The organism is Stenotrophomonas sp. I18B00994 (assembly GCF_014145825.1).
In the GTDB taxonomy this organism is placed as follows: Bacteria; Pseudomonadota; Gammaproteobacteria; order Xanthomonadales; family Xanthomonadaceae; genus Stenotrophomonas; species Stenotrophomonas maltophilia.
In genome coordinates, this window is the sequence record NZ_JACIUW010000002.1 from 1 (window position 1) to 52,826 (window position 52,826).

Consider the following 52,826-nt stretch of genomic DNA (forward strand, 5'->3'; position numbering starts at 1 on the left):
TCGGGCGGATCAAGGGAGATTCCGGCGTGGGCGCCAAGCTACATGGCGATCGTCGAGATCCAGGCTCGTACGGCGGCCCACGCCGGCTCTCGACACCTACGCTGACAGATTTTCATCAGATAAGGCTCGGTCGCCGCATCCATGCGGCTCACGCCCCCGCAACCGGACCCACCCCGCCTTCGACAGATCTCCGCGATCTGCAGTAGATCCACGCCATGCGTGGATGAATCTCCATCGGAATCGAATATTTCGAATTGGAATCGAAATGCATCCACGCATGGCGTGGATCTACCGTGTCGACCAAGGTCGACAGGCACCAACAGCTGCCGGAATCTGTCAGAGGTGGGGCGGTGTCGGAGGGCGGGGTGTCAGCCGCATGGATGCGGCTGCCAAGCTTACAGGGACGTACTTGCAGCGCCCCCGCACTCCGACACCGCCCCGCCATCCTACGGAAAGCCCGCTGTTGCTGTTGCTGTTGCTGTTGCTGTTGAGGTTGCCGGCCAGCGGCCGGCACTACCACGGGTGCAGGGCGAAGCCCTGCCGACACCCCCTCAACGGCGGCGGCGCTTGCGGTCCACGTACAGGGTCTTGGCGATGCTCAGCACGATGCCGACCCCGATACCCACCACGCAGCCCAGCAGCAGGTTGTCGGCCCCCAGGCCCACGCCCACGCCGACCACGGTGGCGATCACCATTTCGGCAGTGTGGGAAATCGGTTCGGGTTTCGGGGCGGACATGCGGGCTCCAGCGTCAGATCGGTTCTTCGGGATGGGCCAGTGGCCCGGAAACGACGAAGCCGGGTTGCCCCGGCCTCGTCTGGTGTCACCTGCAGCGGGCCGTCAGTGCGATTCGGCCGGGCCTGCGATCGGCGGCAGCGGACGGGCGTCGCCGCCCTTGTCGTTGCCGCCATCCTTGTTCGACTTGCTCCAGCCCGCCGGCGGCGGCGGATCGCGGCCTTCCATGATCGCGTCGATCTGCGGCGCGTCGATGGTCTCGTACTGCAGCAGCAGCTGCGACATCGCGTGCAGCTTGTCGATGTTCTCGGTCAGCAGCTGGGTCGTGCGGGCGTAGGCCTTGTCGAGGATGTTGCGCACTTCCTCGTCGATCCGGCGCGCCGTGTCGTTGGACACGCTCTTGTGCTGGGTGACCGAACGGCCCAGGAACACCTCGTCGTCCTCTTCGCCATAGGCGATCGGGCCGAGCTGCTCGGACAGGCCCCACTTGGTGACCATGTTGCGGGCCATCTTGGTGGCACGCTCGATGTCGTTGGAGGCGCCGGTGGTGACCTTGTCCTCGCCGAAGATCAGCTCTTCAGCGACGCGGCCGCCGTACAGCGAGCACAGCTGCGACTGGATCGCCACGCGGTTCATCGAGTACTTGTCGCCTTCCGGCAGGTACATGGTCACACCCAGCGCGCGGCCGCGCGGAATGATGGTGACCTTGTAGACCGGGTCGTGCTCGGGCACCAGGCGGCCGACGATGGCGTGGCCGGCCTCGTGGTACGCGGTCAGGGTCTTCTCGTCCTCGCTCATGGCCATCGAGCGGCGCTCGGCACCCATCAGGATCTTGTCGCGTGCACGGTCGAAGTGGTCCATGCGGACTTCCTTCTCGTTGCCGCGCGCGGCGAACAGGGCCGCCTCGTTGCAGAGGTTGGCCAGGTCCGCACCGGAGAAGCCCGGGGTACCACGCGCGATCACCATCGGCTCGACGTCGTCAGCCAGCGGCAGCTTGCGCATGTGGACCTTGAGGATGTGCTCGCGGCCCTTCACGTCCGGCAGGCCGACCACGACCTGGCGGTCGAAACGGCCCGGGCGCAGCAGCGCCGGGTCCAGCACGTCCGGACGGTTGGTCGCGGCGATCACGATCACGCCTTCGCCACCCTCGAAACCGTCCATCTCGACCAGCAGCTGGTTCAGGGTCTGCTCGCGCTCGTCGTGACCGCCGCCCAGGCCGGCGCCACGGTGGCGGCCGACGGCGTCGATTTCGTCGATGAAGATGATGCACGGCGCGTGCTTCTTGGCCTGCTCGAACATGTCACGCACGCGGCTGGCGCCGACGCCGACGAACATTTCCACGAAGTCCGAACCGGAGATCGAGAAGAACGGCACCTTGGCTTCGCCGGCGATGGCCTTGGCCAGAAGCGTCTTGCCGGTACCCGGCGGGCCCACCATCAGCACGCCGCGCGGAATCTTGCCGCCCAGCTTGGTGAACTTGGACGGGTCGCGCAGGAAGTCGACCAGTTCGCCCACTTCTTCCTTGGCCTCGTCGCAGCCGGCGACGTCGGCGAAGGTGACCTTGATCTGGTCTTCGCCCTGCAGCTTGGCGCGCGACTTGCCGAAGGACATCGCGCCCTTGGCACCGCCGCCACCGCCCTGCATCTGGCGCATGATGAACAACCAGAAGCCGATGATCAGGATGACCGGCAGGAAATTCATCAGGATCGCGCCGAGGGAAATGCCGCTGGACGGCTCCTCCTGCACGATCTCCACGTTCTTGGTACGCAGCACGTTGATCAGGTCACGATCGAACGGCGCGGTGATGGTGGACGACTGCCCACCGCGGGTGGTGTAGGTCAGCTGGCTGGTGCCGCCACGCATGTCGCCGCCAAAGGCGACCTTCTGCACGTTGCCGCTGTCCACCTGGTCCAGGAACTGCGAGTAGGACGCGCCCTGCGCGCCGGCCCCGGAGGACTTCGGCGAGAAGCTCTGGAAGACCACCATCAGCACGACGGCGACGACCACCCATAGCAGGAGGTTCTTGGTCAAGTCGTTCATCCTCATTGGCTCCGGTGTTCCTCTCAGTGCTGGCGTTGCGTTGGGGTCGAACTTGCGTACGTTGCGAGCTTACTTCATGTGGGCGCGTTTTCCCTGACCCAAGGCATACACCTCGGGAGAGCGCTTGCGCGACGCTTCCGGCTTGCGGATGGAGACCTTGTCGTACCGGCGGCGCATGTCGCGCACGTAGTCGTCAAAGCCCTCACCCTGGAACAGCTTGATCAGGAACGCCCCACCGGTCTTCAGGTGGTTGTCGGCAAAATCCAGGGCCAGCTCCGCCAGGTGCATCATCCGCGGCTGGTCGACCGCGCCTACACCACTCTTATTGGGGGCCATGTCCGACAGCACAAGGTCTACCGGCTGATCCCCGAGCATGGCTTCAAACTGCGATAGGACGGCTTCTTCCCTGAAGTCACCATGAAGGAACTCCACGCCGGCCAGCGGCGGCATGTCCAGGATGTCCAGCGCCAGCACGCGACCGGTGTCGCCGATCTGTCTCCGCACCTGCTGAGACCAGCCGCCCGGGGCGGCACCGAGGTCGACCACCACCATGTGCGGCTTCAGCAACCGGTCACGTTCCAGCAGCTCTTCGAGCTTGTAGGCGGCGCGCGAGCGCATGCCTTCGGCCTGGGCCTTCTTCACGAAGGGGTCGGAGAAGTGTTCCTTGAGCCAGCGCTGGCTGCTTTTGCTGCGGGTAGCCATTGAAAATAGGGGCTGATGGGGTCCTCATGATACCCTGATCGCCCCATTCAACCGTGTTTTCCTGCATGTCCATCGCCCTGACCGCCTCCCAGACCCGTTTCCTGCGCGGCCAAGCCCACGACCTGAAGGCCCTGCTGCAGACCGGCGGCAAGGGTGTGACCCCGGCCTTCATCGCTGAGCTGAACGAAGTGCTGGAGCGCCACGAGCTGGTCAAGGTGAAGGTCGCTGCTGAAGACCGCGACGCCCGTGACGTGATGATCGGCGAGATCGTCGAAGCCACCGAAAGCGCGCTGGTGCAGCGCATCGGCCACGTCGCCGTGCTGTACCGCCCGAGCAAGGAACAGCGCCAGATCGTGCTGCCGCGCGGCTGATCGCCCTACTGCCATGCAGCTGAACCACGAACCGCCGGATTACGCCTATAGCCTCCGTGCCGCCGATGGCCGCTCGGCCAAGGTGAATGACCAGGCACTGGGCAGCAGTTTCTTCCTGACCCCGGACCAGCTGGTCACGCAATGGCCGGTGGTGAGCGCCACTGCGCTGCAGCTGGCTGACCTGGAGCCGATCCTGGCGCTGAACCCTGCGCTGATCGTGCTCGGCACAGGTGACCGTCAGGTGTTCCCGCCGGCGGTGGTGATGGCCGCCTGCCTGTCACGCGGCATCGGCCTGGAAGTGATGAACAATCCAGCCGCCGCGCGCACCTTCAACATCCTGGCCGGCGAAGGCCGCAAGGTCGCCGCCGCCTTCATTCTGGAAGGCTGAGGTCGAATCGCCGGGTGGCTCCCGGCTAGCTGCCCGAAGGTGTGCAGCGGAATGCCGAGAACGCCTTGAGCCGGCCAATCAGGTTGCCGCCCTGCCCCCAGCGGATATCCATGACCTTCCAGTCCCGGTCCTGCCGCTGCAGCAGGACCCGGTCGGTCCAGCGATAGTCGCCCACGGCCATGTCGACATGGATCCAGGTGGCGTCACCGCTCGATCCGGGCATTCCCACGGATATCGTTTCCGGTCGATCCGGCGCCAGCAGATACGGGCTCTGGTCCAGCATGTGCGGCTTTTCATCAGGCGCCGCCAGTGCGGTGCAGGCCTGTTCATATGCACGCTGCCCAGCGATGGCTGAGCGGAGGGCCTCACCCAGCAGCGGGGAAATGGCCGTTTCGTTCGACGTCGGTGCCTGGATGGCGTCGTAGAGGCGGGTGACCACGTCACGTGGATCGCTGCTGGCGGCGGCCGCCAATGGCGCGACGATGAGCAGCACGAAAAGGGCTGTTGGGCGAGACATGCGGCACCGGATTGGGGGGCCGTTGAAGCATGCCGCTTCCCTGGCTCGCCGGGAAGCTTGAGATGCGCCACTCATGGTCGCAAATGGCCACCCACGGCGGCCAGCGTACAGCGAGTCGAGCATGGCTCGACGCTACAGGTCGGGAACGCCGAGCATTGCCCGGCGCCACCCGACCCCACGACCTCAACGCGCCGGCAGGTATTGCTGCGGGTCCACCGGCTTGCCGTTGTAGCGGGTGAGCTGACGGCGTTTGCGGCCCATGGGCCGCGCCGTTGGCGAACGCCCGGCGCGCTGCGCCGGGCCGGGGATCCGCCCAGATGGCGAATCGACGATCAGCGTGCCGGGAGGTACTGCTGCGGGTCCACCGGCTTACCGTTGTAACGGATCTCGAAGTGGACCATGTCGCGGTTCGCACCGGTGCGGCCCATCTCGGCGATCTGCTCACCGGCCTTCACGCTCTGCCCTTCATTCACCAGGCGCTTGCGGTTGTGGCCATAGGCCGACAGCCACTGGTCGCTGTGCTTGATGATGATCAGCTCGCCGTAGCCAACCAGGCCGGCGCCGGAGTACACCACCACACCGTTGGCGGTGGCCTTGACCGGCTGGCCGCTGGTACCGGCGATGTCCACGCCCTGCTTGGTCGCGTCACCGGCCACGTAGCGGCCGACGATCGCGCCATCGGCCGGCCAGCGCCAGGCGATGTTGCTCTTCACCGGACCCACCGGCGCCGGGGCCGGGGCCGATGTGGTGCTGCCGCCGCTGCTGCCACCCGAGCGCGGCGGGGTGACCACCGTGGTCGGCGCGCGGCCGCCGCTGGCACCGGCCGGATACAGTCGGATCACCTGCCCCGGATGGATGGTCGAGGGGTTGTCCAGGCTGTTCCAGGCAATCAGGTCGGCCGGGGTGATGTCATGGATGCGGGCCAGCGCATAGATGGTATCGCCCTTGCGCACCACCACGGTCTGCCCGGGCTTGGGCACCGAGGTCTTCGGCGTGGTCACACCGCCACCGGTGCTGCCACCACCAGGACGAACCACGGTTGCGGTGCCGCAGGCGGCCAGGGTGGAAACCAGCAACGCCAGCGCGCCGATGCGCACTCCCTTGCTCAGACGATCAGGATTCATGCGAACTTCGACCTCCATACAAGCCAGGCGATCAGCACCACCACCAACGCGGTGGCGATCCAGCCCAGCGGTTCAATCCAGCGACGCAGTGCCGCTTCAGCACGCGCACCACCGATACGGATGACCGCGGCCAGCACGAACACGCGCTTGCCGCGACCGATCAGCATGCTCAACAGGTACTGCGGCATCGGCACGCCGACGATACCCGATGCCCACGTGAAGACCTTCATCGGGATGGGCATGAAGCCGCCCAGCACCAGGAAGGTGAACACCGCCCACGGCGACTCGGCCATCTTGGCCTGCACGGTGGTGATGCCCTGCTCGATGGCCGGCAGCATGCCCAGTGATTCGAACAACGGCTTGATCGCTTCGAAGGCGTAATGACCCAATGCATAGCCAATCAGCGCGCCGACCATCGAGCCGGCCAGACTGAGGGTGGCGAACCACCAGCCGCGTTTCGGCTGGGCCACGCACATCGGCGCCAGCATCACTTCCGGCATCACCGGAAAGATGATCGCCTCGAAGAAGCTCAACACCGTCAGGTAGGTCGGCGCGCGTTCGTGCGCCGCCCACTTCATCGCCCGCTCGTACAGCGGCCCGAAAATCTTCATGCAACCCTGCTCCGTGGATTAGTCGAGCATGCCGGACAGCAGCGGCACGAAGGTGACCGGCGCAAGCACGCGTTGTTCGATGCTGCCGTCAGCCCTGCGGTCCAGCTGCACCAGCGACTGCCCACCCGGCCCGCCGACCGGCGCCACCAGGCGGCCGCCCTCGGCCAGCTGCCCGACCAGTTCATCGACCAGTGCAGGCGCCGCGGCGGTGACGACGATGGCATCGAACGGGCCGTGCTCGGCCCAGCCCGCGCGGCCATCATCATGCTTGGTGCGGATATTCATGCCCAGCGCACGGAAGCGCTTGCGCGCCTGTCGCAGCAGGTCGCCGATGCGTTCGACGGTGTAGATCTCCAGGCCCAGCGCGCCGAGCACGGCGGCCTGGTAGCCGGAGCCGGTACCGACTTCCAGCACTTTCTTCGGCGAGACCTGCAGCACGGCTTCGGTCATGCGCGCCACCACCCACGGCTGCGAGATGGTCTGGCCGTGGCCGATTGGCAGGGCGGTGTCTTCGTAGGCGCGTGACGCAAGCGCTTCGTCGATGAACAGATGACGTGGCACCACCCGGATCGCATTCAAGGTCGACTCGTCGACGATGCCAGCCTCGCGCAGGCGATCGACCAGGCGGTCGCGCACACGCTGCGAGGTCATGCCGATGCCGACGGCTTCCGGTTGCAGGCGCAGGCGTGGACTCATGCCGGCTGGTCCAGCGCGGCGCTGAGGCCGCCGACCCAGCTGGCCACTTTCTCCAGTGCCTGGTAGCGGGTCAGGTCGACCTGGATCGGGGTGATCGAGATATGCCCGGTGCGCACCGCGTGGAAGTCGGTGCCGGGGCCGGAGTCCTGCTCACGACCGGCCGGGCCGATCCAGTACACCTCGTTGCCGCGTGGGTCCTTCTGCGCGATGCAGCCTTCTGCACGATGGCGGTTGCCCAGGCGGGTGACCTCGAAGCCCTTGACCTCGTTCCACGGCAGGTCCGGCACGTTGACGTTGAGGATGGTGTCAGCCGGCAACGGATCGGCCTTGAGCCGGGCGACGATCTCCACCGCAGCGCGCGCGGCGGTCTCGAAGTGTTTCGGATCGTGGTTGCGGGTAACCAGCGAGACCGCCACCGCCGGCAGGCCGAGGAAGCGACCTTCCATCGCCGCCGAGACGGTGCCGGAATAGATCACGTCATCGCCGAGATTGGCGGCGTTGTTGATGCCGGACACGACAATGTCGGGTTCGAACTCGAGCAGCCCGGTCAGCGCCAGGTGCACGCAGTCGGTCGGGGTACCGGCCACCGAGACGGTGTAATGGTCGATGCGCTTGAGGCGGATCGGCAGGTCCAGGGTCAGCGAATTGCTGGCGCCGGAGCGATCGCGGTCGGGCGCGACCACCGTGACTTCGTGACCGGCCTCACGCAGCACCGAAGCAAGCATCCGGATGCCTGCGGCGTCGACGCCATCGTCGTTACTGACCAGGATTCGCATCTTCGATTTAACCGCTTGATTTTCCAAGAATTCGATTCCATCACCGTGCAGTGTGGGCGGGACCGTCGTACTCCCCTGCGGAAGCCGTCGACCCTGCAAGGGCATCGTCTATTGTGCCGCATGCGAGCCGCCGGTCCTACCCTGCCGGCGGTCACGGCCGACATCGAACCGTCATAGGCAGACCTGCGCCAGCGGTTTACCCTGTGCGCATGTCGCACCCTAAAGACGAAGATCCGGCCGCGTTGTTCCGCGCGGCCATCGGCGAAGTGACGCCGCTGCGCAAGGATGCCGAGCCGGCACCGGCTGCGCCCCGGCCGAAGCCGCGCGCGCGCATGGCCGAACGTGACGAGGCCGAAGCCGCCGGCGAGTTCGCCCGGCTGCTGCGCGACAGCACGCCACTGGAAGCCGGCGACGTGGCCAGCTATCGCCGCGACAACCTGCCACCTCGCCTGTTCCAGCGCCTCAAGCGTGGCCAGTATTCGGTGCAGGACGAACTGGACCTGCATGGCGCCACCGCCGCGCAGGCCGAGACGCTGCTGCGCCAGTTCCTGCTGGAAGCGCATGCACACGAGTATGGCTGCGTGCGCATCATCCACGGCAAGGGATTGCAGTCCGACGGCGGTGCACCGGTACTGAAGAACCTGGTCGACCGCCTGCTGCGGCTGCGCAACGACGTACTGGCATTCCATTCGGCGCCGACCGGGCAAGGCGGCACCGGCGCGGTGCTGGTGCTGCTGGCGCGGCGCTGAAAAAAGGGGACGCCATGAGTCCAGGTAGAGTCGACTGTCAGTCGACTGCTCTTCCAGCGGCAAGCGAATACCCCGCGCTGCGCGCGCAAGTCGACTGACAGTCGACTCTACCGCGCGCCCTGCTCAGGCCTGCGAGGCGTCTTCGACCGGGCCGAGCTCGTGCAGCACGGCGGTGGCGTAGCAGCCCGGCGGCAGCGCGAACGATAGCTCCAGCACGTCATCGCCCAGCCACTGGTGCTGCAACAACGCGGGGCGCAGGCGCAGCGCGCGGCGCTCCTGCTTCAGGCGCGCGTCTTCCAGGCCGGCCCGCAGTGCCTTCGATTCCTCGTCGTCGAGCGCGGCCAGCTCCAGCTCGCGTGCCGCTTCGGTGCTGCGCAGCTCGCCTTCGCCCCACAGCGGTGCGCTGGGATGGATGTCGAACCGCGCGAGGCGCTCGGCCAGCACGTCGGTGTACGGCTCCGGGCCGAACACGCTGCGGCTGCCGTCCAGCATCCACACCTCGCCGTCCAGTGGCTGATCCCAGTTGCCCTGCTCCACGCGCGCAGCCAGCACGCGGTTGAACAGCGCCGATCGGGCGGCAGACAGCAGCAGTGAACGCTGGTCCTTGCGCATGCGGCGGCCACCGAACATCGCCAGTGCCGCCGGCACGTTGCCGCCGTCGCGGCCAAAGCGCTGCTCGCCAAACCAGTTCGGCAGGCCGCGCCCGGCAATCTGCTGCAGGCGTTCGCTGATCGCTGCGGCATCGCCCTGCACCTCGCGCAGGACCAGCTTGAAGCGGTTGCCGGCCAGTGCGCCACGCTGCAGCTTGCGGTTGTGCCAGGTCGCTTCGAGCACTTCGATCTCGTCACTGGCCAGCTCGGCCAAGTCCGGCGCAATGCGCTTGGGCAGGTGCACGCTGAAACGCTGGGTGGTGACCGCGTGGCGGTCTTTCATGCCGGCGTAACTCACCGCCATTTCCGGCAGGCCCGCCCACTTGGCCAGCACCTTGGCCACATGCACGGTGTTGGCACCGCGCTTTCGGATGTGCAGCAACAGGTGCTCGCCTTCGCCGGTGGCCTCGAAGGCCGGCAGCTCGTCAACCTGGAAATCGTCTGGCGTGGTGCGGATGCGCGCCGTCAACAACGGCGCACCAAATGCCAACGGCAGCGGAATCATGCCGCCACCAGCAACACGACCGCCTGTGCGGCAATGCCTTCACCACGGCCGGTGAAGCCCAGCTTTTCCGAGGTGGTGGCCTTGACGCTGACCGCATCCAGCGGCAACTGCAGCAGGCCGCCGATGCGCTCACGCATCGCCAGCGCATGCGGGCCAACCTTCGGCCGCTCGCAGATCACGGTGATGTCGGTGTTGCCGACGCGCCAGCCGCGCTCGCGCAGCAGGCTGTCGCAATGACGCACGAAGTCGCTGCTGTCGGCGCCCTTCCAGCGGTCGTCACTGGGTGGGAAATGCTGGCCGATGTCGCCCAGCGCAAGCGCACCGAGCATCGCATCGCACAAGGCGTGCAGGATCACGTCGCCATCGCTGTGCGCAAGCACGCCACAGCTGTGTGGAACGTTCACGCCGCCAAGCATGATGTGATCGCCTTCGCCGAAGGCATGGACGTCGTAGCCCTGGCCGATGCGGACGGGCGGGAACGGTGCGGTGCTCATGGATGCAACCCTTGCAGCAGGGCCACGCGGGCGGTCAGCCGGCGCGGCGGGAAAGTACGAATTCGAACCGGTCCAGATCGGCCGGGGTGGTGACCTTGAAGTTGTCCTCGCTGCCTTCCACCAGCAGCGGGCGCTGGCCCTGGCGCTCCATGGCCATCGCCTCGTCGGTGACTTCAACACCGGCGGCAGCGGCGTCGGACAGCGCGCGGCTGAGCTGATGGCGGCGGAACAGCTGCGGGGTCAGTGCACGCCAGAGGCGCTCACGCGGCTCGGTGCCATCGATGCCACCGTCGTCGCCTGCACGCTTGAGCGTGTCACGTACCGGTGCGGCCAGGATCGCCCCCACCGGGTCGGTACGACCGACTTCAAGCAGGCGGCCGAGATCGGCCGGCGACAGGTTCGGCCGCGCGGCATCGTGGACCAGTACGAACTCATCAGCGCGCACCGTCTCCGGCAGCGCCTGCAGGCCAGCCAGCACCGAAGCGGCACGGGTCGCGCCACCGATGCAGGTCAGCACCGGCTTGCCCGCCCACTCGTTCCAGCCGGGCCAGTCGGCGTCGTCCTGGCCGATCACCACCATCGCCCCGGCCACGGCCGGGTGCGCCAGCAGGGCGTCCAGGGTATGGGCAAGCAGGATCTGTCCCCCTGCCTGCAGGTATTGCTTGGGCAACGGCGCGCCGAAGCGGGTGCCACGGCCCGCAGCCGGAACCACGACCCAGATGGCCGCACTCATGGCACGTCCGCCGGGTGGTCGCCAACCTGCGCACTGACACCTGCCGCAGGCTGCGCCGGGTGGACCGGCGCATCCTCGACCACACGATAGAACTTCTCGCCGGGCTTGATCATGCCCAGCTCGCTGCGTGCGCGCTCCTCGATGGCGGACTGGCCTTCCTTGAGGTCCTTCACTTCGGCAGCAAGCGCGTCGTTGCGCTGCTGCAGACCCTCATTGTCCCGCTCCTGGTTGGCGACCTGGGCTTCGAGCATCATCACTTCGCCCGAATTGCCCGGACCGAACCAGAAGCGGTACTGCAGCCAGCCCAGCAGCAGGGCCAGCACCAGCAGCATCCAGCGCCAGTCGCGCATCGGCTCAGCGCTTCAGCGAAACGAACGCGTCACGACCGGCGTAACGCGCGCCGGCGCCGAGGGCTTCCTCGATGCGCAGCAGCTGGTTGTACTTGGCCACGCGATCGCTGCGGCACAGCGAACCGGTCTTGATCTGGGTGGCGGTGGTGGCCACTGCGATGTCGGCGATGGTGGTGTCTTCGGTTTCGCCCGAACGGTGCGAGACCACCGCGGCATAACCGGCGCGGTCGGCCATGGCGATCGCTTCCAGGGTTTCGCTCAGGGTGCCGATCTGGTTGACCTTGATCAGGATCGCGTTGGCGGTGCCCGAGTCGATGCCTTCCTGGAAGATCTTCGGGTTGGTCACGAACAGGTCGTCACCGACCAGCTGCACCTTCTTGCCGATGCGGTCGGTCAGCAGCTTCCAGCCGGCCCAGTCGTTCTCGGCCAGGCCGTCTTCGATCGTGATGATCGGGTACTGCGCGGCCCAGTCGGCGAGGAAGTCGACGAACTGCTCGGAGGTCAGGCGCTTGTTCTCGCCCACCAGGTTGTACTTGCCGTTCTCGAAGAACTCGCTGGAGGCGACGTCCAGGCCCAGCAGCACGTCTTCACCGGCGGTGTAGCCGGCCTTGCCGATCGCTTCAAGGATGGTGTCCAGCGCTTCGACGTTGCTGCGGAAGTCCGGCGCGAAGCCGCCTTCGTCGCCGACCGCCGTGCTCAGGCCGTGGCCCTTCAGCACCGACTTCAGCGAATGGAAGATTTCGGTACCGGCACGCAGCGCTTCGGAGAACGAGGTGAAGCCGACCGGCAGCACCATGAATTCCTGGAAGTCGACGTTGTTGTCGGCGTGCGCGCCGCCGTTGATGATGTTCATCATCGGCACCGGCAGCGACGGGGTCACGCCGGTCCTGGCGGCCAGGTACTGCCACAGCGCCTGCTTGTTCGATGCGGCGGCGGCGTGCGCAGCGGCCATCGAAACACCCAGCAGCGCGTTGGCACCCAGGCGGCCCTTGTTCTCGGTGCCGTCAAGGTCGATCAGGCGACGGTCGAGGCCGGCCTGGTCGGTGGCCTCAAAGCCCTTCAGCGCGGCGGCAATCGTGGTGTTGACGTTGTCGACGGCCTTGCGCACGCCCTTGCCCAGGTAACGGGTCTTGTCGCCGTCACGCAGCTCGACCGCTTCCTTGGTGCCGGTCGAGGCGCCGGAGGGAACCGCGGCACGACCGAACGAACCGTCCTCCAGGATGACTTCGGCTTCCAGCGTGGGGTTGCCACGACTGTCGAGGATTTCACGGGCGTGGATGCTGCGGATCGTGCTCATGGTCGGACCGGTTACCTGTCTGGAGAGGGGGCGACAAAACGAATGCCGCGTGATTATCCCCGGCTGCCCGCCACTTGCCAAATGGCGTGGGCGGCTTCAGCCCCAGCTGGACCCGATCACGATCAGGACCATCGACACCAGCATCACCAGCAATGCACCAGCAAGCGCCGCCAGGATGGGGCCACGCCGCCGTCGCCAGGCCAGCACCATCGCCACCGGGCTGCCCAGGAAGGACAGCACCATCGTGACCAGTGCGCCCAGCAACCACCACTGCGTGGCCTGCACGCCGTTGTTCCCGTCCCCCGGCGGCCGGAAACCGGCGGTGAAGGCCAGTACGCCCACCACCAGGGCGATCCAGGTCAACACGGACAGCCCCAGGGCGATCAGGCCCCAGGGCCAGCCTCGCGCCGATGTGGTCGTATTCATCAAAGTGCTCCGTAGAACAGGGCGCCGAGCCACAGCGAGAGCAGGATGATCGCCAGGCCGGCGGCCACCTTGCCGCGATTCAGCCTCCAGGCCTGCACAGCAGCAGCGACGCATGCCACTGCACCGAGCAGCTCTGCCACCAGCAGCGCAATGAAGTACGCCCGCAGATCGAGTGCGCTGCTGCCATCACCCGGCGGCCGCACGGACGCGGCACCGATCAGCACCAGCCCGAACATGCCTACAGTGAACAGCACGGCCAGGCCCAGTGCAATCAGGCCCCATGGCCACTGTTTCCAGTGCCGGCGGCGGCGCTGGGTTTCCAGCGCCAGCCACGGGTCACGACTCACGCGAAGCGCGAGAAGCCGTGCTTCTTGGTCACTGCGTCGAGTTCCATCAAGGTCTCAAGCAGTGCTTCCATCTGGTCCAGCGGCCACGCATTGGGGCCATCGGACAGCGCCTTGGACGGATCCGGATGGGTCTCGGCGAACAGGCCGGAGATGCCCACCGCCACGGCGGCACGCGCCAGCACCGGCACGTGCTCGCGCTGGCCACCGGAACTGGTGCCCTGCCCGCCCGGCAGCTGCACCGAATGGGTGGCGTCGAACACCACCGGGCAACCGGTGTCGCGCATCACCGCCAGCGAGCGCATGTCGCTGACCAGGTTGTTGTAGCCGAAGCTGGCACCACGTTCGCAGACCATGATCTGCTCGTTGCCGGTGGCCTTGGCCTTCTCCACGACCGGCTTCATGTCCCACGGCGCCAGGAACTGGCCCTTCTTGATGTTGACCGGCTTGCCGGCCGAGCACACCTTGCGGATGAAGTCGGTCTGGCGGACCAGGAACGCCGGGGTCTGCAGCACGTCCACCACCGAGGCCACTTCGTCCATCGGGGTGTATTCGTGGACGTCGGTAAGCACCGGCACGCCGATCTGCTTCCTGACCTCGGCCAGGACCTTCAGGCCCTCTTCCATGCCCGGGCCACGGAACGCGGTGCCCGAAGTACGGTTGGCCTTGTCGAAGCTGGACTTGAAGATGAAGTTGACGCCGAGCTTGTCGGTGACTTCCTTCAACTTGCCGGCGGTATCGAGCTGCAGCTGCATCGACTCGATCACGCAGGGGCCGGCGATCAGGAACAGGGGCTGGTCCAGCCCGACCTCGAATCCACACAGTTTCATGGCGTTTCCTTGTTGTCCGCAGCACCGGCCGGGCCGGTGCGCTGGGGGTTGAAGCATGCAGGATGGGGGCCGAAGCCCCCATTCACAAGTCAGGCGCGCGCTTCGGAAAGCAGCTTGCCGCCGGCCTTGCGCTCGCGTGCGGCGCGGATGAAACCGATGAACAGCGGATGGCCGTCACGCGGCGTGGACAGGAATTCCGGGTGCGCCTGGCAGGCCAGGAACCACGGGTGCGCGTCGCGCGGCAGTTCGACCACTTCCACCAGGGTGTCGTCCATCGACTTGCCGGCGATCACCAGGCCGGCATCTTCCAGCTGGGTGCGGTAACGGTTGTTGAACTCGTAACGGTGGCGGTGACGCTCGGCGACGACGTCCTTGCCATACAGCTCGCGGGCCAGCGTGCCCGGCTTCAGGCGCTGTTCCTGCAGGCCCAGGCGCATGGTGCCGCCGAGGTCGCTCTTGTCGTCGCGCTTTTCCACGTCACCGGTCGCGGTGCGCCATTCGGTGATCAGGCCGATCACCGGGTTCGGCGACTGGCGGTCGTTCTCGGTGCTGTTGGCACCTTCCAGGCCGACCACGTTGCGCGCGTAGTCGACCACGGCCGCCTGCATGCCGTAGCAGATGCCGAAGTACGGCACCTGCTGCTCGCGGGCGAACTTCGAGGTCAGCACCTTGCCTTCGAAACCACGGTCACCGAAACCACCCGGCACCAGGATGCCGTCGACATCGGCCAGTGCGGCCATGTCGGTGCCTTCCAGGTCCTGTGCTTCCAGCCACTTCAGGTTGACCTTGGTGCGCTGGCGCAGGCCACCGTGCTTGAGGGCTTCGCCGACCGACTTGTAGGCATCCTGGTGATCGACGTACTTGCCAACCACGGCGATGGTCACTTCGTCCAGCGGATGCAGGGTCGCGTCGACCGCGTCTTCCCACATCGACAGGTCGACCGGGCCGGCCTTGTCGGCCAGCTTCAGCTGGTTGACCACGATCTCGTCCAGGCCCTGCGCGTGCAGGCCCGACGGAATGCGGTACAGCACGTCCACGTCCGGCACGCTGATCACCGCGCGCTCGGAGACGTTGGTGAACTGGGCGATCTTGCGGCGCTCCGAATCCGGCACCGCCTGCTCGGAGCGGCACAGCAGCACGTCCGGCTGGATGCCGATCGAGCGCAGCTCCTTCACCGAATGCTGGGTCGGCTTGGTCTTCAGCTCGCCGGCGGCGCCGATGTACGGCACCAGGGTAAGGTGCATGAACAGTGCCTTCTCCGGGCCACGCTCGGTGCGCACCTGGCGGATCGCTTCCAGGAACGGCAGCGACTCGATGTCGCCGACAGTACCGCCGATCTCGACCAGCGCCACGTCGTAGCCTTCGGTGGCTTCATCGATGCAGCGGCGGATCTCGTCGGTGATGTGCGGGATGACCTGCACGGTCGCGCCCAGATAGTCGCCACGGCGCTCCTTGCGGATCACGTTCTCGTAGATGCGGCCGGTGGTGACCGAGTTCTTGCGGCTCAGGCGGGTGCGCACGAAGCGCTCGTAGTGGCCCAGGTCGAGGTCGGTCTCGGCGCCGTCGTCGGTGACGTAGACCTCACCGTGCTGGAACGGGCTCATGGTGCCCGGGTCGACGTTGATGTACGGGTCGAGCTTCATCATCGTGACCTTCAGGCCACGGGCTTCGAGAATGGCGGCCAGTGACGCAGCGGCAATGCCTTTGCCGAGCGAGGACACCACGCCGCCGGTTACGAAAATCAAGGGAGTCATGGCTGCAAGCATCCTGTCTGGAAATGGAAAACGGCAGCACCACGCGCACCCGGAGGGCAGGCATGGAGCTTGAAGGGGGTTTTCCGGTTCGCTGGGGCAGCGAGGGAGGTGCTGGGCCGTGCGGCGGCAGGCGCCGGACGGGGACCACCCTGCGAGGTCGGGGCGGCCGTGCCGGTCAAATCGACCGTCACCTGCGACCCGCATTGCTGGCGACCACGCATGGCCGTGCCAGCCCATTCGCAAAGGGTGGACACGCACTTACTCCCGGAAAGCCATAGTTTACAGATTGATGGCCGCCAACCCAAGGGGCAGTTGCGGCCATCACCCAAAAGAAACGCCCCGCTGGGCGGGGCGTCGGGGGGCGAATCCCTTGCGGCAAGGGCTTCGGAGGGCGGAAGAATTACTTCTTCTTCCGCGCCTCTTCTTCCTCTTCCTGCTGCGGGGCCGGCTGGCCCTGCGCCTTCATTTCGGCATTGGCCTGGGCGCGGCGCTTGGCCTTGGCATCGGCTTCGGCCTGCGCCTTGTCGGCCTGGCCACCCTGCTGCGGGGCCGGCTGGCCGGCGTTCTGCGCCACCACCAGCGGCACTGCAACGGCGGCAGCGGCCAGGATCGCAATGGTCAGCAACTTCTTCATGAGGTCCTCCTCGCGGTATGGCTTGGATGTTTCGACCCAACGGGGGTCGCCGGCATTCAGATTCCAGCGGCTGCCATTTTACCCCCTCTGCGTCGCCGAGACTGAACCGCAGGCGTGCAAAATCCCGTGCCAGACCCCACACTTGCCCGTCGCTCCAAGCTTTCGAAGACAGATGAACGCCCGCTATAACGCCGCCGATATTGAAGTCCTGTCCGGCCTTGACCCGGTCAAGCGCCGTCCCGGCATGTATACCGACACCGCGCGCCCGAACCACCTGGCGCAGGAAGTGATCGACAACTCGGTGGACGAGGCCCTCGCCGGCCACGCCCGCTCGATCGAGATCACCCTGTACAAGGACGGCAGCGTGGAGGTCAGCGATGACGGCCGCGGCATGCCGGTGGACATCCACCCGGAAGAGAAGATCCCGGGTGTCGAGCTGATCCTCACCCGCCTGCATGCGGGCGGCAAGTTCAGCAACAACAACTACACCTTCTCCGGCGGTCTGCATGGCGTCGGCGTCAGCGTGGTCAATGCGCTGTCGACCCTGGTGGAAGTGCACATCAAGCGCGAAGGTGCCGAGCACCGCATCACCTTCCGCAACGGCGACCGCGCCACGCCGCTGGAAGTGGTCGGCAGCGTCGGCAAGAAGAACACCGGCACCCGTGTGCGCTTCTGGCCTGACCCGAAGTACTTCGACACGCCCAAGTTCGCGGTGCGCGCGCTGAAGCACCTGCTGCGTGCCAAGGCCGTGCTGTGCCCGGGGCTGACGGTCAAGCTGACCGATGAGGCCACCGGTGAAGTCGACACCTGGTACTACGAGGACGGCCTGCGCGATTACCTGAAGCTGGAACTGGGCGAACGCGAATCGCTGCCGGCCGACCTGTTCGTCGGCAACCTGAAGAAGGACACCGAGGTGGTGGACTGGGCCGTGGCCTGGCTGCCGGAAGGCGAGCTGGTGCAGGAAAGCTACGTCAACCTGATTCCCACCGCCCAGCACGGCACCCACGTCAACGGCCTGCGTACCGGCCTGACCGAGGCGCTGCGCGAGTTCTGCGACTTCCGCAACCTGCTGCCGCGCGGCGTCAAGCTGGCCCCGGAAGACGTATGGGACCGCGTGTCGTTCGTGCTGTCGCTGAAGATGACCGACCCGCAGTTCAGCGGCCAGACCAAGGAACGCCTGTCCTCGCGCCAAGCCGCCGGCTTCGTTGAAGGCGCCGCCCACGATGCCTTCAGCCTGCTGTTGAACCAGAACGTCGAGCTGGGCGAGAAAATCGCGCAGATCGCCATCGAGCGCGCCAGCGCACGCCTGAAGACCGAGAAGCTGGTCGTCCGCAAGAAGGTCACCCAGGGCCCGGCCCTGCCCGGCAAGCTGGCCGACTGCATCAGCCAGGACCTGTCGCGTACCGAGCTGTTCCTGGTGGAAGGCGACTCGGCAGGGGGCAGCGCCAAGCAGGCCCGCGACAAGGACTTCCAGGCCATCATGCCGTTGCGCGGCAAGATCCTGAACACCTGGGAAGTCTCGTCCAACAGCGTGCTGGCCTCGGAGGAAGTACACAACCTGGCCATCGCCATCGGCTGCGACCCCGGCAAGGACGACATCAGCGGCCTGCGTTACGGCAAGGTCATCATCCTGGCCGACGCGGACTCCGACGGCCTGCACATCGCAACCCTGCTGACCGCACTGTTCCTGAAGCACTTCCCGGCGCTGGTCGATGCCGGCCACGTGTTCGTGGCGATGCCGCCGCTGTTCCGCATCGACGTGGGCAAGCAGGTGTTCTACGCCCTGGACGAGGAAGAAAAGCGCTCGATGCTGGACAAGATCGAACGCGAGAAGATCAAGGGCGCGATCAACGTCACCCGCTTCAAGGGCCTGGGCGAGATGAATCCGCCGCAGCTGCGCGAATCGACCATCCACCCGGATACGCGCCGCCTGGTGCAGCTGACCGTGGACGATCGCGAACAGACGAGCTCGCTGATGGACATGCTGCTGGCCAAGAAGCGCGCCTCCGACCGCAAGGGCTGGCTGGAGAGCAAGGGCGACCTGGCCTCGCTGGAAGTCTGATCCCGGCACGGGGTCGGATCCCTTTGTGGCAAAGGGCTCTGACCCGGTTGCCCGGTAGTGCCGGCCGCTGGCCGGCAACCTCGACTGCCGGCCAGCGGCCGCCATTACCGGCTCATGCGCCCTTGGCATTACGCCGCCATCGGCAAACCCGGCGGCGGCATAATGCGCGTCCACCCGTGTGGACCATCGTATTGGCCAGCCACTCGCTGCTGTTTCCCGCCCTGCCGCTGCACAGCGCGCGGTTGGTGCTGAGCCCGATCCGCCGTGACGACGCGGCCGCGCTGTTCGCGCTGCAATCCAATCCGGACGTGATGCGCTGGTGGAACCATCCGGCCTGGACACGACCGGCCGAAGCCCGCGAACAGATCGACGACGACCTTGCCGCGCACGCGATCGGCACCCAGTTGAAGCTGGCCTTGCGCGAATCACCCAACGGCCCACTGCTGGGCGTCTGCGTCGCATTCGCCATTGATCGTGAGGCCATGCGGGCCGAGATCGGCTATCTGCTGGCGCCCGACCGCCAGGGCCAGGGCTACATGCATGAGGCCCTGCAGCAGATGCTGGGCTATCTGTTCCACACCCTGCACCTGCACCGCATCGAAGCCGAGATCGATCCACGCAACGTACCCTCGGCACATGTGCTTGACCGCCTCGGCTTCCACCGCGAGGGGGTGCTGCGCCAGCGCTGGCGCATCCAGGGCGAGCTTTCGGACTCGGCCGTCTATGGCCTGCTGGCCAACGACGAAGCGGCAGCCACCCTGCCCGTTTGATCCAATCTGGCCGCAAGCCGCTGCAGAACGTGGCCATGCCTTTGGACACATACGGCATGGCACTCCACCGGCCTAGCATCGGACCCCCCTTCCGCTGCCGATCCGGTGCCATGAAGTCCCTGCTGCACACTGCCGCGCTCTGCGTCGGCCTGCTCATCGCCCCCACCAGCGTGCTGGCCGCGCCCGCCGCTGACACCAAGCCCGATTCGAAAGACGACAGGACCGACGCGCCTGCGCTGCCTGCCGATGCGTCGGCGCGCCAGAGCATGCGCCTGGCCGGCCGCACCCTGGACTACACCGCCACCGTCGGCACCCTGCCGGTGCGCGATGAGAAGGGCAAGGTCATCGCCGATGTGGTGTTCACTGCGTACACGATGCCGGGCAAGGACCGGCCGGTGACGTTCGCGCTCAATGGCGGCCCCGGTGCCTCGTCGGTGTACCTCAACATGGGCGCGATCGGGCCCAAGGTGGTCACCTTCGGTTCGGAAGGCGACAGCGCCTCGGCGCCCGCGACCCTGCATGACAACCCGGGCACCTGGCTGGATTTCACCGACCTGGTATTCATCGATCCGGTCGGCACCGGTTTCAGCCGCGCGCGCATCGGCGATGACGAGGCGAAGAAGCAGCTGTACAACCCCGGCGCCGACATCGAGTACCTGTCGCGCTCGATCTACGACTGGCTGCTGCGCAACCAGCGCATGGCGTCACGCAAGTACCTGACCGGCGAAAGCTACGGCGGCTATCGCGGCCCGCGCATCACCCATTTCCTGCAGACCCGGCTGGGCGTGGCGATGAACGGCCTGGTACTGGTCTCGCCGTACCTGAGCCCGACGCTGGAAGACAACGCCGACGTCTCGCCGATGGCATGGATGCAGACGCTGCCGTCGATCGCCGCGGCGCACCTGGAGCGCCAGGGCAGGCTCACCGACGCGGCAATGCGCGAGGTGGTGGAGTACACCCGTGGCGATTACGCCACCGCGTTGATGAAGGGCCGCAGCGATCCGCAGGCGACCGAGGCGATGCTGCGCCGGGTGACCGAGCTGACCGGGCTTGACCCGCAGTTCGTGCGCCGTGCCGGTGGCCGTCTTGAAACCCAGGCCTACCTGCGCGAAGTATTCCGCGACAAGGGCACGCTGGGCAGCCGCTACGACTCCAATGTGACCGCGTTCGATCCATTCCCGAATGACCCGGAGCAGCGCGCCAATGATCCGCTGCTGGACAGCATCATTGCGCCGACCACCACGGCGATGGTCGACTTCGTGACGCGCGTGGTCGGCTGGAAGGTGGATGCGCGCTACCAGGCGCTGAACTACGACGTGAATCGTCTGTGGGACCGCAACGGCGAGCTGCGCCAGGGTGCGGTGACCCAGCTGCGCCAGGCGGTGGCGATCGATCCGCATCTGCAGGTGCTGATCGTGCATGGCTGGAACGACCTGTCGTGCCCGTTCATGGGCTCGATCCTGACGGTGGACCAGATGCCGGCGATGGGCAGCAACCCGGACCGGGTGCAGGTGCGGAGCTATCCGGGCGGGCACATGTTCTACAGCCGGGCGGACAGCCAGGCGGCGTTCCGGAAGGATGTGCAGGCGCTGTTCCAGCGCAATTGAGGGGTTCGGCCGGGCCTGCGGCCCGGCACCCGCCGGATCAACGGCAACGGCAACGGCAACGGCAAAAGCAGGGTTTCCGTGGGCTGGCGAGGTGGGGTGGGGTTGCTGGACACGCCGTAAACCCGTCCCTGGGGGCTCGATGGCGCCATCCATGGCGCCAACGGTCCTGCAACCCCACCCCACCCCGCCGCTGACAGGTTCCTGCTGCTGTTGGTGGGTGCCGACCGTTGGTCGGCACGGGATCGGATCCCTGTTTCTGCTCTGGTAGGTGTCGACCTTGGTCGACCCGATGTGTCCGGAAGAATTCTCTGCCCATGAAAAAAGCCCGCCGGATATCGGCGGGCTTTTTCGTTTGCAACCCTGGCGTGGCGATCAGGTCCAGCCGAACAGCTCGAACAGCTTCAGGATCAGGTACGCACAGCCGCCGGCTGCCGGGATGGTCAGGATCCAGGCCCAGACGATGCGTTCGATCACGCCGAACTTCAGCGAGCGCGGGTTCTTGGCGAAGCCGACGCCCATGATCGCGGTGGAGATGCTGTGCGTGGTCGAGACCGGCATGCCGAAGTGGGCGGCCAGGGTCAGGATGGTGGCCGAGCTGGTCTCCGCGGCGAAGCCGTGGATCGGGTGCAGCTTGACCATCTTGTGGCCCAGGGTCTTGATGATCTTCCAGCCGCCCGAAGCGGTACCGGCGGCCATCACAACCGCACAGGTCAGCACGATCCACATCGCGATGCCGTCACCGGCGTGGGCGTCCGGGTGCATGAAGGCCAGCCAGGACGGCAGGTCATCCAGTGCGCCGGTGGCCTCGGCACCGATCAGGGTCATGGCGATGATGCCCATGGTCTTCTGCGCATCGTTGTGGCCGTGGGCGAAGCCCATGTAGGCCGCCGAGGCGATCTGGGCCTTGCCGAAGAAGACATTGACGATGCGCGGGCGGGCCAGGCGACCGATGGCGCCACCGATCCTGGCCAGGCCGGCGATCAGGCCCCACAGCAGCACCATCACCACGATGCCGAGCAGGAAACCGGCGATCGGCGAGGTGATCATCGGCACGAACACCTTCCACAGCAGGCCCTTGTTCTGCGCCCAGCTGCCCAGGCGCTCGGACCAGATCAGGGCGTCCCAGTTGTTGTGGGCCGCCGCCAGGCCGGCGCCGCAGAGGCCACCGATCAGCGCATGCGAGGACGAGGACGGCAGGCCCTTCCACCAGGTGATCAGGTTCCAGATGATGCCGCCCAGCAGCGCGCACAGGATCACCTGCGGGGTGACCTCGACCACGTTGGTGTTGAGCAGGCCCGAAGCGATGGTCAGCGCCACCGCGGTGCCGGTCAGCGCACCGATGAGGTTCATGAAGGCGGCCAGCATCACCGCCCAGCCGGGCGAGAGCACCTTGGTCGCGACCACGGTGGCAATGGAATTGGCGGTGTCGTGGAAGCCGTTGATGAACTCGAAGACGAGTGCGGCCAGGATCACCACCAGGACAAGGGTCAACATGCGGCGGCGTCCGTCAGCTGTTCTTCAACACGATCTGGTACGCAACCACGCCGGCCTCGCGGCAACGGTCGATGGCCTTTTCCAGGATCTCGAAGAATTCCTTCAGCAGGAACATCTGCAGGTTGTCCAGGCGGCCGGAATAGATGTCGCGGTACAGCTCGAGCATCAGGCGGTCGGCCTCGTTTTCCAGCGAGCGCAGCTTCTCGTTCAGCGCGGTCATCCGGTCCAGGTTCATGTGGCGCAGGTCGGCCACCATCTCCACCACCACGCCGGCGGCCTGTTCCAGCATCGCCGCGCGCGGCGCGAAGTCGATGTGCTCCAGGTGGGTCGTGGCCAGCGAATAGCGATCGGCGAACTTCTCGATCTGCTTGGGAATCTTGTACAGGGCCGAGCCCAGCGCTTCGATGTCTTCGCGCTCGATCGGGGTCATGAAGCTGTCCACCAGCGCCTGGCTGATCTTGTCCGAGGCCGCGCGCTCGCGCAGGCGGGCCAGCTTGAAGGCGTCCAGCGCGGGCTGGCGGTCGGCCTCGCGCAGCATGGAATGCAGCGCCTTGGCGGCGTCGGAGGCCGCGACGGCGGCCTCATCGAGCAGGGTGTAGAACTGTTTGCCGGAACCGAAAATGGTCTGCAGAGAGAACATTGAGAAACCTGTCAGCCGTCGCGGGAAGGACGGCACCAGACGGAATTATGACGGCTAGATGACCATCACGGGTATCCCCGCCCCCTTTCCGGGGCTCGGAACCCTGAACCTGAACAGGCGGTTGCCACCCTGCCATGCCCCTTTGCTAAGATGCCAGCGCGCCTTCGGGCGCATCCTATGGACGACGACCCTTATCCCCCAGCGCCGCGCCGGACCCCGTTCCTGAGCGCCTGCCGCCATCGCAAGCACCCGCCCTCCCTGCCACCAACCGGGGACGACGCCCGTGTTTGAAATGATCCTGATTGTCTTTGCGCTTGTTCTGCTGAACGGCTTCTTCGCCATGTCCGAGATGTCGGTCATGACCTCGCGCAAGAGCCGCCTGAAGCAGATGGCCGCCACCTCCAAGCGCGCGGCCAAGGCGCTGGAGCTGTCCGAGAAGCCGGAGAGCTTCCTGTCCACCGTGCAGATCGGCATCACCGTGATCGGCGTGCTGACCGGCTACCTCGGCGGTGAAGCGCTGGGCGAAGCCTTCGCCGGCTGGATCCAGGGCCTGATGCCGGGCTTCGCCTATGCCGGCAACATCGGTACCGCGCTGGCGGTCAGCCTGATCACCTTCATCACGCTGATCTTCGGCGAACTGGTGCCCAAGCGCCTGGCGCTGACCCGTTCGGAGGCCATTGCCGGCCTGGTCGCGATGCCGATGAGCTGGCTGGCCAAGCTCGCCCTGCCCTTCGTCTGGCTGCTGTCCAAAACCACCCAGCTGGTGCTGCGCCTGTTCGGCCTGGGCAAGGATGAAGTCGCCTCGGTGACCGAAGAAGAGATCCGCATGCTGGTCGCCGAAAGCCACGAGGCCGGCGTGATCGATGCCCACGAGCGCGACATGATGAACCGCGTCATGCGCCTGGGCGACCGCACCGCCGACAGCCTGATGACCCCGCGCAACCGCATCGCGTGGCTGGATACCCAGGCCGGGCTGGAGCGCAACCTGGAAATCATGGCCGAACACGAGTTCTCCCGGTACCCGGTGTACCGCGACAACGACATGGACGTGGTCGGCGTGCTCGAACTGAAATCGCTGGCCACGCGCATGGCGCGCGGTGACAACGCGCTGTTCCAGACCCTGCGCGAACCCCTGTACGTCTCCGAATCGACCCACGCGATGAAGCTGCTGGAAATCTTCCGCGAGGAACAGCAGTCGATGGCACTGGTGGTGGACGAGTACGGCGAGATCCAGGGCCTGGTGACCATCAGCGACCTGATGGGCGCGGTGGTCGGCCGCCTGCAGGCGGTGGAGAACGCCGACGAGGACGCGCTGGTGGTGACCCGCGAAGACGGCTCGCTGCTGGTGGACGGCTCGCTGCCGATCGAAGACGTGCGCGAACTGATCGGCAGCAACGACCTGCCCGACGCCGAGGACGGCGACTACTACACGCTGGCCGGCATGTGCATCCATTACTTCGGCCGCATTCCGCACGCAGGCGAGTACTTCGACTGGGCGGGCTGGCGCTTCGAAGTGGTTGACCTGGATGGTGCGCGCGTGGACAAGCTGCTGCTGCGCACGTTGTCCGACGAGCAGGCCGATGAGCTCACCGCCTGAGGCCGGCAAGGGTCCGGGCGACGAGCGCCCGGCCTACCGCAACGAGGGCATCCGTACCCTGCTGGAGATGTTCGCCTCTGGCGATCCCGCCGAGCACATGCCGCTGGGCCAGATCCTCGGCAACCTGCAGCAGAGCGCGTTCGGCGTGTTCCTGTTCGTGGCGATCCTGCCGTCGTTCATCCCGATCCCGGGCATGGGCGGCGCGGTCAGCGGCCCACTGGTGGTCCTGATCGGCCTGCAGATGCTGTTCTGCCTGCGCCGGCCCTGGCTGCCCGGCTTCATTGCCCGCCGCGGGCCGAAGCGCGGCACCATGCATCGTTTCCTGGACCGCATCGACCGCCCGCTGCGGCGCCTGGACAAGATGCTGAAACCCCGCCTGCCGCAACTGCTGACACCGCTGATGGCGCACGCCTTCACCGGCCTGCTGCTGGTGCTGCTGGGCCTGCTGCTGTCGTTGCCGATTCCCTTCACCAATTTCCTGTTCGGCTTCCAGCTGCTGCTGTTCTCGCTGGCGCTGCTGGAACGCGATGGCGCGCTGATGCTGTTCAACTGGATCGCCGCCGTGGCAGCGATCGCGTTCTTCGGTTTCAGTTCGGGGCAGCTGGTGGGTTATACGGTGGAGCTGTTCCAGCGCTGGTTCTGATCCGGAATCCGGTAGAGCCGGCCGCTGGCCGGCTGCCATGTTTCCAGGGCTGTCGGCCGGCGGCCGGCACTACCAATACCGGACATCGCTCATCACCGAAGATCGATGAAACCGTTGTCGGCCAGCGCCGCCGGTTCGTCCTGCACCGCCGACAGCACGAACGTCAACGCCTTGCCCAGCAGCGTGCCCGGACCGTCCCAGTACTCGGCACTGTCGGCGCGCACATGGATCAGGCGAAGGTTGGGGTCATCCTTGCCACCGGGGAAGAACAGCTTCATCGCCGGTGACCACAGCTCCTCGATCTTCGCGCGATCGTCGACCACGCGTGCCCGCCCCGCCACCGACACATAGGTGTTCTTCGAGGGCGAGGCATACGCCACGTTGACCCGCGGGTCGAGCGCGATCTCGGCCACCTTGGGGCTGTCGCCGGTGATCACGAACCACAGGTCACCGTCGAAGGCGACCTGCTGGGTGGCCAACGGCCGGCTGTAGAGGCGGCCATCGACGCCGGTGGTGGTGAACATCGCCACCTCCACGTCCTTGATCAGTTCGGCCAGCTGGGCGATGTGTTCGGCACGGGTGTCGGCCATGTGGGGGCTCCTTCGATATGAGCCCCCATCAGACGCGGTTCGGCCGCAATGGGCCGTGACGCAATTGTTCAGCCCGCGTGGCGGGCGTGCCAGGCCTGCATGGTCAGTTCGAACGAGCGCAGGCGCGCGCGGTGGTCGTACAGGTTGGCGGTGAGCATCAGCTCGTCGGGCTTGTGCCGTTCGACGAACGCGGCGATGCCCTCCGCCACCTGCTGCGGATCGCCCAGCACGGTGCAGGCCAGCGCCCGCTCCACGCCCAGTTTTTCGTGCGGCTCCCAGAAGGACTCGATGTCGTCGATCGGTGCCGGAATCTTGCCCGGTCGGCCGCGACGCAGGTTCACGAAACTCTGCTGCTGGCTGGTGAACAGGCGCCGCGATTCGGTTTCGCTGTCGCTGGCAACGACGTTCAGGGCCAGCATCGCGTGCGGCTGCTTCAGCGTGGCCGAGGGGCGGAACTCGCGCCGGTATACAGCAACGGCTTCATCCATCGCGTCGGGTGCGAAGTGCGAGGCGAACGCATACGGCAGGCCCATCGAGGCGGCCATGCGCGCACCGAACAGGCTCGAACCGAGGATCCAGGTCGGCACCCGCAGGCCGCCACCCGGAACCGCCTGCACCGCCTGCCCGGGTTGTACCGGCTCGAAGTAATGCAGCAGCTCGCGCACGTCCTGCGGGAACTGGTCGGCGCTGTCGAAGTAGCGGCGCAGCGCGCGCGCGGTCGGCTGGTCGGTACCGGGTGCACGGCCCAGGCCGAGGTCGATGCGGTCCGGATACAGCGAAGCCAGCGTGCCGAACTGCTCGGCCACCTGCAGCGGGGCATGGTTGGGCAGCATGATGCCGCCGGCACCGACGCGGATGCGCTTTGTGCCACCCGCCACGTGGCCGATCAGCACGGCGGTGGCCGCGCTGGCGATGCCCGGCATGTTGTGATGTTCGGCCAGCCAGTAGCGGCGGTAGCCCAGCGCATCGGCGTGCTGGGCCAGTTCCAGCATGTTGGCGAAAGCGGCGGTGGTGTCACTGCCCTCGCAGACCGGGGCCAGGTCAAGGATCGACAACGGGATCATCAGGCGTTTTTCCGTCACAGGATCCCCCATGCATGGGGTCGGCCAGGCGCCGCGGCCAGTGACGGTGGCGGGATGCTGATTCCCGTGTGGCGGGTTCAGGGCTGACCGGGCCGATCCGGGGTGCCCTGATCCGCGCCAAGCGCGATTGGTAGTGCCGGCCGCTGGCCGGCATACAGGTAGATGGCTTCGCAGCCGGCCAGCGGCCGGCTCTACCGCGGAAGCGTCAGAACGCGCTGGGGCGCGGCTCCGGCAGCGGCTGGTCGACCATCGGCTTCAGCTCGGCATCCAGCGCCACGCGCTCATCGAACACGAAGCAGCGGCCTTCGTAGCCTTCGCCACCCACCTCCTCGAAGTAGCCGAGGATGCCACCGTCCAGCTGCAGCACGTTGTCCATGCCGTCGTTGACCATCCACAGCGCCGCCTTCTCGCAGCGGATGCCGCCTGTGCAGAAACTGACCACGGTGCTGTCTTTCAGCGCCTCGCGGTGCGGCGTCAGCGCCTCGGGCAGGTCGGTGAACTTGTGAATCGGCAGCACCAGCGCATCCCTGAAGGTGCCGTACTCCACTTCCTGCAGGTTGCGGGTATCGAGCATCACCACCGGCTTGCCGGCGTCGTCATGCCCCTGCCGCAACCAGCGCTGCAGCGTGGCCGGATCGACCGCCGGCGCGCGCGGATAGTCCAGCGGCTGACCGTCGTCACGGCGGAAGCTGATGATCTCGTCCTTCACCTTGGCCTTCAGCCGCGCGAACGGCTGATGTTCACTGAAGCTGGTCTTGACCCGCATATCGGCAAACCGCGCGTCAGAACGCAGCGCCGCGTAGAAACCCTCGACCGCCTCCGGCGCACCCGCCAGGAACAGGTTCAGCCCCTCGCCCGCCACCAGGATCGTGCCCCGCAACTGCGCCGCCTCGGCACGCGCCAGCATCTGGTCGCACAGGGCCTGGGGAGCGTCGATGACGGCGAAATGGTAAGCGGCGGTATTGGCGATCATCCTGGCATTTTAGCGCCTCCCGCCCCTCCGGGCAGATTCAGGGGTCAGAGCCCTCTGCGCAGGAGGGGCCCGACCCCAAGCCCGGCAAACAACCGGAATCAGTCATGGGTGGGGCGGTGTGGGCAGGCGGGGGCGCAGAGCGCCATGGATGGCGCTCTACGAGGCACGCAGCAGCAGCTTTTGCCGTCCCCCGCCTGTCCACACCGCCCCGCCCTCCCACTGAAGCCCGGCTTTTGACGTTGCCGTTGCCGTTGTGTCTGCGGGTGCCGGGTGCAACCCGGCCAGAAGCCCCATTACCCCCGCAACAGCACGAACGGCAGCAGCACCAGCGCCGCCGCACCGGCCATCGCCAGCAGCACCAGCACCACGTAGACCGGCCGCCGCCGGAACAGGCTGCCGAAGGTCTCCGCCGTGCCATCACGCAATGCCTGCTCACGCTCGGCACGGATGCGCGGCCCGCGTTCGGCCTGGTATTCCGCCATCAGCGCCTTCGCACGTGGATGATCGGCGTCCTCGCGCAGCCACAGGCCACCATTGGAGATGCCCCAAGGGCTGGGTTCGGTGCGATACCAGGCGATGCCGTGCTGGTCGAGCAGCGTGCAGACATCGGCATATTCGTCGTCGCCGACATTGCGCAGATTGAGCAGGAGTTTTGCCATGCCCCCATGATACCCGGCGCCGATGCGCTACCCTTGCCGCCCTCGCCCTGCGCCCTTCCGGAGACGCCCGATGCGCCGCCTGCTGCTTCCCCTGCTGCTGTCCCTCGCCGCCGCTGGCTGCACAACCGAACCGTCCGGCCCACCGCCCGGCGGCACCCTGACCACCTTCGAGCGCATCGATACCGTGCCCGGCACCGGCACCGAAGCCGTTGCCGGCAGCAAGGTCACCGTGCACTACACCGGCTGGATCTACGACAACCGCACCGAAACCAAGCACGGCAAGACCTTCGACAGCTCCTTCAAGCACGGCGAACCGTTCACCTTCGCGCTCGGCGCCGGCCAGGTCATCCGCGGCTGGGATGAGGGCGTGGCCGGCATGAAGGTCGGTGGCAAGCGCACCCTGATGATCCCGCCGGATTACGGCTATGGCGACCGCCGGGTTGGCCCGATTCCGGCCGGTTCGTCGCTGGTGTTCGATGTCGAGCTGCTCGATGTCAAACCGTAATGCCGCACCGCTTCCGCGGGTCGCCGTCATCGGCGGCGGCCCGACCGGCCTGTTCGCCGCCGAGCGCCTGCGCGCCGCCGGTCTGGACGTGGACCTGTACGAGGCCAAGGGTTCGCCCGGCCGCAAGTTCCTGATCGCCGGCAAGGGCGGGCTCAACCTCACCCATTCCGATCCGCGTCCGCTGTTCGACAGCCGCTACCGCGAGCAGTCCACGACCGTGGGCCGCTGGCTGGATGGCTTCGATGCGCAGGCATTGCGCGACTGGGCCGGCGGCTTTGGCGTGGAGACCTATGTGGGCAGCTCCGGCCGCGTGTTCCCGGTCGACCGCAAGGCCGCGCCACTGCTGCGTGGCTGGGTGCGCCGGCTGAAGGAACAGGGCGTGCGCCTGCATGCCAACCACCGTTGGATCGGCTGGGGCAACGACGGCGCGCTGCGCTTCGCCACCGAAGCCGGCGAGATCGATGTCCACGCCGATGCCACCGTGTTGGCGATGGGCGGCGGCAGCTGGCCGCAGCTGGGCAGCGACGGCGCCTGGGTTGCACCACTGCAGGCCCGTGGCGTGGACATCGCGCCACTGCAGTCAGCCAACTGCGGCTTCGACGTGGACTGGACCCCGTTCTTCGCCCAGCGCAATGCCGGTGCACCGTTGAAGCCGGTGGTCGCGCACTGGATCGACCTGGCCGGACAGCCACAGTCGCTGCAGGGCGAATGCGTGGCCAGCGAGTACGGCATCGAAGGCAGCCTGATCTATGCGTTGGCGGCGGACCTCCGCGAGACCATCAACCGCGATGGCCACGCGATGCTGTGGCTGGATCTGGTGCCGGGCCGCGACGAAGCGCGCCTGCTGGCCGATCTGTCACGCCCGCGCAAGGGCCGCAGCTTCGGCGAGCACCTGCGTCGCCAGGCGGGCCTTGATGCGGTGAAGGCCGCACTGGTGTTCGAGATTCTGGGTAAGGAAGCCGGCAACGACCTGCCTGCCGTGGCGGCTACGCTCAAGCGCCTGCCGCTGCGCCTGCTGCGTCCCCGGCCGATGGCCGAGGTGATCAGCACCGCCGGTGGCGTGCGCCTGGATGCGCTGGATGATGGCCTGATGCTGCGGGCCGTGCCCGGCGTGTTCTGCGCCGGCGAGATGCTGGACTGGGAGGCGCCAACAGGTGGCTACCTGTTGACCGCGTGCTACGCCAGTGGCCTGCGCGCCGCCGAGGGCGTGATCAGGTGGCTGGCCGGGCGGTGACGCCTGCATTGTAGAGTCGAGCCATCCTCGACTGCCTTACAGTCCCCGGGCGCTCACCATGGCCTGCGCATGCTCACCGAAGCCAGCGCCACGCCGCTGGGATGCGGATAGACCTCTTCGCGCACGCTGATGAATCCCTGCCGTTGGTAGAACGGCACCGCGTTGAGCGAGGCCGACAGCACCACCTCACGCTCACGATCGGCCATTGCCAGCAGGCGCTGCATCAGCGCCTGGCCAATTCCCTGGCCGCCACGATCAGGATCAACGAACAACGCGTCGACTTCATTGGCATCGGCATCGAACACACCGAAGCCAAGAAGGCCGCCCTGCCCATCCTCGGCCACCACGCAGCCGCCCTGCCCCAGCAACCGCGCGTACTGCGACGGCGGCGGCGAGGCCGACCAGGGCGCAATCACTTCGGGCGGATAATGGCTGCTGCAGGTCTCGCGCACGCAACGCGTGCGCAACGCCCACAGCGTGGCGACATCATCCGTGGTGCCGGTCCGGAACCGCATGGCATCTCCTTGCAGCGTCGAGCCATGCTCGACTGTTCTTCGTTCCAACATCGCGATGAGAGAAGCAGCCGAGCATGGGCTCGGTTCTACAGCAACACGTTATCGCGACTTGCTGGCCCGCAGCGCCTGGATCTTCGGCGGCGGCTGGAAGGAATCGCTGCGCGCATCGGCCCAGAACGCATGGAACACGGCGTGGTCCGGCACCTTGTGCAGCAGCTCGCCCGGTTCAAGGTAGCGGTACAGCGAGGCCAGCGAACGGATCTCAACAGGCGAAACCCGACGCAGGATATGCTCCGGGCCCAGTTCCGCCGGGTCGTTCAGGCCCGCGGCACACAGCAGTTCCTTCAAGGCATGCAGCGTGTGCTCGTGGTAGCTGTACACACGGGTGGCCTTGTCCGGTGCATCCAGATGCTTCCAGCGCGCCGGGTCCTGGGTCGCGATGCCGGTCGGGCACTTGTCGGTATGGCAACTCAACGACTGGATGCAGCCCAGCGCGAACATGAAGCCGCGGCCGGCATTGCACCAGTCGGCACCCAGCGCGATGGTGCGCGCGATGTCGAACGCACTGGTGATCTTGCCGGCTGCACCGATGCGGATGCGCTCGCGCAGATCGAGGCCGACCAGGGTGTTGTGCACCAGCAGCAGCGCTTCGTGCATCGGCACGCCGACATGGTCGACGAACTCGGCCGGCGCCGCGCCGGTGCCCCCTTCGGCACCGTCCACCACGATGAAATCCGGCAGCAACCCGGTTTCCTGCATCGCCTTGGCAATGCCGAACCACTCCCACGGGTGACCGATCGCCAGCTTGAAACCGACCGGCTTGCCCCCGGACAGCTCGCGCAGGCGGGCGACGAACTGCAGCAGCTCGACCGGTGTCGAGAACGCCGAGTGACGCGACGGCGACACGCAGTCCACGCCCATCGGCACGCCACGGGTCACCGAGATCTCGGCAGTCACCTTCGGCGCTGGCAGCACGCCGCCATGACCCGGCTTGGCACCCTGCGACAGCTTGATCTCGATCATCCTGACCTGGTCATGGGTGGCATTGGCAACGAAGCGTTCCTCGCTGAAACCACCCTTCTCGTCGCGGCAACCGAAGTAGCCCGAGCCGATTTCCCAGACCAGATCGCCGCCCATCTCACGGTGATAGGGCGAGATCGAACCTTCGCCGGTGTCGTGGTAGAAACCACCACGCCGTGCGCCTTCGTTCAGTGCGCGGATGGCATTGGCCGACAGTGAACCGAAGCTCATCGCCGAGATGTTGAACACGCTGGCCGAATAGGGCTTGGCACAGTTCGGACCGATCAGCACGCGGAAGTCATGCTTGGCGATGGCAGTCGGCGCCAGTGAATGGTTGATCCATTCGTAGTCCACCGCATAGGTGCTGCGCAGGGTGCCGAACGGTACCGTGTCCATCTCGTTCTTGGCGCGCTGGTAGATCAGTGCACGTTGCTGGCGCGAGAACGGCACGTCCTCCAGGTCACTCTGCACGAAGTACTGGCGGATCTCCGGGCCGATCGATTCCAGCCCGTAGCGGAAGTGCGCCATCACCGGATAGTTGCGGCGCAGCGTGCTGCGCTTCTGCAGCAGGTCCCAGGTCCCCAATGCCACCATCGCGGCAGTCAGGCCGACGCCCCAGTACCAGGCCGGCCAGATCGTGGCCAGCCACAGGCATATCGGGAACATCAGGATGGCGAGCAGGTAGACGATGTACCGGTGCATGGCTTTCCTCGGTTGCAACTGTTCCCGAGTCTACCGCGCCGCTCGCTGCCAAGGCTTACAAACGATCGTCAACCACGTTGCGCGGCCAGGCCGATTTGACGTCGTAGACCAGGCCGCCTGGCGCCAGCAGCGCCCGGATTGCGTCTTCATCCATTGCCTTGAAACGGGCGTGGGCCACCGCCAGTACCACCGCGTCATAGCGCCCCGCCCCGGGTTCGGCCAGCCAATCCAGGCCCTCGCCGGTCAATGCCGCCGGGCCGACCCACGGGTCGCTCACCTCCACCTGCGCCCCCGCATCGCGCAGGCGCTGGGCCAGTTCCAGCGCGCGGCTGTTGCGCAGATCCGGGCAATCCTCCTTGAAGGTCACGCCCAGCACCAGGATGCGTGCCTCCGCCGGTGCACGGCCACGCTCGGCCAGCATCGCCAGCACGCGCGCCGCCACGTGCTCGCCGACGCGGTTGTTGACCTGCCGCGCGGTGTGGATCAGGTCCGGGTGGTAGCCCACGCTTTCGGACTTGTGCAGCAGATAGTACGGATCGACGCCGATGCAGTGACCGCCAACCAGGCCTGGTCGGAACGGCAGGAAATTCCACTTGCTGCCAGCGGCGTCCAGTACGTCCTGGGTATCAATGCCGAGCCGGTCGAAGATCAGCGCCAGCTCGTTGACCAGCGCGATGTTGACGTCGCGCTGGATGTTCTCGACCACCTTGGCTGCTTCGGCCACGCGCATCGACGGCGCCCGGAACGTACCGGCGTCGATGATGCGCTGGTAGAGACCATCGATCACCGCAGCGACTTCCGGGGTCGAACCAGACGTGATCTTGCGGATGTCGGCCAGGCGCCGCTGGCGGTCACCGGGACTGACCCGCTCCGGGCTGTAGCCGCAATAGAATTCTTCGTTGAAGCCCAGGCCCGAACCCTGTTCCAGCAGCGGCACGCACACTTCCTCGGTGGTGCCGGGGTACACCGTAGACTCGTAGATCACCAGATCGCCGGCGCGAAGATGACTGGCAATCAGCCGTGTCGCCGAACGCAGGGGCTCCAGGTCGGGCTGCTCGTATGCATCGATCGGGGTCGGCACGGTGACGATATAGACGTTGCAGGCATCGAGCAGCGAAGGATCGCTGCCGTACTGCAGATGCGTGGCTTCGGCCAGCTCGTCGGCCTCCATCTCCAGCGTGTGATCGCGGCCACCGCGCAGCTCCGCGATGCGGCCGGCATCGATGTCAAAGCCCAGTGTCGGCCAGTGCCGGCCAAACGCCACCGCCAATGGCAGGCCGACGTAACCCAGGCCGATCACGGCGAAACGCGGCGTCACCGCCGCCGCAACGGGCACGCTCATCGGCATGTCCCGTGCGCCGGGTGAAACCGGATGCGTGCCGCCATGGCTTGGGCCAACCCACTCATTCGCTGTACCACTCCGGGAAACCCGCACCAGAAAGGCTACAGCCTACCGGCCCCGATACCCCGCCGCCAAGGCGGGCTCAGGAACCCAGCGCGACCGCGGCGGGTTCCAGCTCGCCGTCGGCACCGGTCCAGGCCTGCAGCAGGCGCTCGAAACCACCGCTGCCAAGCAGGAAACCCGGCCACGCCGCGTCAACGATCTGGGTCAGCAGGTCCGCATCGATCCGCCGCGTACCCATCGACCAGCGCGGGAACGCACGCTGCACCACCGGCGCGCGGCACAACAGCCTCATCTGCGCGTGGCTGCGTGCATTGAAGATGCGCTGGAACACCGAATCGATGCCATCTTCGGGGCCTTCCAGATACTGCAGGAAGCGGCTGCCGTCGAACATCAGGACACCGGTGACACCGGCTACACGATTGAATGCCGTGGCGTCGGCCAGCAGGCGATCAAGATCGGTTGTCCGCAGATCGGCGCGGGCCTCACTGGCATAGGCAATCGCGTGCAGCGACATCGGGTGGCTCCCCCCCTGGGAACGGTGGCTGGGACTATGACATGAACAGGGATAACAGTTAAGCACGTCGCTCTCGCGCAATCCGGCTGCAGCGACACAGGTAGGCTACAATCGGCGCCGCGCTGCAGGCCCGGATGGCGAAACTGGTAGACGCATCGGACTTAAAATCCGCCGGGGGCAACCCCATGCCGGTTCGATTCCGGCTCCGGGCACCACACGCACGCAGCACATCCGGCTTTCAGATCGCCCGCGAGTAACGTGGCTGCTCATGTGCGGCACGCAGATACGGGTCGAAGCACATTGCCAGCAACCGCAGCAACGGTCGCCCGGGTTCGCTCGCACGCACCACGCCATCGCGGTATTCGGCCAGGCCATCTTCCTGCAGCCGCTGTACCGAACGCAGGTCCTCGGCGAAGTACTGCTGGAAATCCACGCCGTGGCGCTGCCCCAGCACCGCACCATCCACCTCGCCCTGGCACATCAGCTGCTGGATCAGCTCCGCGCGCAGCTGGTCGTCGGCACTCAGCGCGACACCGCGCCAGACCGGCAACTGCCCCTGGTCCACCGCGTCCTCCCAGGACGCCAGGTCACGTGGATTCTGGCTGTAGGTGGCGCCGATATGGCTGATCGCACTTACGCCCAGGCCGAGCAGATCGGTATCGGCGTGGGTGGTGTAACCCATGAAGTTGCGATGCAGCTGGCCGGCACGCTGCGCGCGTGACAGATCCTCTTCCGGCAATGCGAAATGATCCATGCCGATGTACTGGTAGCCAGCCGCGGAGAGCTTCTCCACCGCCAGGCCCAGCAGCGCCAGCTTGTCTTCCGGCGACGGCAACCGGCTTTCGTCGATCTGCTTCTGTGCCCGGAACAGATGCGGCAGGTGCGCGTAGCCATACACCGCCAGGCGGTCCGGGCGCAGCGCCAGCACCCGTTCGAGGGTGCGGCCGAATCCTTCCAGGCTCTGCCCGGGCAGGCCGTAGATCAGGTCGACGTTGACCGAACGCATGCCGCTGTCGCGGCAGGCGCGCAGGATGTCCAGTGTCTGCTGCACGCCCTGTATGCGGTTGATCGATTCCTGCACCTGCGGGTCGAAATCCTGCACGCCCAGGCTGGCCCGGTTGAAGCCCAGGCGCGCCAGCATGGCGACGTCACGGGTGTCGATGAAGCGTGGATCGAGTTCGATCGAGAAATCGCGCTGCGGTGAATCGCTGAAATCGAAGCGCCGGCGCAACCCTTCCACCAGTGTGGTCATCGCCTCGGCATCGAGGAAGTTCGGCGTACCACCGCCCAGATGCAGCTGGATGACCTCGCGACCGTCCTCGAACTGTGGTGCCAGCAGATCGGCCTCGGCCAGCACGCGCGACACATAGCTGTGGCCACGGCCGCGATCGCGGGTGATCACCCGGTTGCAGCCGCAGTAGAAGCACGGGCTGGAACAGAACGGCACATGCACGTACAGCGACAGCGCGCGGGCCAGCTGGTTGCTGTCGGCGATCGCCTGGCGCAGCGCCGGCGCGTCGAACCCATCATGGAAATGCGGCGCGGTCGGGTACGAGGTGTAGCGCGGGCCCGGCCGGTCGTGCCGGCGCAGAAGGTCGGGGTCGAAGGTCCAGGCCAGGCCACCAGCGGCGGGAGAGAACGTGTCCATGGCGCCAGCATCGCGCCGGGCGGCCTGCGCCGCCTTGACCCAGATCAATCCTTGGCGGGCATCCCCAGCACCGGCAGGCCGACCTGCGGCCATCGCAGCATCTGGTAGCGCTTCCAGAAGGTGTCACCGATGCGCGCGGCCACGTCGTTGGCCAGCTCCTGCATCGGCGGGTTGTCGCATTCGGCGGTGGTGATCCGGAACAGCACCAGCCAGCGGTCGAACAGATCCTTGTCCAGCTCGATGGCCATGTGCTTGGACATCGGCGAACCCTTGAAGCGCCGGGTGCCGCGCAGCATCGCCGACCAGAAGTCGACCAGCTGGGCCAGATGCTCCGGCCAGTCGTGGACGTGGGCCTCGAACACCGGCCCCAATCGCTCCTCCCCGCGCACGCGGGCGTAGAAGTCGTGGACCAGGCGGGTCACTTCCTGCTCGGTGCACAGCTCGGGCGAGGCGACAGGAAGGACAGGCGGCGTTGCGTTCATCGGGGTACCCAAAGCGTGCCGGCAGTGTGCCGCAGCCGGCCGGCACCACCGTTGATCCAGATCAATGTCGGCGCAGTCCGCTGCACCTAGGCTGGCACGCTTGCAGGAAGCATGCCCTGCGGATGCCGCGCCAACCCAGGCGAGTATACGCGCCGCCCACTTTTCGATCCGGGACAGCATGAACAGACCCTCTCCCAACCGTCGCCAGCAGTTGATCCAGCAATGGGGCGCGATCCTCTGGCCCAGCTTCATCGCTGCCGGCCTGGCCAGCGTGGTGTTCTTCGCCTTCGTCGACCCGCTGCGGTTGCAGGCCATCAGTTTCCCGGGCACGCAGATCAGCCGTGAAATGGGCTACACGGCCGGCTTCTTCATGTTCTGGACGGTGACGGCGCTGTCCAGCGCGATCACCTGGTACCTGCAGCGACCGATGCCCAGCGGCGACGACGACGAGTTGCCGCTGGGATGAGTACGACCTGCACACCGAGACCACGGCACTGGCGCGGCACGCTCAGCGCCGCCTTGCTGGTGCTGTTCTACGCATTGCCATGGCTGCGCTGGGATGGCCGCCAGGCCTTGCTGCTGGATATCAACGCCCGCCGCTTCGATCTGTTCGGCTGGACGCTGTGGCCGGGAGACGTCGGGGTGCTGGTCGGCCTGCTGGCGGTGCTCGCGATGGGGCTGGCACTGCTCACCCACCTCGCCGGGCGCATCTGGTGCGGCCACGCCTGCCCGCAGACACTGTGGCGCCGTGCCTTCGACTGGATCGCCGACGGCATGGCCCGCACGCTTCCGGCACGCGTTGCGCGCGCGGCCACACAGCTGGCCTGGGGGCTGCTCTCGCTGTGGACCGGCATCACCTTCGTGGGCCTGTTCAGCCCGATCGCCGAGCTGGTGATCGCAGCGCCGCGCGCCGGCTGGAGCGGCTGGGAAACGTTCTGGGTGCTGTTCTATGCCGCCGCCACCTGGGCAAACGCCGGCTTCCTGCGCGAGCAGGTCTGCCGTTCGCTGTGCCCGTTCGCACGCATGCAGCCGCTGCTGACCGATCCACATACGCCGCGCATGCTGTACGACGCCCGCCGCGGCGAGCCACGCGGGCCTCGCCCATCCGGCCTGGGCGGCGTGCTGGGCCGTGGCCGCGGCCTGCTCGACCCGACCACTGCACAGGACTACGTGTTCCGCGCCGCGCATCCGCTGCTGGCCGGACCGATGCCGACCTTCAGCGCCGACCGTCTTGGCGATTGCACCGATTGCGCGGCCTGCATCAGCGCCTGCCCGATGCAGTTGGACATCCGCCAGGGGCCGCAGGCCGACTGCCTGGCCTGCGGCGCCTGTCTGGAAGCCTGCGCACAGCAACAGCACCGGGCCGGGTTCGGTCCGGGGCTGGTGCGCTACTGCAGTCCGCAGGCGATGGCCGGGCAACCGAAGCGCTGGTGGCGACCCCGGACCCTGGCCCTGCTGTCTTTGCTGCTGGCGCTGCTTGCCTGCGGCGCCTGGCGCCTGCTCTGAATCAACGCGGCCCGTCGGCGTGCGGTGGTACCAGCTGCGCGCGTCGGACAATGCCCAGCTGCTCGATGATCAGCGCCATTTCGTTGGTGAACTCGGTACGCTCGGTCCCCTGCGGGACGAGCCGGTCCAGCACCTGCTGGTAGGTATCCCAGAACGCCGGACCGCATCCGTGTTTGTGATAGCTGGCTTCCAGTTCGCGGCGTACCCGTTCAGCCAAGCCATGCATGCCGTATTCCATACGACCTCCGTTGGACTTGTTCTGCATCGTTGACGGTCTACCGACTCACTTGCGTGCTACTGAAAGACTCCCAGGCTTCACGCCCGGTTGATCCAAATTAGTCACAGATTTCACGACAGGTCAATTACATGCAGCGACTTTCGCGATTGAAATTATTAATCATTCACGAAACCACATACGGGACCCCGCCCCTCCCGGATGGGGTGAAGCCGACAACGCGACCCAGCCACCTGTCCGGCAGCTGGTAGGCCTCGACAATAGGTACTGCCAGAACGATCAGTTTTTCCTATTTTGCTAAGTGTACTTAACAAAATGCGCTTAGCACGCTAAATGCGACAAAAGGCGGCGTAATTCAGGCGGATTCGACTTCGGCGGCGCCCGTTGCGGGGAACAGGTTCGGGTAGCGCTGATGCAGGATGTACTGCCGCAGAGCGGGAATCGGGAAGTCTTTCGGCCATTGCGATACCGCGGAACGGCTGATGCCGAAGAAGCGCGCCAGCTCCGCATCGGTCTGGAACCCCAGCCGCGTACGCACCTGCCGCTTGTTCCAGAATTCGGTCATGGTCTGCCCTTTTGTTAACCAGACTTATTCTTGCGGCAAGGATTCTTCGCATTCCACGCGTTAAGCTGGCTTGCATAGATGAATACTCTCGGCCAACGACTCGCCGCCGCCATGAAGAAAGCCGGGCACCCCCGCCCGGCCGATCTGGCCCGCGCCGCCAAATCCACCACGGCAACCATCAGCAACTGGCTCAACGACCATGTCAGTGCGTCCCATGTGAAAGCCGAGCAGCTGTTCCGCATCGCCGATGCGGCCAAGCTGGACGCACGCGAGCTGCTGTATGGAGTGAACGGGCGCGGCGTCGGGGAGCCGGGTAACGCCTACATTCCCAGCCAGGCCCACCTTGACGTCTGGCAGGACGCCTACGAGCTGGTCAGTCACCTGGTGGCCGAGAATGGCCTGGAAATCGACCACCGCCGCCACGCGGCGCTGGACCTGCTCGCGTTCGAACTGCTGATGGATGGCTTCAGCCGCAGCAAGGTGGCCCGCGTGCTGACGACCTCGATGACGTGAATGCACCGCCGCTGGTAGCATGGACCGCGATGGGGATGGGGCTCCCCCGATAACCGCCTGAGAAGGCTGATGGCTCCTGCCAGGACGAACCCGGTGTTCGTCGACGGCAGGTCGTGCCTGCCCTCGGCGTTCGCCACTGACCCTGCGAACCCGCATTCGAGGCACGCCATGCAAGCATTGAACAACTATTTCCTGGTCTTCGTCGGCGGCGGCATCGGTGCCTGCCTGCGCCACGCCTGCAACCTGATCGGCGCCCGAGTGGCCGTCGGCAGCCCCTGGCCGTGGTCGACCTTCCTGATCAACATCAGCGGCGCCCTGCTGATGGGCGTGGTGGTCGAGGTCTTCGCGATGCGCAATGGTGCCTCGCCGCAGCTTCGCCTGTTGCTCGCCACCGGCATCCTTGGTGGCTACACCACGTTCTCTACCTATGCGCTGGAGATCGGCCTGCTGCTGCAGCGCGGGCAGCACGGACTGGCCGCGCTGTATGCCGGTGGCTCGGTGGCGCTGGGCCTGGCCGGCCTGTTCGGTGGCATGAAGCTGGCCCGGCTGGTGCTGGGCTGAGGCTCAGGCCGCGCCAGCACGCGCCTGTCCGCGCCATTCGCGTGGTGACTGCCCCGTGTGCGCCTTGAACGCGCGCGAGAGTGCCGCCTCGCTGCCATAGCCCACCTCGTCGGCAATCCGCTTCAGCGGCCGGCCCTGGCGCAGCGCCTGCTGTGCCAGCCCGACCCGCCAGCCTTGCAGGTACTGGCCCGGGGTGGTCCCCATCGCTTCGCGGAAGCTGGCGGCGAACACGCTGCGTGACATGCCGGCCACCTCGGCCAGATCCTCCAGCGTCCACCCCTGCGCCGGGGCTTCGTGCATCGCCACCAGCGCCAGCCGCAATCGCGGGTGGCCAAGCCCAGCGAACAGACCGCCGCGCATTTCGCCACCTTCCATCAGCTGGCGCAGCACCTGGATCATCACCACCTCGAACAGGCGGTTGACCATCGCCGCGCGCCCGCAACGCTGCTCGAACGCTTCTTCGAACAACAACTCCAGCGCTGCGTTGCCGCCATACAGCCCAGCCAGCGGCAGGCAGATGAAATCCGGCAACGCGGCGCTGATCGGATTGAGCCGGCCGCCTTCGAAATGCAGGTTCGCGCAGGCCATGTCGGCGCCCTGCTGCGGGTCGGTACTGAAGCGGTGCGGCATCGGCCGCGGATACAGCAGCAGGCTGGGCACATCCACCTGTACGGTCTGCTGGGCATGACTGACCTGCAGCGGTCCACGTCGCACCAGGTGCAGCTGCCCGGCTTCATCCTCCCCCTCCAGCGTGTTGATGCCGCACAGCGCACCGGCATGGAACACCGAGGCGGTGACCGCGAAGCGTTCAAGCAGAATGGCGAGACGGTCGACCATGACGGGACTCCGGGTCAAGCGAGACAAGCTCAATGTGACAGATCGTATCGGAATCAGCACTGGAAAGGACGGCACTGGCCGCATGATCTGGCGGGCGCTATACAGGCCGCACATTCCCGCGCATGGAGGCACCGATGTCACTCCGCATCGCCCTGGCCCTGTTGCCGCTGCTGCTCGCGGCCCCGCACGCGCTATCCGCCTCACCCTCGAAGATCGAGCACCTGGCCTGGCTGGCCGGTTGCTGGCAGCTTGATGGGCAGCCACCCGGTGCCGGCGAGCAATGGACCAGCCTGGCTGGAAACACCCTGTTCGGCAGCAGCCGCAGCCTGCGTGACGGGCGAACCGTCGGCTTCGAGTTCATGCAACTGCGCCAACACGATGATGGGCGCCTGGTGCTGACTGCCCTGCCCTCTGGCCAGAACGCCACGGACTTCAACGCGACCCGGGTCGATGCCAACGAGGCGGTCTTCGAGAATCCTGCCAACGACTTCCCACAGCGTATCCACTACCGGCGGCTCGACAACCAGCGCGCACATGCGCGCATCGAGATCGCGCAGGACAATCCGAAGCAGGCAATGGACTTTCCCATGCATCGCGTCGCCTGCGGTGGACCGACGCCCGCACCCTGACACGCAGACGCCCCGGACCCGCCGGGGCGCCTGCATGCGGTCAACGCCACACGGGCATTCACCCGGCCAGCGTGGTTTCCAGGGCCTTCAGGCCATCGCGATAGATGCCCTCGAACAGCGCGGACGCTTCTTCGTTGCTGACGCCCACCGGAGTGAACTCACCGGACCAGTCGATCCGCGAACCGTCGCCCTGCTCGACCACACGCAGGGTGGATCGATAGTCGCTGACCGGGAACGGGGCCTGCAGGATCGAGTAGGTGTAGCTGCGATCGGCCTGGTCGAAGGCTTCCAGGCGCTCGACGATGGCATCGCCATCGGGATTGGCCAGATGGCGCACGCGACCGCCTTCGCTGAGCGTGCTCTGGGGAATGTACGGAAGCCAGTCGGGCAATGAATCGAAGCCGCCGATGAGGTTCCAGACCTGGTCGGCCGGGGTCGGCACGGTGATGGATACAGAAGCAGTTGCCATGGGAATGTCTCCTTCGGGACTCAGATGTTGTCGATCGGCAGCGGAGCGTTGGCCGCGACCAGGCCCTGGGCGCGCAGCGCCTGCCAGAACCCGGCCGGGATGATTTCCTTCAGTGCGGCGTAGTCTTCGGCGATGCGCTCGGGACGGCTGGCGCCCGGAATCACCGCAGCCACTGCCGGGTTGGCCAGCGAGAACTGCAACGCGGCCGCCTTGATGCTGATGCCGTACTCGGCCGCGATGGCCTTGATGCGCTCGACCTTGGCCAGGATCTCCGGCGACGCCTTCTGGTACTCGAAGTGGCTGCCACCGGCCAGCACGCCGGAGCTGTACGGACCGCCGACCACGATGCCGGTGTTGCGCTCGGCCGCCTTGGGCATCACCCGCTGCAGCGCACGCTCGTGGTCGAGCAGCGAGTAGCGGCCTGCCAGCAGGAAGCCATCCGGACGGGCTTCGTCCAGGTCCAGGGTCAGCTCGATCGGCTCGACACGGTTGACGCCCAGTCCCCAGGCCTTGATCACGCCCTCCTCGCGCAGGCGGGTCAGCACCTTGAAGGCACCGCGGCGTGCGGTCTCGAAGTACGACAGCCACTCATCGCCGTAGAAGTCCTGTGCGATGTCGTGCACCCAGACGATATCCAGGCGATCGGTCTTCAGGCGCTTGAGGCTGTCGTCGATCGAACGCAGGGTGGCGTCGGCCGAGTAGTCGTTGACCAGCTTGTTGGGGCGGCCGGCGACGAACAGGCCGCCCTTCTCGCCAAGGTCGCGGGCGCTGGTGTCTTCCACTTCGTCCAGGATCAGGCGGCCGACCTTGGTGCTGAGCACGAAGTCATCCCGGTTGCGCTTGGCCAGCGCGTCGCCAAGGCGGATCTCGGCCAGGCCTGCACCATAGAACGGGGCGGTATCGAAGTAGCGGCTGCCCTGTTCCCAGGCCGCGTCCACCGTGGCCTGGGCCTCGGCTTCCGGGATGTCACGGAACATGTTGCCCAGCGGCGCGGTACCGAAGCCGAGGGTCTTGCCAGCCAGCAGCGTGTTGATGCTCATGGGTTCCCCCTTGGAGAGGTTGTTGAAGTTGAGGCACAGGCTAGGCTTGCCCGATAAGACTGTCCAAGACATAATTTAATTATCTTGAGTCCCGCAGGGTCTTATGCTCGACCTCCGCCAACTGCGCTACTTCGTGGCCGTCGCCGAAGATGAACACGTCGGCCGCGCTGCCGAGCGCCTTCACATCTCCCAATCCCCGCTCAGCCGGCAGATCGCCCAGCTGGAGGAACGGCTGGAGCTGCAGCTGTTCGAACGCTCGCAGCAGCGCATCCGGCTGACCGCCGATGGCCGTACCTTCCTGGCCGAGGCGCGGGCCCTGCTGACCCATGCCAACCGGCTGGAATCGCTGGCGCGCCGGCTCGGCCGCGGCGACGAAGGCGGCCTGTGCATCGGCTATCTGGAGTACGCGATGCACTCCGGCGTATTGCCCACCGCCCTGCGCGAACTGCGCGGCGATCGCCCGGCGGTGCATATCGCGCTCTACAACCAGCAGTCGGACGTGCAGCTGGCAGGCCTGCGGCAACGCAGCCTGGACATCGCCCTGGTCTGCGAACCACCGGCGTTCGACGATCCGGACCTGGAAGCCACGCAGGTGCTGAACGACCCGATGCTGCTGGCGCTGCCGGCCGACCACCCACTGGCCAGTGCAGAGACCATCACGCCAGAGGATCTGGCCAGCCAGCAGTGGATCGGCGTGATGCACAGGGAAAACGCACTGCGCCACGACACCTTCATCGCCGCGTGTGCGAAAGCCGGGTTCACCCCGAGCATCGCCATGGAAGCGACCGAGCCACTGGCCGCGCTTGGCCTGGTTGCCGCCGGCCTGGGCCTGACCACCGTCCAGCAGAGCCTGGATCACCAGGCACCGGACGGCGTGGTGCTGCGCGAGCTGCCGTGGTTCAGCTACCGCACACCGCTGTGGGCGGCCTGGCACCGCATCAACCTGCGCCCCCTGGTCGAGACCTTCCGCAGGACGCTCGTGCGCACCGCCACCGAAGGCAAGCCGGCATTCGGCGACTGAGCCGACCGCGCTATGCCGGGCCTGCCTCGGTGTAGCGCATCACCATGAAACCCTCTTCTGCGGCCGGTGCAACGAAGTGGCGGGTGATCTGCTCGAATTCCTCATCGCTGGCCTGGAAGGGATGCTCGCCGCATGCATTGCGTGCACGCAGCCGCGCCTTGCAGACCTCGTCGGCGATGTCGAGGAAGTGCAGTTGATGCGCGGCGCCCACTGGCGAGAACACCTCACGTGCCCACCCGCGGGTTGCGGGCGTGTTGAAGGGGAAATCGAGCACCACCGAGACGCCGGCCCGCAGCAGCGTACGCAGATGATCGGTCAGCACGCTGCGCAGCGTGGCTGCGCGCTGCAGATAATCGGCGACGGAGTGGATTTCACCCGGGTGCAGCGTGGCCAACCAGGCATCTTCGCTGATCAATACGTGGCGAGGATTGGCCGCCAGCTGTTGCGACAACGTCGATTTTCCTGCGCCGATCTTGCCGCACAGCAGGTGCAGGGTTGCGCCGCCATCGGCGGATGGAGGGTGTTGCATCTGCGATCTCCTCGGTGGATTCCAGTTCCCGGGAGAGCGCTGCATGCAATCCGCCTTCCCGGGCGGGTTGCAGGGCCGTGACGACCGCGCGCTACCCCGCCTTCCCTTGGGGAATGCGGATAATCGACGCGGTGACGTGCGGAGCCATGCCACCAGCGTAGAGCGCCGCCTGTACGGCCCGCAATCCCCTGCGGCAGTGCAGCGCGCGCAACATTCCGCTGGCATCTATGCTCGGCGCCATTCCCGCATGGAATGACCACGATGCGCCCCTTGCTTCGATGTGCCCTCGCCCTTGGCCTGCTGCATGCTTCGACGGCATCGCTGGCAGCACCAACCACGGCACCACGCACGCTCAGCGGCGAGCTGCAGGGCGCCCCCTGGCGGCTGGATGTACCGGCAGACTGGAACGGCGACCTGGTGATGCTGGCCCATGGCTATGAGCCCGTGGGCGTGCCACGCACCACGCCAATGGCCGCCGGTGACAGCACCGCAGCACTGCTGGGCGCGGGCTACGCCGTCGCGCAGAGCGCGTATTCCAGCCAAGGCTGGGCGGTGGCCGAGGCGATCACCGACATGGAACACCTGCGACAGCATGCCCTGGGTGAACTCAAGCGCGTGCGACACACCTGGATGCTGGGCTTCTCGATGGGTGGTGCCGTAACCATTGGCAGCCTCGAGCGTTTCCCGCAGCACTATGCCGGTGGTGTGTCGCTGTGCGGCGCCAATCTCAGTGGCGAACAGATCGCGGCCGACCTGCTGACCACACTGGTCGCGTTCGATTATCTCTTCCCCAAGGCTGAGGGGCTGCCGGCCACCGGGTTGGCGTCGCGCGAAGCAGCCATGCTGCCCCAGAGCGAGCTTTACCAGGGCATCGCCACCACGCTGCAACGCGACCCGGCGCATGCCGCGTTGCTGGCGCAGCGGCTGCAGGTTTCCCCCGATGAAGTGGCCGGCACGATCAGCCTGCACGCCCTGGTCCTGCACGAGCTGGCCACACGCAGCGGTGGCATGCCGGTCGGCAACAGGGGCATGGTCTACAGCGGCTTCGGCGATGACGCCGCATTCAACGCCGGGGTGCGGCGCATCGATGCCGTACCTGCCGCGCAGGCCAGGGTGCGCGCGACGCTGGCGCTGACCGGCGCACTGCAGCGCCCGCTGGTGATCCAGTTCAACCACAACGACCCGACCATCGTGCCGCACATGCAGACGGTGTATCCGCAGTTGGCCGCACACGCCGGTGCGCGGCCAGCGCCACGGCTACTGCCATCGGTGGGCGAAGGACATTGTGGCTTCTCTGAAGCACAGGTTGTCGATGCCTTGAAGACAGTGCAACGCTGAGTCCATCGCGTAGCGAAACGTGTCCGCCAGGCTGGCAACGCTTACGGTGCAGGGACCCGCGCAGCATGTGCCGCCTCCCCTCGATCTGACCGCGCACCTGTTCGGCATGCCCGAAGGCGAGTGGCTGCGCTTCGACATGTCGGTGCCGTTTGGCCACCCGGGTGTCGGCCGACCAGCACAGTGCTGCTCGATGCGCGCGGTCAGATCGGCACGCTCGGCCAGGTCTTGGCCGTGCGCCCGTGGCCGCAGCAGGCGGGGATCAGCCGCCCAGCGTGCCCATCGTGAAGGTGTAGCCCGAGCTCATCAGGAATTCGCGCATGCGCATTTCCGCGCGCCGCGGTGAGGCCAGGTTGGCCGGCGCATACAGGGCATACACCAGGCCCGATCCCTCGATATGTTCGCGGCGGACCTCGCAGCGGGCGGTTTCCGAGGCTATCACCCATCCGTCCTTCAGCCGCTCCGGCCCGATGGATTGCCCGTTCTTCAACCGAAAGGTCAGCCAACGCACATCTGCCATGATTTTGCTCATTTCCGATTCGCTCCGTGCCCGAAGCGACCCGTGATGTCCTTGCTCGCCATTGCAGCTCCCTGAGACGTGGAACTCGACCATAACGCCTTGCCATGTCGCGGGTGACTGAGACTGGCCGCGCCGCTCAGGTCGCCAGGTTGAAGAGCCGCCACAACGCCTCGCGCCCGGGTGGCGTCAGCCGTAGTTCGCGCCGGCCCTCGACGCGCCGCAGCCAATCGTTGTTCACGAAACTGTCCAGCATCGCCTCACCGACCAGCCCTGCCAGGTGTGGCCGCCGTTCGGTGCAGTCCAGGCAGCCACGGCAGTAGCGCGCCGGCTTGGCCGCCACCGGCTGCTGCAGGAGCTCGCGCAACGGCAGGCCCAGTCCGGCAAGGAATGCGGCGCCTCCAGCGCTGATCTGCCAATGCCCTTCGCATGGCAGTACATGCCCCGCCTGCAGCAGGCGATCGGTGATGGCGACCGCGTGCACGCCGGCCAGGTGCCGATAGCAGGAACGCGCCTCGCGCAGTGCAGGCATGCTGCGCGCGGCCGCAGCGGTACACGAAGGGGTACGGTCGGCCACGCGCAGGATGCCTTCGAGCATCTCTGCCACCTCGCTTGATGCCAGCCGGTGGTAGCGATGACGCCCCTGCGCCACCGCCACCAGCAGGTCGCCCTCGACCAGCCTGCGCAGGTGCGTGCTCGCCGTCTGCGGCGTTACCCCGGCCACGCGCGCCAGCTCCATCGCGGTGTAGGCCCGTCCATCCATCAACTGCAGCAGCATGGCGGCACGCGCCTGGTCACCGACCAGGGCACCGACACTGACAAGGGAACCGGAGGTGTGGACCATGCCCCATTGTGGCATGCCGTCATTTGCCAACAGTTCGATGCAGGCCGAAGCGTCAGCAGCCGACTGCGCGGCACAGTGCTCGCCCGCAACCGCGAGACCTGCCGTGAAGACCGCTTCGATCCATCGCCGCCGCATCACCCCTTCGGTCCTGTACCCAGGCACGCCCGTGCTGCTGATGACCACGTTGAATGACGATGGCAGCAGCAACATCAGCCCGCTTTCTTCGTTCTGGGCGCTGGGCAACCGGGTAGTGCTGGGTCTCGGTACGCAGGGCCAGGGCTATCGCAACCTGCAGCTGCGCAACGAGTGCGTGCTGAACTTCCCCTCATCCGCGCAGGCCGCACAGGTCGAGGCGATCGCGCGGGCAACCGGCTGTAACCCGGTGCCGACCGCCAAGCAGGCGGTGGGCTACGTGCACGTGCGCGACAAGTTCGCACTGGGCGGATTCACTGCCGTCGTGTCGACGCACGTTGCTCCGATGGCCATTGCCGAGTGCCCGCTGCAGGTGGAGGCCACCGTCATGGCGATGCATCCACCCGGCGAGGATGATGGCCAGGGCTTCGTGATCGTCGAAGGCCGCATCCGCTGCGTGCATGCGCACGAAGACATCACCGTGGACGGCACCCAGCACATCGACGTGGCGCGCTGGAAACCGTTGATCTACCTGTTCCGGCAATACCTGGGTGTAGGAGAGCCGGTCGGGCGCAACTTCCGTGCGGAAATGCCCATGCGCGCGTCTGCCTCGCAGTGAGCAGTCAATTCGCAGGGGCGGTCGAACTGCTGAACTTGTCGCGCACCGTCCGCTCACGTTCGCGCCGGACCGATGCACACTGTTCGCGCGCATTCGACATCTGCGTATCTGCTGCAACACGCTCAGCGCTCAGCGACTGCTGCAGGCTGGCGATCTGCGCACGGATGCCGGAGTCCTGTGTTGCGCCGGCCAGGCTGGTGCCCGCCGCGGCCAGTTGACGGTTCAGCTCGGCGACCTGCCGGCCAACCTGCTGGCTGCGGGACTCCAGCGGACCGTAGATGCGCGAGCGCTCGCCCTGCACGCAGTTGCGCTCGGCGATACCGGCGTCGGCCAGTTCGGTGTTCTGGTACACCGCCGCGCGGTTCGATGCCTCCCCCGCCGTTTCCGTGGAGGAACGGCTGGAACGCAGCTTCATGGGTTCAGCGCCGGCAGCACAGGGATTCTGGCTGTACACCGTTTCCCCGGAAGCGCCCTTGCACTTGTAGACCTGGGCCGATGCCAGCGGGGCACACCCCAGCAGCATCATCGCCATCACTACCTTCCGTTTCATCCTGCACCGCTCCCTGGTTCATTGGACAACCGACACGATACGGTGGTTTGGGGGCGACTGCACGATGGCGTCGTTCAGACCGTTTCGCCCTGCAGATCGAGCACGGCCGTGGTCCAGCGGCGCGCCCCCAGCATGGCCACCATGCCGCCGCGATAGACGAACCGGCGTGCATGGCCGTCTTCAATGAAGCAGGTCTCGTTCTGCATCGGCACATAGCCCGCAGAGGCATAGTGCCGATGATCCAGGGCGAACAGCACGGCGAAATCGATACCGTGCCGGCGCAACTCTGCATGGGCCGCTTCGATCAACCGCGAGGCAACGCCCTGCCGGCGAACGTCGGCACGCACCACCACGCCGCCAATCAAGCCTATGCGTTCCGGCTCGCCGTCCAGCAGTACGTTGCGTTCGTACAGCGCGAGATGTGCGACAACCTGATCACCTCCCATCGCCAGGACCAGAGCGACCGGCCCCGGGATGGCGTAGCCCTCGCCCTGCATGTCCGGGAAAGCCTGGCGGAGCAGATCCACCGCCTGCTGACGGTGTTCCGGCGCTACGCTTTGCCAGCGGCATACCTGAACGTGCATTGCCCTATCTTCGTCGAATGAATGTGGGTCCAGGCCCATCGTGCCACGGAAATATGACCGGGCCCGCGCTAACGTTTCACTGTCAGTGCAATGTGATCCAGTACGAGACGATATCCGTGTAGATGCCCTCGCGCTTGACTGCGCGCGGCTCCCTGCCGAGTACGCTGAAACCCAGCGATTCATACAGCCCGCGCGCAGCAGCATTGTCCTCCAGCACCGTGAGGGTGAGCGATTCAATGCCCTCGGCGCGCGCAGATGCAAACGCAGCAAGAAGAAGCTGGCGGGCGATACCCTGGCCACGGTGGCCGGTGCCCACATGGACACTGTGCACTTCCGCCGTATGCCGTCGCGCCATCCGCACCGGGCGTACGTAGCGCAGGAAGCCCGCAAGCTTGCCGTCGATGAAGGCGCCGAAGTAACGCGTACCGGGATCAGCAAGCTGGGCGCGCATCACGTCTGCCGTCTCATTCTGCGCCTCGGCCAGCGTAGACAGGAACGCAGCGGGCGACTCACGAAGCGCCTGCAAGCGCGCCTGCCAGAGAATGTCGGCGTCGTCAGCGCCAAGTTGCCGGATGACCATGCGATACACCCGCGAGGTTGTTGATGCACAGGTGCCCAGCCTAGCGCGGGTCCGCCTGATGCGGCGTGCATGCAAGAATGAAAACCGTCCCTTCTTCATTCACCGCCATGACTGAACTGCAGATTCCCCGCGTTGGATGCGGCGCCGTCGTCCGTGATGCCGACGGCCGCATCCTGCTGATCCAGCGCGGACGCGATCCGGAGCGCGGGCATTGGGGCCTGCCCGGCGGCAAAGTCGACTGGATGGAAACGGTGGAGGCTGCCGTGGTCCGCGAAGTCCGCGAGGAGACGGCGTTGGAAGTGACGCTGCTGCGCCTGCTGTGCGTGGCCGATCATTTCGAGCCGGCGCTTGCGCAGCACTGGGTCGCGCCGATCTACGAGGCGCGGGCACCTGCGGGTGCCGAGGCTTCCATCCAGGAGCCAGGTGTGCAGACCGGGCTGGGCTGGTTCGCCGTGGATTCACTGCCCCAGCCGCTGACGCAGGCCACGGTGCAGACGCTGGCCAGGCTGTAGCCGCTCAGAACACGATGAAGGCGGCACAGATGACGCCCGGCCTTGCGGCTCACTCGATCGGAAGACCGTGCATCTTCAGGAACGAGAGTTTGTCCCAGTAGCCGCGCTGGAACGTGATCAATCCTTCGTCAACCGTGAAGAAACCGCATCCTCGCAGGCCAAGAGGGTCGCGCCATTCCAGCGCAGCGACATTGCCGGCCTCATGGATGACTTCGGGAATGCAGACCATTTCAGCAGTGCCGAATTCACGCTCGAAGGTGGCACGGATCGCATCGCGGCCCTTGATCGGGTCCTGGGTGACCTGGTGATTGATCGCGTCGGGGTGATACAGCTCCGCCAAGCCAGCAGCATCGCCTGCGTTGAAGCGCTCGATCCAGGTTTCCACGATGTGTCGGGGAGTCATCCGCATGAAGTCCGCTAAGGCCCAGACCCGATCATAGCGCTCGTACAGCACATTCCAGACCGCAGAAAAACGAAAAGCCCTGCCCGGAGTCAGGGCTTTTCAATTGGAGGCCTCAAGCGGAATCGAACCGCTGTAAACGGATTTGTAATCCCAATCAAATCCTTACTCATCAATAGCCTGAGCGGAGGCGACACCCGCCCAACCGCCCCAACCGATCGAGTGCTGCCTTGATCCGCTCAACCTCCTTCGCTCTGGCCTCGGCCAGGCGTCGGGCCTGTTGCTGCTGTTCGCGGGTCGGCGGCAGACCGGGCAGTGGCGGGGGCAACTGGATCGGCGTGCTGTCGGTCAGCCGGGCGACGGCCTCACGCAGAGGCAGCTCGGGATACAGCCGGGCCGCGCACCAGCGTTCCGCATAGCGCTTCGCCTGCCGGACGTTGGCCGCGCGCCCCCTTCACCTGCCCCATCTTCTGGCCTTCCATCCACAGGCGCACCCCAAGGGGAGTGACGCCGGCCGTCTCCTGACCGTTCTACCAGAGCGCCCAGCGCTCACCGGTCTGGACCCAACCAGAGGGAATGGGCGCAGTGCAGAAGCCCTGGTAACCGTGGGAAGGGAAGGTCGCATGGCCGGACGGATACGACCGGCCATCGTGTCAACGATTCGACAAGGCGCGCCCAAGTCCCCGGCCTGTAATTGAGCCAGTCGCCGATGCCGCAAAGCTCCCGCCAGCCACTATTGTGAACAAAAAATGAACTTCAGTTGCACCTTGGCCGGGGGTGGTTCCGCCCGTCGCCGTTTACAAATAGAGGTCTGTAAAGCACTTGGCACTCGGAGACACCCCAGATCGAGCGCCATCTATGTCCTCCCCCTGTACACGCACTACGTTCATCAGCAACAAAGGAGCGCTATGAGTCGACGGATCAAAGCCCTGAGCCTCGCTGTACTAGCCATGCTGGCAGGAGCGGCAGTTTGGTACGGAACAACCGCACCGAGTACACAGCCAAACAAAGCCGCCTCATCGTCAGAGCCATCCAGCGCTTTGGAGCACGCCACTCGAGGGCCCGCGATCTCCGCCTCGCGACCTGTCTCTTCAAGATCCACACCAGGGTCTGCGGCCAACAGATTAGTTCGTGTGCGGCAACTGTCCGGACGCGCGTACGCAGTGGAAGACTATGGACCAATCCCACCAGGGACAGTGCACGAAGTCATTTCAAGACTTTCACCGTTGGCATTAGCTGGTGATGCGACAGCGTCCTACGGAATATTTCAGAAGCTCAATGAGTGTAAGGACATCAATCGACGCGCGTCTCGAGGCGTCGCACTTCACGCTTCCGAGAATGTCGCGACCGCGTGCATTGAACTATCCGCTGAAGATGAACTGAGTTCCAGTAGATGGCTCTCGCTTGCAGCAGAGCAGGGGAACATTGGAGCACGACTCCTTTATGCCGCGGACTCACAATCCGCCCTTGGAGGACCAGCGGAGCTGCTTCGCAATCCAGACCGCACGAAGGAATACAAGCAGACAGCTGTCGGCTATCTGCAAGAAATGGCAAACCAAGGCAGTGCGGACGCACTCCTACAGCTTGGGAATGCCTATCACGCTGGTGTACTTGTCGACGAGGACCGAGTTACAAGCAGAGCTTACTTTGAAGCAGTTCGTCTCGCAGATCCGTCGATAGTGCCAGCTCGACAAGTTAGTACCTTGGACAAATCGCTAAGTGCAGAACAGCTGAACTTGGCACTTCGAAAGGGAAATCAACTCTATGACTCATGCTGCAGATAAGAAGTTCTTCCGCATCCCCCGCCGCAAGGCCATTCTACTTCTGATAGTCGTCGCTGCGATCGCACTCGCAGCAAGCACGTTCGCTTTCGAACGCGGCCCCTACTTCTGCACCGATTGTCACGTCGAATCACCGGTACCCGACGCAAGAACCCTAGAGGTCATTAAAGACTCGCGGGCACCAATCGACTATGTGCCAT

At 66.2% G+C, this 52,826-nt stretch carries 62 protein-coding genes, 1 tRNA gene, 1 pseudogene and 1 riboswitch (1 of these 65 running past the window's edge); of the genes and pseudogenes, 21 read left to right on the top strand and 43 right to left on the bottom strand.

Translation table 11 applies throughout. The annotated features are described in order from the left end of the window. Positions 1–551: 551 nt before the first annotated feature. From H4O10_RS01870 to rlmE, 3 genes are all read right to left on the bottom strand, one after another. A complete protein-coding gene (locus H4O10_RS01870; RefSeq protein WP_005409016.1) occupies positions 552–737 on the bottom strand; it encodes a hypothetical protein in 186 nt (61 codons plus the stop codon). Positions 738–839: 102 nt separating this feature from the next. Continuing rightward, positions 840–2,774 carry an ATP-dependent zinc metalloprotease FtsH gene (ftsH, locus tag H4O10_RS01875; RefSeq protein WP_005409015.1) on the bottom strand — a complete coding sequence of 645 codons (1,935 nt, stop codon included), beginning with the start codon at positions 2,772–2,774 and terminating at the stop codon, positions 840–842. Positions 2,775–2,843: 69 nt separating this feature from the next. Further along, entirely contained in the window at positions 2,844–3,476 is a 633-nt protein-coding gene (gene rlmE, locus H4O10_RS01880; RefSeq protein ID WP_005409014.1) for a 23S rRNA (uridine(2552)-2'-O)-methyltransferase RlmE, read from the bottom strand. Between the two features lie 65 nt (positions 3,477–3,541). Between rlmE and yhbY the strand changes: the two genes are divergently transcribed. Further along, on the top strand, positions 3,542–3,847 hold the full coding sequence (gene yhbY, locus H4O10_RS01885; protein ID WP_004152868.1) for a ribosome assembly RNA-binding protein YhbY: 306 nt from the start codon (positions 3,542–3,544) through the stop codon (positions 3,845–3,847). Between the two features lie 13 nt (positions 3,848–3,860). Continuing rightward, positions 3,861–4,235, top strand: a complete 375-nt coding sequence (locus H4O10_RS01890; RefSeq protein ID WP_005412930.1) for an Mth938-like domain-containing protein — start codon at positions 3,861–3,863, stop codon at positions 4,233–4,235. Between the two features lie 25 nt (positions 4,236–4,260). On the opposite strand, the gene H4O10_RS01895 is transcribed toward H4O10_RS01890, so the two are convergent. The 5 genes from H4O10_RS01895 to surE all read right to left on the bottom strand — a co-directional run bounded on the left by H4O10_RS01895 (position 4,261) and on the right by surE (position 7,959). Next, on the bottom strand, positions 4,261–4,752 hold the full coding sequence (locus H4O10_RS01895) for a hypothetical protein (protein WP_044569804.1): 492 nt from the start codon (positions 4,750–4,752) through the stop codon (positions 4,261–4,263). A 332-nt stretch (positions 4,753–5,084) separates the two neighbouring features. Further along, positions 5,085–5,876 (bottom strand): peptidoglycan DD-metalloendopeptidase family protein, encoded by a 792-nt coding sequence (locus tag H4O10_RS01900; RefSeq protein WP_005409011.1) that lies wholly within the window; start codon positions 5,874–5,876, stop codon positions 5,085–5,087. Next, entirely contained in the window at positions 5,873–6,487 is a 615-nt protein-coding gene (locus H4O10_RS01905; RefSeq protein ID WP_049396345.1) for a YqaA family protein, read from the bottom strand. The genes H4O10_RS01900 and H4O10_RS01905 overlap by 4 nt, the downstream gene beginning before the upstream one ends. 18 nt (positions 6,488–6,505) lie before the next feature. Then, positions 6,506–7,183, bottom strand: coding sequence for a protein-L-isoaspartate(D-aspartate) O-methyltransferase (locus H4O10_RS01910; RefSeq protein WP_005409009.1), 678 nt, complete (start codon positions 7,181–7,183; stop codon positions 6,506–6,508). Next, the gene (gene surE / locus H4O10_RS01915; RefSeq protein WP_005409008.1) at positions 7,180–7,959 is read right to left on the bottom strand and encodes a 5'/3'-nucleotidase SurE; all 780 of its coding nucleotides are present in this window, start codon (positions 7,957–7,959) and stop codon (positions 7,180–7,182) included. Before surE ends, H4O10_RS01910 begins: the two co-directional genes overlap by 4 nt. Before the next feature lie 209 nt (positions 7,960–8,168). Here surE and H4O10_RS01920 point away from each other — a divergent pair, with 209 nt between their 5' ends. Continuing rightward, positions 8,169–8,708, top strand: coding sequence for a Smr/MutS family protein (locus tag H4O10_RS01920; RefSeq protein ID WP_043034331.1), 540 nt, complete (start codon positions 8,169–8,171; stop codon positions 8,706–8,708). Positions 8,709–8,831: 123 nt separating this feature from the next. On the opposite strand, the gene truD is transcribed toward H4O10_RS01920, so the two are convergent. From truD to H4O10_RS01970, 10 genes are all read right to left on the bottom strand, one after another. Continuing rightward, a complete protein-coding gene (gene truD, locus H4O10_RS01925) occupies positions 8,832–9,863 on the bottom strand; it encodes a tRNA pseudouridine(13) synthase TruD (protein WP_005409006.1) in 1,032 nt (343 codons plus the stop codon). Further along, positions 9,860–10,357, bottom strand: a complete 498-nt coding sequence (gene ispF / locus H4O10_RS01930; protein WP_005409005.1) for a 2-C-methyl-D-erythritol 2,4-cyclodiphosphate synthase — start codon at positions 10,355–10,357, stop codon at positions 9,860–9,862. Before ispF ends, truD begins: the two co-directional genes overlap by 4 nt. A 34-nt stretch (positions 10,358–10,391) precedes the next feature. Beyond that, positions 10,392–11,090 carry a 2-C-methyl-D-erythritol 4-phosphate cytidylyltransferase gene (gene ispD, locus H4O10_RS01935; RefSeq protein WP_005409004.1) on the bottom strand — a complete coding sequence of 233 codons (699 nt, stop codon included), beginning with the start codon at positions 11,088–11,090 and terminating at the stop codon, positions 10,392–10,394. After that, positions 11,087–11,440 carry a cell division protein FtsB gene (gene ftsB, locus H4O10_RS01940; RefSeq protein ID WP_005412924.1) on the bottom strand — a complete coding sequence of 118 codons (354 nt, stop codon included), beginning with the start codon at positions 11,438–11,440 and terminating at the stop codon, positions 11,087–11,089. Before ftsB ends, ispD begins: the two co-directional genes overlap by 4 nt. A gap of 4 nt (positions 11,441–11,444) precedes the next feature. After that, positions 11,445–12,737 (bottom strand): phosphopyruvate hydratase, encoded by a 1,293-nt coding sequence (gene eno, locus H4O10_RS01945; RefSeq protein WP_005409002.1) that lies wholly within the window; start codon positions 12,735–12,737, stop codon positions 11,445–11,447. A gap of 96 nt (positions 12,738–12,833) precedes the next feature. Continuing rightward, positions 12,834–13,163, bottom strand: coding sequence for a hypothetical protein (locus H4O10_RS01950; RefSeq protein WP_049396348.1), 330 nt, complete (start codon positions 13,161–13,163; stop codon positions 12,834–12,836). Continuing rightward, positions 13,163–13,510 (bottom strand): hypothetical protein, encoded by a 348-nt coding sequence (locus tag H4O10_RS01955; RefSeq protein ID WP_049396350.1) that lies wholly within the window; start codon positions 13,508–13,510, stop codon positions 13,163–13,165. The genes H4O10_RS01950 and H4O10_RS01955 overlap by 1 nt, the downstream gene beginning before the upstream one ends. Further along, positions 13,507–14,337, bottom strand: coding sequence for a 3-deoxy-8-phosphooctulonate synthase (gene kdsA / locus H4O10_RS01960; RefSeq protein WP_005408999.1), 831 nt, complete (start codon positions 14,335–14,337; stop codon positions 13,507–13,509). Before kdsA ends, H4O10_RS01955 begins: the two co-directional genes overlap by 4 nt. Positions 14,338–14,426: 89 nt before the next feature. Further along, entirely contained in the window at positions 14,427–16,091 is a 1,665-nt protein-coding gene (locus H4O10_RS01965) for a CTP synthase (protein ID WP_005408998.1), read from the bottom strand. Between the two features lie 400 nt (positions 16,092–16,491). Continuing rightward, entirely contained in the window at positions 16,492–16,725 is a 234-nt protein-coding gene (locus tag H4O10_RS01970) for a hypothetical protein (RefSeq protein ID WP_005408997.1), read from the bottom strand. A gap of 172 nt (positions 16,726–16,897) precedes the next feature. Between H4O10_RS01970 and parE the strand changes: the two genes are divergently transcribed. From parE to H4O10_RS01985, 3 genes are all read left to right on the top strand, one after another. Next, positions 16,898–18,787, top strand: coding sequence for a DNA topoisomerase IV subunit B (parE, locus tag H4O10_RS01975; RefSeq protein WP_005408996.1), 1,890 nt, complete (start codon positions 16,898–16,900; stop codon positions 18,785–18,787). A 191-nt stretch (positions 18,788–18,978) separates the two neighbouring features. After that, complete coding sequence (locus tag H4O10_RS01980; RefSeq protein ID WP_012479721.1) at positions 18,979–19,557, top strand: GNAT family protein; 579 nt, start codon at positions 18,979–18,981, stop codon at positions 19,555–19,557. A 110-nt stretch (positions 19,558–19,667) separates the two neighbouring features. Beyond that, complete coding sequence (locus tag H4O10_RS01985) at positions 19,668–21,164, top strand: S10 family peptidase (RefSeq protein WP_005408994.1); 1,497 nt, start codon at positions 19,668–19,670, stop codon at positions 21,162–21,164. Positions 21,165–21,536: 372 nt separating this feature from the next. On the opposite strand, the gene H4O10_RS01990 is transcribed toward H4O10_RS01985, so the two are convergent. Further along, positions 21,537–22,658: an inorganic phosphate transporter gene (locus tag H4O10_RS01990; RefSeq protein WP_049396354.1), complete on the bottom strand. Its 1,122-nt coding sequence runs from the start codon at positions 22,656–22,658 to the stop codon at positions 21,537–21,539. A 13-nt stretch (positions 22,659–22,671) separates the two neighbouring features. Beyond that, the gene (locus H4O10_RS01995; protein WP_004152833.1) at positions 22,672–23,298 is read right to left on the bottom strand and encodes a DUF47 family protein; all 627 of its coding nucleotides are present in this window, start codon (positions 23,296–23,298) and stop codon (positions 22,672–22,674) included. A 292-nt stretch (positions 23,299–23,590) separates the two neighbouring features. Here H4O10_RS01995 and H4O10_RS02000 point away from each other — a divergent pair, with 292 nt between their 5' ends. Both H4O10_RS02000 and H4O10_RS02005 read left to right on the top strand, forming a co-directional pair. Then, positions 23,591–24,895, top strand: a complete 1,305-nt coding sequence (locus H4O10_RS02000; protein WP_005408992.1) for a hemolysin family protein — start codon at positions 23,591–23,593, stop codon at positions 24,893–24,895. Then, entirely contained in the window at positions 24,879–25,538 is a 660-nt protein-coding gene (locus tag H4O10_RS02005) for an exopolysaccharide biosynthesis protein (protein ID WP_043034336.1), read from the top strand. The genes H4O10_RS02000 and H4O10_RS02005 overlap by 17 nt, the downstream gene beginning before the upstream one ends. Positions 25,539–25,630: 92 nt before the next feature. On the opposite strand, the gene H4O10_RS02010 is transcribed toward H4O10_RS02005, so the two are convergent. The 4 genes from H4O10_RS02010 to H4O10_RS02025 all read right to left on the bottom strand — a co-directional run bounded on the left by H4O10_RS02010 (position 25,631) and on the right by H4O10_RS02025 (position 28,842). Further along, a complete protein-coding gene (locus H4O10_RS02010) occupies positions 25,631–26,128 on the bottom strand; it encodes a pyridoxamine 5'-phosphate oxidase family protein (protein WP_005412916.1) in 498 nt (165 codons plus the stop codon). A 68-nt stretch (positions 26,129–26,196) separates the two neighbouring features. Further along, positions 26,197–27,192, bottom strand: coding sequence for an LLM class flavin-dependent oxidoreductase (locus H4O10_RS02015; RefSeq protein WP_005408989.1), 996 nt, complete (start codon positions 27,190–27,192; stop codon positions 26,197–26,199). 223 nt (positions 27,193–27,415) lie between these two features. Then, positions 27,416–28,183: a sulfurtransferase gene (locus H4O10_RS02020; RefSeq protein ID WP_180845734.1), complete on the bottom strand. Its 768-nt coding sequence runs from the start codon at positions 28,181–28,183 to the stop codon at positions 27,416–27,418. Between the two features lie 293 nt (positions 28,184–28,476). Continuing rightward, complete coding sequence (locus H4O10_RS02025) at positions 28,477–28,842, bottom strand: DUF6164 family protein (RefSeq protein WP_049396360.1); 366 nt, start codon at positions 28,840–28,842, stop codon at positions 28,477–28,479. 70 nt (positions 28,843–28,912) lie between these two features. On the opposite strand from H4O10_RS02025, the gene H4O10_RS02030 reads away from it, so the two are divergent. After that, positions 28,913–29,347: an FKBP-type peptidyl-prolyl cis-trans isomerase gene (locus H4O10_RS02030; protein WP_005408986.1), complete on the top strand. Its 435-nt coding sequence runs from the start codon at positions 28,913–28,915 to the stop codon at positions 29,345–29,347. Further along, on the top strand, positions 29,334–30,581 hold the full coding sequence (locus H4O10_RS02035; protein ID WP_049417571.1) for a TIGR03862 family flavoprotein: 1,248 nt from the start codon (positions 29,334–29,336) through the stop codon (positions 30,579–30,581). The genes H4O10_RS02030 and H4O10_RS02035 overlap by 14 nt, the downstream gene beginning before the upstream one ends. Before the next feature lie 53 nt (positions 30,582–30,634). Here the strand turns inward: H4O10_RS02035 and H4O10_RS02040 are convergent, their stop codons facing one another. From H4O10_RS02040 to H4O10_RS02055, 4 genes are all read right to left on the bottom strand, one after another. Further along, positions 30,635–31,096, bottom strand: coding sequence for a GNAT family N-acetyltransferase (locus H4O10_RS02040; protein WP_044569785.1), 462 nt, complete (start codon positions 31,094–31,096; stop codon positions 30,635–30,637). A gap of 99 nt (positions 31,097–31,195) precedes the next feature. Then, the gene (locus H4O10_RS02045) at positions 31,196–32,818 is read right to left on the bottom strand and encodes an FMN-binding glutamate synthase family protein (protein WP_005412910.1); all 1,623 of its coding nucleotides are present in this window, start codon (positions 32,816–32,818) and stop codon (positions 31,196–31,198) included. Between the two features lie 55 nt (positions 32,819–32,873). Beyond that, positions 32,874–34,160, bottom strand: coding sequence for a nucleotide sugar dehydrogenase (locus H4O10_RS02050; protein ID WP_049417573.1), 1,287 nt, complete (start codon positions 34,158–34,160; stop codon positions 32,874–32,876). A 142-nt stretch (positions 34,161–34,302) separates the two neighbouring features. Next, entirely contained in the window at positions 34,303–34,737 is a 435-nt protein-coding gene (locus H4O10_RS02055; RefSeq protein ID WP_005408981.1) for a BLUF domain-containing protein, read from the bottom strand. Positions 34,738–34,865: 128 nt separating this feature from the next. Here H4O10_RS02055 and H4O10_RS02060 point away from each other — a divergent pair. After that, positions 34,866–34,952: transfer RNA gene (locus tag H4O10_RS02060), tRNA-Leu, on the top strand. A gap of 23 nt (positions 34,953–34,975) precedes the next feature. Here H4O10_RS02060 and hemN read toward each other — a convergent pair. Together hemN and H4O10_RS02070 are read right to left on the bottom strand one after the other, a co-directional pair. Then, a complete protein-coding gene (gene hemN, locus H4O10_RS02065; RefSeq protein ID WP_043034401.1) occupies positions 34,976–36,385 on the bottom strand; it encodes an oxygen-independent coproporphyrinogen III oxidase in 1,410 nt (469 codons plus the stop codon). Between the two features lie 44 nt (positions 36,386–36,429). Continuing rightward, on the bottom strand, positions 36,430–36,867 hold the full coding sequence (locus H4O10_RS02070) for a group III truncated hemoglobin (protein WP_049396364.1): 438 nt from the start codon (positions 36,865–36,867) through the stop codon (positions 36,430–36,432). Between the two features lie 178 nt (positions 36,868–37,045). On the opposite strand from H4O10_RS02070, the gene H4O10_RS02075 reads away from it, so the two are divergent. Together H4O10_RS02075 and H4O10_RS02080 are read left to right on the top strand one after the other, a co-directional pair. Beyond that, positions 37,046–37,333, top strand: coding sequence for a hypothetical protein (locus H4O10_RS02075; RefSeq protein WP_005408925.1), 288 nt, complete (start codon positions 37,046–37,048; stop codon positions 37,331–37,333). Beyond that, positions 37,330–38,373 carry a 4Fe-4S dicluster domain-containing protein gene (locus H4O10_RS02080; protein WP_012479714.1) on the top strand — a complete coding sequence of 348 codons (1,044 nt, stop codon included), beginning with the start codon at positions 37,330–37,332 and terminating at the stop codon, positions 38,371–38,373. The genes H4O10_RS02075 and H4O10_RS02080 overlap by 4 nt, the downstream gene beginning before the upstream one ends. Position 38,374: 1 nt before the next feature. Here the strand turns inward: H4O10_RS02080 and H4O10_RS02085 are convergent, their stop codons facing one another. Both H4O10_RS02085 and H4O10_RS02090 read right to left on the bottom strand, forming a co-directional pair. Next, entirely contained in the window at positions 38,375–38,611 is a 237-nt protein-coding gene (locus tag H4O10_RS02085) for a hypothetical protein (RefSeq protein WP_005408923.1), read from the bottom strand. A 352-nt stretch (positions 38,612–38,963) separates the two neighbouring features. Continuing rightward, on the bottom strand, positions 38,964–39,173 hold the full coding sequence (locus tag H4O10_RS02090) for a hypothetical protein (RefSeq protein WP_005408922.1): 210 nt from the start codon (positions 39,171–39,173) through the stop codon (positions 38,964–38,966). A gap of 111 nt (positions 39,174–39,284) precedes the next feature. On the opposite strand from H4O10_RS02090, the gene H4O10_RS02095 reads away from it, so the two are divergent. Beyond that, entirely contained in the window at positions 39,285–39,686 is a 402-nt protein-coding gene (locus H4O10_RS02095) for a transcriptional regulator (RefSeq protein WP_005408921.1), read from the top strand. Positions 39,687–39,708: 22 nt separating this feature from the next. Beyond that, positions 39,709–39,772, top strand: a riboswitch (Fluoride riboswitch). A gap of 82 nt (positions 39,773–39,854) precedes the next feature. Then, positions 39,855–40,247: a fluoride efflux transporter CrcB gene (crcB, locus tag H4O10_RS02100; RefSeq protein WP_005412844.1), complete on the top strand. Its 393-nt coding sequence runs from the start codon at positions 39,855–39,857 to the stop codon at positions 40,245–40,247. A gap of 3 nt (positions 40,248–40,250) precedes the next feature. Here the strand turns inward: crcB and H4O10_RS02105 are convergent, their stop codons facing one another. Continuing rightward, entirely contained in the window at positions 40,251–41,084 is an 834-nt protein-coding gene (locus H4O10_RS02105; RefSeq protein WP_005408919.1) for an AraC family transcriptional regulator, read from the bottom strand. Between the two features lie 134 nt (positions 41,085–41,218). On the opposite strand from H4O10_RS02105, the gene H4O10_RS02110 reads away from it, so the two are divergent. Next, complete coding sequence (locus tag H4O10_RS02110; protein WP_049396368.1) at positions 41,219–41,713, top strand: DUF6265 family protein; 495 nt, start codon at positions 41,219–41,221, stop codon at positions 41,711–41,713. Between the two features lie 58 nt (positions 41,714–41,771). Here the strand turns inward: H4O10_RS02110 and H4O10_RS02115 are convergent, their stop codons facing one another. Continuing rightward, the gene (locus H4O10_RS02115; RefSeq protein WP_033834665.1) at positions 41,772–42,182 is read right to left on the bottom strand and encodes an SRPBCC family protein; all 411 of its coding nucleotides are present in this window, start codon (positions 42,180–42,182) and stop codon (positions 41,772–41,774) included. Between the two features lie 20 nt (positions 42,183–42,202). Then, complete coding sequence (locus tag H4O10_RS02120; RefSeq protein ID WP_049396370.1) at positions 42,203–43,222, bottom strand: aldo/keto reductase; 1,020 nt, start codon at positions 43,220–43,222, stop codon at positions 42,203–42,205. A 103-nt stretch (positions 43,223–43,325) separates the two neighbouring features. On the opposite strand from H4O10_RS02120, the gene H4O10_RS02125 reads away from it, so the two are divergent. Beyond that, a complete protein-coding gene (locus tag H4O10_RS02125; RefSeq protein WP_012479711.1) occupies positions 43,326–44,243 on the top strand; it encodes a LysR family transcriptional regulator in 918 nt (305 codons plus the stop codon). A 10-nt stretch (positions 44,244–44,253) separates the two neighbouring features. On the opposite strand, the gene H4O10_RS02130 is transcribed toward H4O10_RS02125, so the two are convergent. After that, positions 44,254–44,772, bottom strand: coding sequence for an ATP-binding protein (locus H4O10_RS02130; RefSeq protein WP_005408914.1), 519 nt, complete (start codon positions 44,770–44,772; stop codon positions 44,254–44,256). Positions 44,773–45,033: 261 nt separating this feature from the next. Here H4O10_RS02130 and H4O10_RS02135 point away from each other — a divergent pair, with 261 nt between their 5' ends. Further along, complete coding sequence (locus tag H4O10_RS02135) at positions 45,034–46,110, top strand: hypothetical protein (RefSeq protein ID WP_005408912.1); 1,077 nt, start codon at positions 45,034–45,036, stop codon at positions 46,108–46,110. 259 nt (positions 46,111–46,369) lie between these two features. Here the strand turns inward: H4O10_RS02135 and H4O10_RS02140 are convergent, their stop codons facing one another. Beyond that, positions 46,370–46,639 (bottom strand): hypothetical protein, encoded by a 270-nt coding sequence (locus H4O10_RS02140; protein WP_005408911.1) that lies wholly within the window; start codon positions 46,637–46,639, stop codon positions 46,370–46,372. Between the two features lie 124 nt (positions 46,640–46,763). Continuing rightward, positions 46,764–47,468, bottom strand: a complete 705-nt coding sequence (locus H4O10_RS02145) for a winged helix-turn-helix domain-containing protein (RefSeq protein ID WP_033834661.1) — start codon at positions 47,466–47,468, stop codon at positions 46,764–46,766. A 103-nt stretch (positions 47,469–47,571) separates the two neighbouring features. Between H4O10_RS02145 and H4O10_RS02150 the strand changes: the two genes are divergently transcribed. Continuing rightward, complete coding sequence (locus tag H4O10_RS02150) at positions 47,572–48,219, top strand: flavin reductase (protein WP_049396387.1); 648 nt, start codon at positions 47,572–47,574, stop codon at positions 48,217–48,219. A 4-nt stretch (positions 48,220–48,223) separates the two neighbouring features. On the opposite strand, the gene H4O10_RS02155 is transcribed toward H4O10_RS02150, so the two are convergent. The 3 genes from H4O10_RS02155 to H4O10_RS02165 form a co-directional block, all read right to left on the bottom strand. Next, positions 48,224–48,751 (bottom strand): DUF4124 domain-containing protein, encoded by a 528-nt coding sequence (locus tag H4O10_RS02155; protein ID WP_224481881.1) that lies wholly within the window; start codon positions 48,749–48,751, stop codon positions 48,224–48,226. Positions 48,752–48,843: 92 nt separating this feature from the next. After that, positions 48,844–49,353: a GNAT family N-acetyltransferase gene (locus tag H4O10_RS02160; RefSeq protein ID WP_065426725.1), complete on the bottom strand. Its 510-nt coding sequence runs from the start codon at positions 49,351–49,353 to the stop codon at positions 48,844–48,846. Positions 49,354–49,435: 82 nt separating this feature from the next. Then, positions 49,436–49,933, bottom strand: coding sequence for a GNAT family N-acetyltransferase (locus H4O10_RS02165; RefSeq protein ID WP_049396376.1), 498 nt, complete (start codon positions 49,931–49,933; stop codon positions 49,436–49,438). Between the two features lie 107 nt (positions 49,934–50,040). Between H4O10_RS02165 and H4O10_RS02170 the strand changes: the two genes are divergently transcribed. Next, positions 50,041–50,445, top strand: coding sequence for an NUDIX domain-containing protein (locus H4O10_RS02170; RefSeq protein WP_049396377.1), 405 nt, complete (start codon positions 50,041–50,043; stop codon positions 50,443–50,445). Between the two features lie 49 nt (positions 50,446–50,494). Here H4O10_RS02170 and H4O10_RS02175 read toward each other — a convergent pair whose 3' ends face one another. Both H4O10_RS02175 and H4O10_RS22230 read right to left on the bottom strand, forming a co-directional pair. After that, positions 50,495–50,899 (bottom strand): nuclear transport factor 2 family protein, encoded by a 405-nt coding sequence (locus H4O10_RS02175; protein WP_229302632.1) that lies wholly within the window; start codon positions 50,897–50,899, stop codon positions 50,495–50,497. A 163-nt stretch (positions 50,900–51,062) separates the two neighbouring features. Beyond that, positions 51,063–51,423: pseudogene (locus H4O10_RS22230) on the bottom strand (hypothetical protein); the annotation flags it as partial. 1,186 nt (positions 51,424–52,609) lie between these two features. Here H4O10_RS22230 and H4O10_RS02180 point away from each other — a divergent pair. Continuing rightward, positions 52,610–52,826, top strand: partial view of a hypothetical protein gene (locus tag H4O10_RS02180; protein ID WP_143566029.1) — the 5' end (the start) only. The gene runs 278 nt beyond the window's last position; only the first 217 of its 495 coding nucleotides appear in the window; it begins with the start codon at positions 52,610–52,612; its stop codon lies off the right edge, out of view.

Coding starts and splice junctions, on each gene's coding strand:
- rlmE (WP_005409014.1), bottom strand. CDS start 3,476: ATGGCTACCCGCAGCAAAAGCAGCCAGCGCTGGCTCAAGGAACACTTC.
- H4O10_RS02165 (WP_049396376.1), bottom strand. CDS start 49,933: ATGGTCATCCGGCAACTTGGCGCTGACGACGCCGACATTCTCTGGCAG.
- H4O10_RS01910 (WP_005409009.1), bottom strand. CDS start 7,183: ATGAGTCCACGCCTGCGCCTGCAACCGGAAGCCGTCGGCATCGGCATG.
- H4O10_RS02095 (WP_005408921.1), top strand. CDS start 39,285: ATGAAGAAAGCCGGGCACCCCCGCCCGGCCGATCTGGCCCGCGCCGCC.
- H4O10_RS01870 (WP_005409016.1), bottom strand. CDS start 737: ATGTCCGCCCCGAAACCCGAACCGATTTCCCACACTGCCGAAATGGTG.
- ftsB (WP_005412924.1), bottom strand. CDS start 11,440: ATGCGCGACTGGCGCTGGATGCTGCTGGTGCTGGCCCTGCTGCTGGGC.
- H4O10_RS02120 (WP_049396370.1), bottom strand. CDS start 43,222: ATGAGCATCAACACGCTGCTGGCTGGCAAGACCCTCGGCTTCGGTACC.
- H4O10_RS02130 (WP_005408914.1), bottom strand. CDS start 44,772: ATGCAACACCCTCCATCCGCCGATGGCGGCGCAACCCTGCACCTGCTG.
- H4O10_RS02135 (WP_005408912.1), top strand. CDS start 45,034: ATGCGCCCCTTGCTTCGATGTGCCCTCGCCCTTGGCCTGCTGCATGCT.
- H4O10_RS02025 (WP_049396360.1), bottom strand. CDS start 28,842: ATGGCAAAACTCCTGCTCAATCTGCGCAATGTCGGCGACGACGAATAT.
- H4O10_RS02020 (WP_180845734.1), bottom strand. CDS start 28,183: ATGATCGCCAATACCGCCGCTTACCATTTCGCCGTCATCGACGCTCCC.
- H4O10_RS02050 (WP_049417573.1), bottom strand. CDS start 34,160: ATGAGCGTGCCCGTTGCGGCGGCGGTGACGCCGCGTTTCGCCGTGATC.
- truD (WP_005409006.1), bottom strand. CDS start 9,863: ATGATTCCGCTGCCGTTGGCATTTGGTGCGCCGTTGTTGACGGCGCGC.
- H4O10_RS01995 (WP_004152833.1), bottom strand. CDS start 23,298: ATGTTCTCTCTGCAGACCATTTTCGGTTCCGGCAAACAGTTCTACACC.
- H4O10_RS01900 (WP_005409011.1), bottom strand. CDS start 5,876: ATGAATCCTGATCGTCTGAGCAAGGGAGTGCGCATCGGCGCGCTGGCG.
- H4O10_RS01970 (WP_005408997.1), bottom strand. CDS start 16,725: ATGAAGAAGTTGCTGACCATTGCGATCCTGGCCGCTGCCGCCGTTGCA.
- H4O10_RS02170 (WP_049396377.1), top strand. CDS start 50,041: ATGACTGAACTGCAGATTCCCCGCGTTGGATGCGGCGCCGTCGTCCGT.
- H4O10_RS02070 (WP_049396364.1), bottom strand. CDS start 36,867: ATGAACGCAACGCCGCCTGTCCTTCCTGTCGCCTCGCCCGAGCTGTGC.
- hemN (WP_043034401.1), bottom strand. CDS start 36,385: ATGGACACGTTCTCTCCCGCCGCTGGTGGCCTGGCCTGGACCTTCGAC.
- H4O10_RS01920 (WP_043034331.1), top strand. CDS start 8,169: ATGTCGCACCCTAAAGACGAAGATCCGGCCGCGTTGTTCCGCGCGGCC.
- H4O10_RS01990 (WP_049396354.1), bottom strand. CDS start 22,658: ATGTTGACCCTTGTCCTGGTGGTGATCCTGGCCGCACTCGTCTTCGAG.
- H4O10_RS02110 (WP_049396368.1), top strand. CDS start 41,219: ATGTCACTCCGCATCGCCCTGGCCCTGTTGCCGCTGCTGCTCGCGGCC.
- H4O10_RS02030 (WP_005408986.1), top strand. CDS start 28,913: ATGCGCCGCCTGCTGCTTCCCCTGCTGCTGTCCCTCGCCGCCGCTGGC.
- H4O10_RS02010 (WP_005412916.1), bottom strand. CDS start 26,128: ATGGCCGACACCCGTGCCGAACACATCGCCCAGCTGGCCGAACTGATC.
- H4O10_RS02040 (WP_044569785.1), bottom strand. CDS start 31,096: ATGCGGTTCCGGACCGGCACCACGGATGATGTCGCCACGCTGTGGGCG.
- ispD (WP_005409004.1), bottom strand. CDS start 11,090: ATGAGTGCGGCCATCTGGGTCGTGGTTCCGGCTGCGGGCCGTGGCACC.
- parE (WP_005408996.1), top strand. CDS start 16,898: ATGAACGCCCGCTATAACGCCGCCGATATTGAAGTCCTGTCCGGCCTT.
- kdsA (WP_005408999.1), bottom strand. CDS start 14,337: ATGAAACTGTGTGGATTCGAGGTCGGGCTGGACCAGCCCCTGTTCCTG.
- H4O10_RS02090 (WP_005408922.1), bottom strand. CDS start 39,173: ATGACCGAATTCTGGAACAAGCGGCAGGTGCGTACGCGGCTGGGGTTC.
- yhbY (WP_004152868.1), top strand. CDS start 3,542: ATGTCCATCGCCCTGACCGCCTCCCAGACCCGTTTCCTGCGCGGCCAA.
- H4O10_RS01950 (WP_049396348.1), bottom strand. CDS start 13,163: ATGAATACGACCACATCGGCGCGAGGCTGGCCCTGGGGCCTGATCGCC.
- H4O10_RS02115 (WP_033834665.1), bottom strand. CDS start 42,182: ATGGCAACTGCTTCTGTATCCATCACCGTGCCGACCCCGGCCGACCAG.
- H4O10_RS01965 (WP_005408998.1), bottom strand. CDS start 16,091: ATGACTCCCTTGATTTTCGTAACCGGCGGCGTGGTGTCCTCGCTCGGC.
- H4O10_RS01905 (WP_049396345.1), bottom strand. CDS start 6,487: ATGAAGATTTTCGGGCCGCTGTACGAGCGGGCGATGAAGTGGGCGGCG.
- ftsH (WP_005409015.1), bottom strand. CDS start 2,774: ATGAACGACTTGACCAAGAACCTCCTGCTATGGGTGGTCGTCGCCGTC.
- surE (WP_005409008.1), bottom strand. CDS start 7,959: ATGCGAATCCTGGTCAGTAACGACGATGGCGTCGACGCCGCAGGCATC.
- H4O10_RS02145 (WP_033834661.1), bottom strand. CDS start 47,468: ATGGTCCACACCTCCGGTTCCCTTGTCAGTGTCGGTGCCCTGGTCGGT.
- H4O10_RS02045 (WP_005412910.1), bottom strand. CDS start 32,818: ATGCACCGGTACATCGTCTACCTGCTCGCCATCCTGATGTTCCCGATA.
- H4O10_RS02005 (WP_043034336.1), top strand. CDS start 24,879: ATGAGCTCACCGCCTGAGGCCGGCAAGGGTCCGGGCGACGAGCGCCCG.
- H4O10_RS02160 (WP_065426725.1), bottom strand. CDS start 49,353: ATGCACGTTCAGGTATGCCGCTGGCAAAGCGTAGCGCCGGAACACCGT.
- H4O10_RS02085 (WP_005408923.1), bottom strand. CDS start 38,611: ATGGAATACGGCATGCATGGCTTGGCTGAACGGGTACGCCGCGAACTG.
- H4O10_RS02155 (WP_224481881.1), bottom strand. CDS start 48,751: ATGGCGATGATGCTGCTGGGGTGTGCCCCGCTGGCATCGGCCCAGGTC.
- H4O10_RS02055 (WP_005408981.1), bottom strand. CDS start 34,737: ATGTCGCTGCACGCGATTGCCTATGCCAGTGAGGCCCGCGCCGATCTG.
- H4O10_RS02140 (WP_005408911.1), bottom strand. CDS start 46,639: ATGAGCAAAATCATGGCAGATGTGCGTTGGCTGACCTTTCGGTTGAAG.
- ispF (WP_005409005.1), bottom strand. CDS start 10,357: ATGAGCACCGCACCGTTCCCGCCCGTCCGCATCGGCCAGGGCTACGAC.
- H4O10_RS02075 (WP_005408925.1), top strand. CDS start 37,046: ATGAACAGACCCTCTCCCAACCGTCGCCAGCAGTTGATCCAGCAATGG.
- H4O10_RS01895 (WP_044569804.1), bottom strand. CDS start 4,752: ATGTCTCGCCCAACAGCCCTTTTCGTGCTGCTCATCGTCGCGCCATTG.
- H4O10_RS02000 (WP_005408992.1), top strand. CDS start 23,591: ATGATCCTGATTGTCTTTGCGCTTGTTCTGCTGAACGGCTTCTTCGCC.
- H4O10_RS01890 (WP_005412930.1), top strand. CDS start 3,861: ATGCAGCTGAACCACGAACCGCCGGATTACGCCTATAGCCTCCGTGCC.
- H4O10_RS02035 (WP_049417571.1), top strand. CDS start 29,334: ATGTCAAACCGTAATGCCGCACCGCTTCCGCGGGTCGCCGTCATCGGC.
- H4O10_RS01985 (WP_005408994.1), top strand. CDS start 19,668: ATGAAGTCCCTGCTGCACACTGCCGCGCTCTGCGTCGGCCTGCTCATC.
- crcB (WP_005412844.1), top strand. CDS start 39,855: ATGCAAGCATTGAACAACTATTTCCTGGTCTTCGTCGGCGGCGGCATC.
- H4O10_RS02015 (WP_005408989.1), bottom strand. CDS start 27,192: ATGATCCCGTTGTCGATCCTTGACCTGGCCCCGGTCTGCGAGGGCAGT.
- eno (WP_005409002.1), bottom strand. CDS start 12,737: ATGAGCACGATCCGCAGCATCCACGCCCGTGAAATCCTCGACAGTCGT.
- H4O10_RS02125 (WP_012479711.1), top strand. CDS start 43,326: ATGCTCGACCTCCGCCAACTGCGCTACTTCGTGGCCGTCGCCGAAGAT.
- H4O10_RS02080 (WP_012479714.1), top strand. CDS start 37,330: ATGAGTACGACCTGCACACCGAGACCACGGCACTGGCGCGGCACGCTC.
- H4O10_RS02105 (WP_005408919.1), bottom strand. CDS start 41,084: ATGGTCGACCGTCTCGCCATTCTGCTTGAACGCTTCGCGGTCACCGCC.